This is a genomic window from Desulfonatronum zhilinae (genome assembly GCF_900182865.1).
Classification (GTDB): Bacteria; Desulfobacterota; Desulfovibrionia; order Desulfovibrionales; family Desulfonatronaceae; genus Desulfonatronum; species Desulfonatronum lacustre.
This window is the reverse complement of record NZ_FXUJ01000003.1, coordinates 171575-228361: the sequence shown is the minus strand read 5'-3', so window position 1 is coordinate 228361 and position 56787 is coordinate 171575. Positions and strand designations below refer to the sequence as shown.

The 56787-nt window shown below is 60.4% G+C and carries 58 protein-coding genes (1 of these 58 running past the window's edge); 34 read left to right on the top strand and 24 right to left on the bottom strand.

The annotated features are described in order from the left end of the window. The 9 genes from AC559A_RS04720 to AC559A_RS04680 form a co-directional block, all read right to left on the bottom strand. Nucleotides 1–69: the beginning of an amidohydrolase gene (locus AC559A_RS04720; RefSeq protein ID WP_498816522.1), read on the bottom strand. 1548 nt of this gene lie to the left of the window's left edge; the window shows 69 of its 1617 coding nt (coding positions 1–69); it begins with the start codon at nt 67–69; its stop codon lies beyond the left edge, outside the window. Nucleotides 70–264: 195 nt separating this feature from the next. After that, entirely contained in the window at nt 265–1359 is a 1095-nt protein-coding gene (locus AC559A_RS04715; protein ID WP_498816521.1) for a proline racemase family protein, read from the bottom strand. Between the two features lie 8 nt (nt 1360–1367). After that, nucleotides 1368–2483 carry an ABC transporter ATP-binding protein gene (locus tag AC559A_RS04710; protein WP_035261815.1) on the bottom strand — a complete coding sequence of 372 codons (1116 nt, stop codon included), beginning with the start codon at nt 2481–2483 and terminating at the stop codon, nt 1368–1370. 74 nt (nt 2484–2557) lie between these two features. Beyond that, a complete protein-coding gene (locus tag AC559A_RS04705; protein ID WP_498816519.1) occupies nt 2558–3703 on the bottom strand; it encodes an extracellular solute-binding protein in 1146 nt (381 codons plus the stop codon). A gap of 30 nt (nt 3704–3733) precedes the next feature. Further along, complete coding sequence (locus AC559A_RS04700; RefSeq protein WP_028572799.1) at nt 3734–4525, bottom strand: ABC transporter permease; 792 nt, start codon at nt 4523–4525, stop codon at nt 3734–3736. A gap of 4 nt (nt 4526–4529) precedes the next feature. Further along, nucleotides 4530–5393, bottom strand: coding sequence for an ABC transporter permease (locus tag AC559A_RS04695; RefSeq protein WP_028572798.1), 864 nt, complete (start codon nt 5391–5393; stop codon nt 4530–4532). Beyond that, on the bottom strand, nt 5390–6337 hold the full coding sequence (ablB, locus tag AC559A_RS04690; protein WP_498816518.1) for a putative beta-lysine N-acetyltransferase: 948 nt from the start codon (nt 6335–6337) through the stop codon (nt 5390–5392). The genes AC559A_RS04695 and ablB overlap by 4 nt, the downstream gene beginning before the upstream one ends. After that, nucleotides 6327–7736 carry a lysine 2,3-aminomutase gene (kamA, locus tag AC559A_RS04685; RefSeq protein ID WP_028572797.1) on the bottom strand — a complete coding sequence of 470 codons (1410 nt, stop codon included), beginning with the start codon at nt 7734–7736 and terminating at the stop codon, nt 6327–6329. Before kamA ends, ablB begins: the two co-directional genes overlap by 11 nt. Nucleotides 7737–7919: 183 nt before the next feature. Next, on the bottom strand, nt 7920–9539 hold the full coding sequence (locus AC559A_RS04680) for a sigma 54-interacting transcriptional regulator (protein WP_498816516.1): 1620 nt from the start codon (nt 9537–9539) through the stop codon (nt 7920–7922). Between the two features lie 282 nt (nt 9540–9821). On the opposite strand from AC559A_RS04680, the gene AC559A_RS04675 reads away from it, so the two are divergent. The 20 genes from AC559A_RS04675 to AC559A_RS04580 all read left to right on the top strand — a co-directional run bounded on the left by AC559A_RS04675 (nt 9822) and on the right by AC559A_RS04580 (nt 31126). After that, nucleotides 9822–10682, top strand: coding sequence for an NAD(P)-dependent oxidoreductase (locus tag AC559A_RS04675; RefSeq protein ID WP_498816515.1), 861 nt, complete (start codon nt 9822–9824; stop codon nt 10680–10682). 105 nt (nt 10683–10787) lie between these two features. Then, nucleotides 10788–11786, top strand: coding sequence for a TRAP transporter substrate-binding protein (locus tag AC559A_RS04670; RefSeq protein ID WP_028572794.1), 999 nt, complete (start codon nt 10788–10790; stop codon nt 11784–11786). 34 nt (nt 11787–11820) lie between these two features. Further along, the gene (locus AC559A_RS04665; protein ID WP_028572793.1) at nt 11821–12327 is read left to right on the top strand and encodes a TRAP transporter small permease; all 507 of its coding nucleotides are present in this window, start codon (nt 11821–11823) and stop codon (nt 12325–12327) included. Between the two features lie 19 nt (nt 12328–12346). Then, complete coding sequence (locus AC559A_RS04660; RefSeq protein ID WP_211239055.1) at nt 12347–13657, top strand: TRAP transporter large permease; 1311 nt, start codon at nt 12347–12349, stop codon at nt 13655–13657. A gap of 48 nt (nt 13658–13705) precedes the next feature. Next, nucleotides 13706–15577, top strand: a complete 1872-nt coding sequence (locus AC559A_RS04655; protein WP_498816513.1) for an aldehyde ferredoxin oxidoreductase family protein — start codon at nt 13706–13708, stop codon at nt 15575–15577. A gap of 108 nt (nt 15578–15685) precedes the next feature. Further along, a complete protein-coding gene (locus tag AC559A_RS04650) occupies nt 15686–15961 on the top strand; it encodes a MoaD/ThiS family protein (RefSeq protein ID WP_051434668.1) in 276 nt (91 codons plus the stop codon). Nucleotides 15962–15965: 4 nt separating this feature from the next. Further along, nucleotides 15966–17240, top strand: a complete 1275-nt coding sequence (gene larAH5 / locus AC559A_RS04645; protein WP_498816512.1) for a nickel-dependent malate racemase, LarAH5 family — start codon at nt 15966–15968, stop codon at nt 17238–17240. A 4-nt stretch (nt 17241–17244) separates the two neighbouring features. Beyond that, the gene (locus tag AC559A_RS04640) at nt 17245–18042 is read left to right on the top strand and encodes a HesA/MoeB/ThiF family protein (protein ID WP_498816510.1); all 798 of its coding nucleotides are present in this window, start codon (nt 17245–17247) and stop codon (nt 18040–18042) included. A 343-nt stretch (nt 18043–18385) separates the two neighbouring features. Further along, on the top strand, nt 18386–18670 hold the full coding sequence (locus AC559A_RS04635) for a UxaA family hydrolase (protein WP_498816509.1): 285 nt from the start codon (nt 18386–18388) through the stop codon (nt 18668–18670). Nucleotides 18671–18673: 3 nt separating this feature from the next. Further along, on the top strand, nt 18674–19834 hold the full coding sequence (locus AC559A_RS04630; protein ID WP_028572786.1) for a UxaA family hydrolase: 1161 nt from the start codon (nt 18674–18676) through the stop codon (nt 19832–19834). Nucleotides 19835–20023: 189 nt separating this feature from the next. Next, on the top strand, nt 20024–20305 hold the full coding sequence (locus AC559A_RS04625) for a type II toxin-antitoxin system ParD family antitoxin (protein WP_028572785.1): 282 nt from the start codon (nt 20024–20026) through the stop codon (nt 20303–20305). Nucleotides 20306–20416: 111 nt separating this feature from the next. Continuing rightward, on the top strand, nt 20417–21229 hold the full coding sequence (locus AC559A_RS04620; protein ID WP_498816508.1) for a class II fructose-bisphosphate aldolase: 813 nt from the start codon (nt 20417–20419) through the stop codon (nt 21227–21229). 67 nt (nt 21230–21296) lie between these two features. Then, nucleotides 21297–21536, top strand: a complete 240-nt coding sequence (locus tag AC559A_RS04615) for a DUF4143 domain-containing protein (RefSeq protein ID WP_498816506.1) — start codon at nt 21297–21299, stop codon at nt 21534–21536. 101 nt (nt 21537–21637) lie between these two features. Beyond that, nucleotides 21638–22579: a permease gene (locus tag AC559A_RS04610; RefSeq protein ID WP_498816505.1), complete on the top strand. Its 942-nt coding sequence runs from the start codon at nt 21638–21640 to the stop codon at nt 22577–22579. Between the two features lie 13 nt (nt 22580–22592). Beyond that, on the top strand, nt 22593–23618 hold the full coding sequence (locus AC559A_RS04605) for a TIGR03943 family putative permease subunit (protein WP_498816504.1): 1026 nt from the start codon (nt 22593–22595) through the stop codon (nt 23616–23618). Nucleotides 23619–23623: 5 nt separating this feature from the next. After that, nucleotides 23624–25384 carry an acetylpolyamine amidohydrolase gene (locus AC559A_RS04600; RefSeq protein ID WP_498816502.1) on the top strand — a complete coding sequence of 587 codons (1761 nt, stop codon included), beginning with the start codon at nt 23624–23626 and terminating at the stop codon, nt 25382–25384. 114 nt (nt 25385–25498) lie between these two features. Beyond that, entirely contained in the window at nt 25499–25642 is a 144-nt protein-coding gene (locus AC559A_RS04595) for a hypothetical protein (RefSeq protein WP_156932960.1), read from the top strand. A 117-nt stretch (nt 25643–25759) separates the two neighbouring features. Further along, nucleotides 25760–28459, top strand: a complete 2700-nt coding sequence (locus tag AC559A_RS04590) for a glycosyltransferase (protein ID WP_498816501.1) — start codon at nt 25760–25762, stop codon at nt 28457–28459. A gap of 19 nt (nt 28460–28478) precedes the next feature. Beyond that, on the top strand, nt 28479–29009 hold the full coding sequence (locus tag AC559A_RS04585; protein ID WP_498816499.1) for a DUF2062 domain-containing protein: 531 nt from the start codon (nt 28479–28481) through the stop codon (nt 29007–29009). Nucleotides 29010–29209: 200 nt separating this feature from the next. Further along, complete coding sequence (locus AC559A_RS04580) at nt 29210–31126, top strand: sulfatase-like hydrolase/transferase (RefSeq protein WP_498816498.1); 1917 nt, start codon at nt 29210–29212, stop codon at nt 31124–31126. A gap of 2 nt (nt 31127–31128) precedes the next feature. Here AC559A_RS04580 and AC559A_RS04575 read toward each other — a convergent pair whose 3' ends face one another. From AC559A_RS04575 to mnmL, 4 genes are read right to left on the bottom strand one after another with little or no spacing between them, the layout of a single operon-like run. Continuing rightward, nucleotides 31129–31917, bottom strand: coding sequence for an acyl-[acyl-carrier-protein] thioesterase (locus tag AC559A_RS04575; protein WP_051434663.1), 789 nt, complete (start codon nt 31915–31917; stop codon nt 31129–31131). Beyond that, entirely contained in the window at nt 31914–32846 is a 933-nt protein-coding gene (locus AC559A_RS04570) for a TIGR01777 family oxidoreductase (RefSeq protein ID WP_498816497.1), read from the bottom strand. Before AC559A_RS04570 ends, AC559A_RS04575 begins: the two co-directional genes overlap by 4 nt. Before the next feature lie 28 nt (nt 32847–32874). Beyond that, complete coding sequence (locus tag AC559A_RS04565; protein WP_498816495.1) at nt 32875–33378, bottom strand: methylated-DNA--[protein]-cysteine S-methyltransferase; 504 nt, start codon at nt 33376–33378, stop codon at nt 32875–32877. Between the two features lie 33 nt (nt 33379–33411). Then, complete coding sequence (mnmL, locus tag AC559A_RS04560; RefSeq protein ID WP_498816494.1) at nt 33412–34329, bottom strand: tRNA modification radical SAM protein MnmL/YtqA; 918 nt, start codon at nt 34327–34329, stop codon at nt 33412–33414. 141 nt (nt 34330–34470) lie between these two features. Between mnmL and AC559A_RS04555 the strand changes: the two genes are divergently transcribed. From AC559A_RS04555 to AC559A_RS04495, 13 genes are all read left to right on the top strand, one after another. Then, the gene (locus AC559A_RS04555; protein ID WP_028572778.1) at nt 34471–35511 is read left to right on the top strand and encodes a rod shape-determining protein; all 1041 of its coding nucleotides are present in this window, start codon (nt 34471–34473) and stop codon (nt 35509–35511) included. A gap of 37 nt (nt 35512–35548) precedes the next feature. Beyond that, nucleotides 35549–36352 (top strand): rod shape-determining protein MreC, encoded by an 804-nt coding sequence (gene mreC / locus AC559A_RS04550; RefSeq protein ID WP_498816493.1) that lies wholly within the window; start codon nt 35549–35551, stop codon nt 36350–36352. A gap of 2 nt (nt 36353–36354) precedes the next feature. Beyond that, nucleotides 36355–36840, top strand: a complete 486-nt coding sequence (locus tag AC559A_RS04545; RefSeq protein ID WP_498816492.1) for a hypothetical protein — start codon at nt 36355–36357, stop codon at nt 36838–36840. Then, nucleotides 36824–38641: a penicillin-binding protein 2 gene (gene mrdA, locus AC559A_RS04540; RefSeq protein ID WP_498816491.1), complete on the top strand. Its 1818-nt coding sequence runs from the start codon at nt 36824–36826 to the stop codon at nt 38639–38641. The genes AC559A_RS04545 and mrdA overlap by 17 nt, the downstream gene beginning before the upstream one ends. Further along, nucleotides 38628–39740, top strand: coding sequence for a rod shape-determining protein RodA (gene rodA / locus AC559A_RS04535; RefSeq protein ID WP_498816490.1), 1113 nt, complete (start codon nt 38628–38630; stop codon nt 39738–39740). Before mrdA ends, rodA begins: the two co-directional genes overlap by 14 nt. Nucleotides 39741–39807: 67 nt before the next feature. After that, nucleotides 39808–40194, top strand: coding sequence for a bactofilin family protein (locus tag AC559A_RS04530; protein WP_498816489.1), 387 nt, complete (start codon nt 39808–39810; stop codon nt 40192–40194). A 110-nt stretch (nt 40195–40304) separates the two neighbouring features. Continuing rightward, a complete protein-coding gene (locus AC559A_RS04525) occupies nt 40305–40730 on the top strand; it encodes a F0F1 ATP synthase subunit B (RefSeq protein ID WP_498816487.1) in 426 nt (141 codons plus the stop codon). Between the two features lie 29 nt (nt 40731–40759). Continuing rightward, nucleotides 40760–41326, top strand: coding sequence for a F0F1 ATP synthase subunit B (gene atpF, locus AC559A_RS04520; protein WP_498816486.1), 567 nt, complete (start codon nt 40760–40762; stop codon nt 41324–41326). Continuing rightward, nucleotides 41323–41874, top strand: a complete 552-nt coding sequence (gene atpH, locus AC559A_RS04515) for an ATP synthase F1 subunit delta (protein WP_028572773.1) — start codon at nt 41323–41325, stop codon at nt 41872–41874. The genes atpF and atpH overlap by 4 nt, the downstream gene beginning before the upstream one ends. A gap of 5 nt (nt 41875–41879) precedes the next feature. Continuing rightward, complete coding sequence (gene atpA, locus AC559A_RS04510) at nt 41880–43391, top strand: F0F1 ATP synthase subunit alpha (RefSeq protein WP_028572772.1); 1512 nt, start codon at nt 41880–41882, stop codon at nt 43389–43391. A 17-nt stretch (nt 43392–43408) separates the two neighbouring features. Then, nucleotides 43409–44290, top strand: coding sequence for a F0F1 ATP synthase subunit gamma (locus AC559A_RS04505; RefSeq protein ID WP_498816485.1), 882 nt, complete (start codon nt 43409–43411; stop codon nt 44288–44290). Between the two features lie 16 nt (nt 44291–44306). Continuing rightward, nucleotides 44307–45713, top strand: a complete 1407-nt coding sequence (gene atpD / locus AC559A_RS04500) for a F0F1 ATP synthase subunit beta (protein ID WP_028572770.1) — start codon at nt 44307–44309, stop codon at nt 45711–45713. Between the two features lie 18 nt (nt 45714–45731). Beyond that, entirely contained in the window at nt 45732–46139 is a 408-nt protein-coding gene (locus AC559A_RS04495; protein ID WP_498816483.1) for a F0F1 ATP synthase subunit epsilon, read from the top strand. Nucleotides 46140–46272: 133 nt separating this feature from the next. Here AC559A_RS04495 and AC559A_RS04490 read toward each other — a convergent pair whose 3' ends face one another. From AC559A_RS04490 to AC559A_RS04440, 11 genes are all read right to left on the bottom strand, one after another. Next, nucleotides 46273–48546 carry a GspE/PulE family protein gene (locus AC559A_RS04490; protein ID WP_498816481.1) on the bottom strand — a complete coding sequence of 758 codons (2274 nt, stop codon included), beginning with the start codon at nt 48544–48546 and terminating at the stop codon, nt 46273–46275. Nucleotides 48547–48550: 4 nt separating this feature from the next. Beyond that, nucleotides 48551–49960 (bottom strand): sigma-54-dependent transcriptional regulator, encoded by a 1410-nt coding sequence (locus tag AC559A_RS04485; protein WP_498816480.1) that lies wholly within the window; start codon nt 49958–49960, stop codon nt 48551–48553. Nucleotides 49961–50107: 147 nt separating this feature from the next. After that, nucleotides 50108–51097, bottom strand: a complete 990-nt coding sequence (gene ilvC / locus AC559A_RS04480) for a ketol-acid reductoisomerase (protein WP_498816479.1) — start codon at nt 51095–51097, stop codon at nt 50108–50110. Between the two features lie 133 nt (nt 51098–51230). After that, nucleotides 51231–51716, bottom strand: coding sequence for an acetolactate synthase small subunit (gene ilvN / locus AC559A_RS04475; RefSeq protein WP_498816478.1), 486 nt, complete (start codon nt 51714–51716; stop codon nt 51231–51233). A gap of 13 nt (nt 51717–51729) precedes the next feature. After that, a complete protein-coding gene (gene ilvB, locus AC559A_RS04470) occupies nt 51730–53424 on the bottom strand; it encodes a biosynthetic-type acetolactate synthase large subunit (RefSeq protein WP_498816476.1) in 1695 nt (564 codons plus the stop codon). A 2-nt stretch (nt 53425–53426) separates the two neighbouring features. Beyond that, nucleotides 53427–53657, bottom strand: a complete 231-nt coding sequence (locus AC559A_RS04465) for a DUF465 domain-containing protein (RefSeq protein WP_028572763.1) — start codon at nt 53655–53657, stop codon at nt 53427–53429. Nucleotides 53658–53662: 5 nt separating this feature from the next. Next, on the bottom strand, nt 53663–53998 hold the full coding sequence (locus AC559A_RS04460) for a DUF167 domain-containing protein (RefSeq protein WP_498816475.1): 336 nt from the start codon (nt 53996–53998) through the stop codon (nt 53663–53665). Nucleotides 53999–54003: 5 nt separating this feature from the next. Further along, entirely contained in the window at nt 54004–54303 is a 300-nt protein-coding gene (locus AC559A_RS04455) for a YggT family protein (RefSeq protein ID WP_028572761.1), read from the bottom strand. A gap of 37 nt (nt 54304–54340) precedes the next feature. Continuing rightward, a complete protein-coding gene (locus tag AC559A_RS04450; RefSeq protein ID WP_028572760.1) occupies nt 54341–54991 on the bottom strand; it encodes an HAD family hydrolase in 651 nt (216 codons plus the stop codon). Continuing rightward, on the bottom strand, nt 54988–55968 hold the full coding sequence (locus tag AC559A_RS04445) for a hypothetical protein (protein ID WP_498816473.1): 981 nt from the start codon (nt 55966–55968) through the stop codon (nt 54988–54990). The genes AC559A_RS04450 and AC559A_RS04445 overlap by 4 nt, the downstream gene beginning before the upstream one ends. A gap of 2 nt (nt 55969–55970) precedes the next feature. Continuing rightward, a complete protein-coding gene (locus AC559A_RS04440) occupies nt 55971–56378 on the bottom strand; it encodes a hypothetical protein (protein ID WP_156932956.1) in 408 nt (135 codons plus the stop codon). Between the two features lie 190 nt (nt 56379–56568). Between AC559A_RS04440 and AC559A_RS04435 the strand changes: the two genes are divergently transcribed. Beyond that, nucleotides 56569–56775 (top strand): twin-arginine translocase TatA/TatE family subunit, encoded by a 207-nt coding sequence (locus AC559A_RS04435; protein WP_498816471.1) that lies wholly within the window; start codon nt 56569–56571, stop codon nt 56773–56775. The last annotated feature ends 12 nt before the right edge of the window (nt 56776–56787 follow it).

The following is a 56787-nucleotide window of genomic DNA, read 5'->3' as shown; positions in this document are numbered from 1 at the left end:
GGCCCAGGGCATGGCCGGGTCCATGGTCCGTATCCGGGCGTTTTCCAGGATCAGATCAGGTTGGGTCATTGGTCCTCGCGAGGGGGTCATACCAATTCTGCTTCGGCAATGCGTTTTTCGCTCGAGAAAATGCTGTCGTCGGAGTCGGCGTCGGCATCGGTATCGGGATCGAATTAGAATCCTTGACGCACAAACAGTATCGATTCCGATTCCGATACCGATTCCGACACCGAAAAAGAAGATTTGGACTAGAAATGACATTATTCAAAGAAGATACCCCTCGGGAAAGGGGTCGCCAGGATCCAGGACGAATTCGTGCAGCCCGGTAAGGTGCGCGCTGCCGGTGAAGCGCACGGTGACCGCGGGATACTCCCCCACCGTTGTCTGTTCATGGATACACGCCGTGAACGCGGTCCGCAGCGGGCCGTGGTTCACGTACTCCGCGTCGTCCGTGAGCAGCCCCTTGTGGAACAGCAAAGTCAGTTTGGCCGTGGTCCCGGTGCCGCAGGGCGAGCGGTCCAGGTGGCTTTCGCCGTAAACCACGAAACCGTGCCCTTCGCGGCACCCAGTGTGCCGGTAAAACTCGGTCACGTCCACGGTGGCGACGTCCGGGCGCAGGGGGTGATGGACGCGGATTTGATCGTTGGCCAGCCGGATGACTTCCATGCCCAATTCGATGATCCGGCGCGGGGAGGCCGTGTCGATCTCCAGCCCCGGCTGATCCAGGTCCACCATGGCGAAGAAGCCGCCGACGCAGACCAGATCGACGCGCAGTCGTTCCAGACCGAAGAGCCGGGACGGGACGCCCAGGAACACGTTTTCGGCGAACACGAAGGCCGGGACCGAGGTCAGGGTCACGCTGGACACGCGGGACGTGTCCGTTGGGTCCAGTCGGGCCTCGACGTGCAGGGGACCTGAGGGCGTGTCCACGACGAGGGTCAGGGCAAGCGGATCTTCGGGGGCCGGCTGAATCCGAGTGTTGTCCGGGCCACTGCCAGGACCAAGCAGCCCCAGTTCCAGCATGGAGGTCACCGCGCCGATGGTGGCGTGGCCGCAGAGGTGGGGGTAGCGGCAGGCGTCCATGTAGATCAGGCCGAAGGCCGCGCCCGGCGAGACCGGCTCGGTCAGGGCCGCGGCCACCATGTCCCGGTGGCCGCGCGGCTCCCGGGTCAGGCGCAGCCGGAGGGGGTCCAGGTTATCCTGAAACCAGCGCCGCTTTTCAGCCATGGACCGTCCCGGGATTGGACCTGTTCCGGAGACGAGCAGGCGGGTGGCCTCGCCGCAGGTATGGGAGTCCACGGTCTGGACGCGGCGAGGGTGCCTGGCGAAGAAGACTCGGGCGACGTCTTCGGCTCGCAAGGGCAGGTTCATGAACCGATAGAGGGGGAAGACGCGGGAAGCAGGCCGCAGTGGTCCGGGGGAATGTGCACGTCCACTTTGCGGCCGATTTTCATGGGCTGCTGGTCGCCCAGGGTGACCACGTGCAACTCCAGACCGTTCTTCAGCTCCACGAAGTAGCTGACCTCGCCGCCCATGTAGCTGCGGTCCTTGATCTTCCCGGAAAAGTGGTTCGGCTGGTCCATGGCCTCGTCGTCCCCGGCCGGAACGATGTTCGGCTTTTGGGCTCGGATCACCAGTTCCACCCGGCTCTGGTCGGCCCAATCGCGACCGTTCTTGACCAGAAAGAGCGTCCCGTCGTCCAGGCGGACTTTATACAAGCCGTCTTCCCGGCCCAGGACCGTTGCCGGGAAAAAGGTGGACGTGCCCAGAAAGTCGGCCACGGTCCGGTTCACGGGATGGTTGTAGACCTCTTCCGGCGGGCCTTCCTGCTGCAAGACCCCGTCGTGCATGACCACGATCTTGTCCGACATGCTCAGAGCCTCGCGCTGGTCATGGGTCACGAAAATGGTGGTCACGCCGATCATCTGCTGGAGATTGTCGATCTCCCGGCGCATTTCCTCGCGCAAATTCTCGTCCAGGGCGGAAAGGGGCTCGTCCATGAGCAGGACGTCCGGCTCGATGACAATGGCCCTGGCCAGGGCGATGCGCTGCTGCTGGCCTCCGGAGAGCTGGGCCGGATGGCGCTTTTCCACGTCCGGCAGGCGGACCAGTTCCAGGGCCTGACGGACCTTTTCCCGAATTTCGTCCTTGGGCACGCTTCGATACTTCAGGCCAAAGGCCACGTTGTCGAAAATGGTCTTGTGCGGAAACAGGGCGTAGTTCTGGAAGATCATGCCCAGGTTGCGCCTGTGGATGGGCACCTCGTTGACCCGTCGGCCCTTGATGAAGATGTCTCCGCTGGTGGGATGCTCCAAACCGGCGATCATCCGCAAAATAGTGGTCTTGCCGCACCCCGAGGGCCCGAGCAGCGTCACCAGGGAGCCTTGCTCGATGTTCAGATCAATGGGTTTTACGGCCTGAACCTTGCCGAAATGTTTGGAAAGACCTTTGAGTTGAACAGCGTATTCTGGGGTGGTCGTCACGGTGGTCGCCTGTTTGGGTTGTGGTTAGGTGAAAGTGTAGGGTCGAACCCGCGGGTTCGACCCTACCGAATCCGTTAGCTCGTCGCTCGAATGCGATCCCAGCGTTCGGCCCATTCCATCTGGTTGCCGTTCCAGTACAGCGGATCGGCGAAGAGGTAACCGTCCAGTTTGCCGGTGGGGTCGAAGGCCGGCAGCTTTTGGATGCTCTCCGGCAGGTCCACCTTGGTGGGATCCAGGCTGGGCGGATACATCTGGCCTTCGGCTACGGCAATGGAGGCTTCCGGGGCGAGCATGAAGTCCAGCAGCTGCTGGGCCACGTCCAGGTCCGTGCCCTTCATCACGAAAATGCATTCCTGCCAGGAATAGCAGTTCTTCGGCGCCAGGAAGCCGATGGGATAGCCGTCGTTCTGCAGGTGGGCGATGCGCCCGGACCAGGCCACGGTGGCGTAGATTTCCTCACCGGCCAACAGGCTCATCAGTTCCGCGCCCGAGCCCCAGTACTTCTTGACCATGGGCACCTGGGCGCGCAGGGCGTCCCAGACCGCGTTCATGTCCTGGATGTCGTTGGGGTTCTGTCCGGTATGCAGGGCCGCGTACCAGATGTTCGTCCGCCAGTCGCCCCAGCTGCCCAGATTGCCGCGCACGCTTTCGTCCCAGAGCAGGGAAGCGCCCAGTTCCTCGGCCTTTTCCTTGGAAATGTACTTGGTATTGTAGGCGATGCCGGTCTGGCCCAGGTTGTAGGGCACGGCGGACAGAGCCTCCGGGGTGAGCTTGCGGTAGGGTGTGATCATGGATTCCATGACCAGGGCCAGATTCGGGATCTTGGACTCGTCCAGGGCGGAGTTGAACTCCAGCCCCACGTAGCGGGCATAGTCGAACACGCCGCTTAAGTGGGCCAGGTTGAACTCGCCGCCAGGGGGAAAGGAGGCGATGACCCGGGTCAGGTAGGTGTCCATGTCCCCGAACTCGCCGTCGATCACGCGCACGCCCGTGGCCTGGGTAAAGGGCTCGAAGGCATACTGGCGGAAGGCCTGGGAGGTGGTTCCGCCCCAGCCGTCGAAGCGGATGCTGCCCTGGGCCAGGGCCTGGCGCGCCAGACCGAACGGCCCGCCCACCAATCCCGCGGCCACGCCGGCCACGGCGCAGTACTTGACGAAGTCCCGCCGGGACAGATCCCCGGACACGTACCGTTCACGAACGTCATTGAGTTGTTTCTGCATGGTTCCCTCCAGGGGTTATGGGTTCGTGGTTCAATTCTTCGAAAATCTTCGGATGCAATACCCGGCCAAAAGCGGGGTCATGATCGTGAACACGATCATCACCGTGCCCAGGGCGTTGATTTCCGGACTGATGGAATGGCGGAGCATGCCGAAGATACGCACGGGCACGGTCTGGTGCTCCGCCGTGGCCCAGAACAGGGTGGCCGTGATGTCGTCGAAGGAAATGGTGAAGGAGAAGAGCATTCCGGCCAGGACCGCGGGCATGAGCAACGGAAGCGTGACCTCCCTGAAGGTCTGGAACGGGCTTGCGCCCAAGGACAGGGCGGCTTCCTCGTAAACCCGCTTGATGCTCACCATCCGGGCCTGCACGATGAGCAGCACGTAGGGCAGGGTCAGGATCACGTGTCCGGCCAGGAGCAGGGCGAAGCTCTTGGGTTGTTGCAGCCAGCGGATAAACAGCAGCAAGGCCACGCCCAGGACCACTTCCGGGATCATGATCGGCGCGAGCAGCAGGGTGTTCAGGGTGTTCTTGCCCCTGAAGCTGTAGCGGACAAAGGCCATGGCCGCGGGCACGGCGATGGCCGAGGCGATCAACGCGGTGAGGGTGCCCAGGACGAGGGAATTCTTGAAAGCCCGCAAAATGGCCTCGTTCTGGGCCAGCTGGACATACCACTTCAGGCTGAAGCCCTGCATCGGGAAACTGGCGAACTGCTGCGGGTTGAAGGAGAGGACGATCACCACCACGATGGGCAAAAACATGAACAGGTACACCAGGATGGTGTACAGTCGGATCAGGGACCAGCCGGAAAAGGGAAGTTTCATGGCCTTAGCTCTTGAACGCCTTGAACAGCGTATTGATGCCCAGATAGCGGTTGTAGGTCCAGACGATGCATCCCAGAAGCAGCAGCAGGATCACGCTGATGGCCGATCCGAAGGGCCAATCAAGGGTGCCGATGACCCGGTTGAAGATCAGGTTGGCGATCATTTCGTTGCCAGGTCCGCCCAGGATCATCGGCGGCAGGTAGGTGCCCGCGGTAAGCACGAAGACCAGCAGACATCCGGCACTGACTCCGGGCAGACTCAGCGGCAAAGTGACCTCCCTGAAGGCCTGCCACTCGTTGCAGCCCATGCTCCGGGCCGCTTCCAGCAGATTTTTGTCGATGGCCTCCAGGCTGACGTAGATGTTCAGGATCATGAACGGCAACAAATACTGGATCAGCCCCATGAGCACGGCCGCTTCGTTGTACAGCAGGGAGAGCGGTTCAGTGATGATCCCGAAGCGCATCAGGGTATAGTTCAAAAATCCGTTGGCCCCGAGGATGTTGATCCAGCTCATGGTCCGGATGATGAAGCTGATCCAGAACGGGACCATGATCAGCAGGATCAGGGCTTGGCGGTAGCGGGATTTGCTGCGGTAGAAAAAATAGGCCGGGATGTAGCCCATGACCAGGCACAAAAGGACGCAGATCACCGAGACCCGCAGGGTGCGGAAGAGGATGGTCGGATAGAACAGGTCTTCGAAAAAGCGGGCATAGTTGCCGAACTGAAACGCCGGGATGGCCGCCCCGGTGGGCGCGCGCAGCCAGAAGCTGTAGACCACGACGAAGAGCACCGGGACGACCAGCAGGAAGAAGATGGCGGTCAGGGACGGCGAAAGCAACAGCCATGGCCGCCAGCGGCTTTCTTTCATGTTTTCGGGTTCCGGGTGAAGGGTTGGGAAAGGTCCTCACGCAAAGCAAGGTGCCAGACGTTCATGGACTCCAATCCTCCGCCGATGTGCGTGTTGTTGGGCAGGGTTCCGCCGAAGACGTATCCGGCTCGGGCAAAGGTGACGTTCATGGCGTAGGATTCGGCACGGGCGATGGTGTACAAGGTGCTCAGCCCCAGGTCCCGCATCCGTTCGGTCATGTGCGCCAGGAGGATTCCGGCCAGTTTGCGGCCCCGGAATTCAGGCAGGGTGGCGAAGTCGGTCATTTCCGCTGACCCGGTTTCCGGGTCCACCTCCGCGGAGGCCAGGGCCGCCAGCCGGTCCTGGATCAGGACGCCGTAGAAGCGCGTGGTCCCGGTCATGGAGTTGTGCAGATAGGCTGGATCAAAGATCGGAAAGGGATAGGAGTCGAACACGGCGCGGTAGACCTTGGCCATGTCCTCGGCCTGGTCCGGCCCCAAGGGCACGATGCGTGCGTCCCGAGGCAGGGAAGGAGACGAGGCCGGACGGGACGCGGAAGCCGCGGAGGTTCCGGCCTGGGCCGCCTTATTCCGGGCAACCGACAGGACGTCGCGCAATGCATGGGGGTTGGCCGGTTCTCTGCGCCAGTCCGCGAAATACCGGCCCATGAACACGCCGGCCTCGCGGCCGTTATACAGCCCGGGAACCACGGCCTCGGCCGCGTATCCGGCCTTGGTGAACCGGGCCGCCGCGCCTTCGGGCACCTTGGCGAAGATCTTGGTGTATCCGTGCGCGCGGGCCAGTTTTTCCAGGGTGGGCACGATGGTCGGTTCCTCGGGCGGGGCCAGATGCATCAGGTAGGCCCTGGCATTCAACGGCCCGTGCTGGACCAGGGAAGCGCCGATGCGCTCCAGCTTGTCCGCGGAAGGCCTGAAATCTCCGCTGGAAGCGGTGCTAGGCAACATTGTTGCGACGCTCCATTCTGGCATTGTCGCTGGGGGTCAGGCTGCACGTGTCGTCCCAATCCGACAGGAGCTTCTCGATGCCCACGCACTGCTCCACGGCGTCGTCTTCCTTGAGCTGGAGGTTGCAGGCATCGCATTTGCGGTCGCAAAACCGGGCCTCGTAGCTTTCCGGCTCGGCGTAGGTGGTGATTACGCCCTCGAAGTTGCGGAGCACGACCTTGTTCGCACCCCAGGAAACCACGTAGTTGGGCATGATCGGGATCTTTCCGCCGCCTCCCGGAGCGTCCACCACGTAGGTGGGCACGGAGAAGCCGCTGGTATGGCCGCGCAGGCTCTCGATGATCTCGATGCCCTTGCCCACCGGGGTCCGAAAATGCTCCAATCCCTCGGACAGGTCGCACTGGTAAAGGTAGTAGGGCCGTACCCGGTTCTTGACCAGCTTCTGGTTCAGGGTGCGGATCAGGCGGTGGCAGTCGTTGACCCCGGCCAGCAGCACGGACTGGTTGCCCAGGGGGATTCCGGCGTCGGCCAGGCGGGCCAGAGCGGCCTTGGACGTGGACGTGATTTCCCGGGGATGATTGAAATGGGTGTTCAGCCACAACGGGTGATGCGTTTTGAGCATCCGCACCAGGTCGTCGGTGATCCGGTAGGGCAGGACCACGGGCATCCGGGTGCCGATGCGCACCACCTCCACATGGTCGATGGTCCGCAATTCGCCCAGAATCCAGTCCAGGCGCTCGTCGGAGAGCATCAGCGGGTCCCCGCCGGAAAGCAGCACGTCCCGGACCTGGGGGGTCTTGCGGATGTAGTCCAGCCCTTGGAGCAGTTCCCGCTTTCCGGCCATGGCCTCGGTGTCCTGGTCCCCCACCTTGCGCTTGCGGGTGCAGTGGCGGCAGTACATGGAGCAGACGTTGCTGATGTGGAAAAGCACCCGGTCAGGGTAACGGTGGGTGATCCCCGGGGCAGGACTGTCCTCGTCTTCGTGCAGGGGGTCGCTCATGTCGTTGCGTCCGACCATCAGTTCCTTGGGCGATGGAAAGGCCTGCAAGAAGACCGGGTCTTCGGCGTAGTCCTCGGGATCGATCAAGGAGAGATAGTAGGGCGTGACGGACATGGGGAACTTGTCCGTGGTCCGGGCGAAGGCCTTGCGTTGCAAGTCCGGAAAGCGGACCCCGAGCAGGCGTTCAAAGGTATCCAGGTCTCGAATGGAATTACGGACATGCCATTTCCAATCGGTCCATTGGGATTTCCAATCCGTCGTTTTTTCAAGATTCTGGCTGTCCGGATCGGCTTTGAGTACCCGCGGTTTGAGCTGGATCGCTGCCTTGGCCTTCCGGGCCGCCAGGTCGGTGGTCATCTTCTTGGCGACGCTGCGTTGCCGCCCGCTTAACTGAAACATTCTCCTCCCTGGTTATACATTCAGAGGACGGGGCTGTCCGTCCCTCTTTACCAGCATGGGACTAAAACAGGCTTGGGGGTCGGAGGCAAGGGGGGAGAATGGGCATTTTTCGGGTATGCGTGTCTACCCGATGTGAAAGGACAGCTACCGCCGGCAAAGCGAGTGACTTGCAATGCCTCTGCGTCACCACGCTTCTTTCTTCCAATCAATCCCCAGCTTGCGCATCCTGTGCTGGAGCGTGGAGCGGGGGAGGCCGAGCAGGGCGGCGGCACCTTTGGGGCCGGAGACCACGCCGCGGGTTCGGCGCAGAGTTTCCAGGATATGTTGGCGCTCCAGGTCCTCCAGCCGTGCCGGACCATCCGACGTGGAGCGAGCAGGCTTCGATGTCGTCCGGGCCGAATCGTGTTCGAAAGCGGCTTCTCCGGGGGCGGGCTGGAGGCTTTCCAGCTTCTGAATGTCGTCACCCTCTTTGTTCAGGACCTCGCGGATGTCATCGGTGGTCAATTCTCCGGAAATACAGTTCTTGAGCAGGATCTTGCTCAGGACGTTGCGCAGTTCGCGGATATTGCCCGGCCAGTGATGGTCGAGCAGGCGGTTCGTCATCTCCGGCGTCAAGCGCGGCTTGGGCAGTCCGTGCTGGGGGCAAAGCTGATTGATGAAAAAGTTGGCCAGCACCGGGATGTCCTCCGGGCGTTCACGCAACGGAGGAAGTTCCAGCGTGCACGCCGAGAGCCGATAATAGAAATCCCGGCGCAGTTTGCCCTGGGCCATGGCCTGCTGGACGTCCACGTTGGTCGCGGTCACCAGGCGCGCGTCCACGGACAGCGACACGCTTTCCCCCACCCGTTCGAAGCACTGCTCATCCAGAACATGCAGGAGCTTGCTCTGCATCTCCTGGCTCAATTCCGCGATTTCATCCAGAAACAGGGTCCCGTCGTGGGCCAGCTCGATCCGACCGATTCGTTTGGTGGACGCTCCGGTGAACGCTCCCTTGGCATGCCCGAAAATCTCGCTTTCAAACAGGCTCGTGGACAGGGCCGGGCAGTTGACCCGGACGAAATTCTGCGTGGCGCGCTTGCCGACAGCATGGATGTACCGGGCCAGATGGGTTTTTCCGGTCCCGGTTTCACCCAGCAACAACACCGGGATGTCCAGTCGGGCGACCTTGTTCACCATGGCCATGAATCGCCGCATCTTTGGACTCTCGAAAATGAAGGTCTCATTGGCTTCGGGAAGCGCACAGGACAATTGCAAGGAACTTGGCGCTCCTCCCTGTTCCAGGTGCTCCAAGGCCAGCAGAGCCCCCAGGCAGACGGCCACATATGGGCTGAGTTCCAGAAACAACTCCATGATTCCGTAAAGATTGTCCGGCTTGCGCACAAACGAGCAGTGCAGGGTGCCGACGATCTCATCGTTAAGGATCAAGGGAAAAGCCATGGTTGTGGTCAGTCCGGCCTCGGCCATGGGGTGCAGCACGGATTCGGCGAAATGCTGGGCAATGTCCGTGATCACCACCGGCTTGCGCGTGGCGATGACGTGTCCGGCCACGGTGTTCTGCTCGGCTTTGCGCACCGGAGACAGGGAGCTGACCACCGTGCCCTCGGCCGCGGAAAAATAACTGAGCATCTCGCTGTTGGGGTCGTAAAGGTTGATGCACAGGCGGTCGAAGGCGAACTGCTGTTGGAGCAGGCGGGAGAGGGATTGAAAAAAGGTCGACCGGGACGTGGCCCGGGAGAGTTCCATGACCAGTTCCTTGCTCAAGATGTGGGAAACGACCAGACGCTGGGTTTTGCTTTTCTGCATGCTGCCTCTTTACTGCACTGTGGTGGATCATCCTGAAGTGGTGCCCATGTGTACCGGAAAGTGGGCGACAATGTCCATATGTGGGCATAAAAAGAAAAAAATTGTTGTGTTGGCAACTATTTTAATTTCATTATATCAATTTGTTAAGTTGAAATATACAAAATGGTTCAACTTGGAATGGTCTTTGCTCTACTGCTTTCGTGAATGCATGCGACGTGGACGCCCGGAGTCCAGTGCGCTTATCACGGAAATAAACCATTTCATCAGACAAAGGAGAGTATCATGCAGATTGGATTCATCGGTGCCGGCCTTATGGGGGGCCCCCTGGCCAGGAACCTGATTCGCGCCGGGAAGGACGTCCTGGTGTATGACCTGAGCGCGGAAGCCGTTCAGCGGACCCTGGATGCCGGGACCACGGGAAAGGCCGCCAAGGCTCTTCCCGATTTGGCGGGCTGCGATGCGGTCTTCTCCAGTCTGCCCCTGCCCCAACACGTCACGGGCGTAATGCTCGGAGACGGCGGTCTGTACGCCAAGATGAAAAAAGGGGCCACGCACATTGAGCTTTCCACCATCGACCCCGGCACATCCAACGAGTTGAAGGCCGCGGCTGAGAAGCTCGGCCTGGGATACATCCAGTGCACCCTGGGCAAGACTCCGGCCCATGCCGAAAAGGCCGAGGAGCCCATGTTCATCGGCGGAGACAAGACCCTGGTGGACAAACTGGGCGACATTTTCAAGGTCATCGGCATTCCCAACTACGTGGGCTCCGTTGACGCGGCCTGCGCCGTGAAGCTGATTTCCAACATGATCGGGATGACCAACCTGGCCGTTTTGGCCGAAGGCATCCGGGTCGGGGACAAGGCCGGACTGGACCGCAAGCTGTTGCTGAAACTGCTTACGGACACCGGGGCGCGCAGCTTTCAGATGGACGTTCGCGGCCCGTGGATCGCCAATGACGACTACGCGCCGCGCTTCGGCCTGGATCTGGCCCTGAAGGACGTTCGTCTCGGCCTGGAAATGGCCCGGGCCTGGGGCCTGGATCCGAAGGCCATGGAAGCGGCCCTGGAATACTACAAGGAGGCCAGCGCCGCGGGATTCGGCAAAGAGGACTGCAACGCGGTGATCAAGGCCGTCGGCAAGTAGGGCCCTGCTCCGCTCCTGTCTCGTGTTGACAATGGCGAAATCCTTGATCGGCACGTGCTGATCCGGTGAAAAGGCATACCAACCCCCAACCGAAGGAGAGACGGAATGAAACGAGTGCTTCTGACCATCGTGTCCCTGGCCCTGTTGTTTGGCGCATTCCCCGCGTCCGCGGCCGACTATCCGAGCATGACCATCCGGGCGGCCACGGCCAACCCTGACGGCAGCCTGCATGTGACGGCCATCAACAAATTCAAGGAAATCGTGGAGGCCGAGTCCGACGGCAAGATCCGCGTCCAAACTTTTTACGGCGGCTCCATGGGCGACGAGCAGGCCAACGTCCGCCAGCTGCGCACCCAGGAAATCCACCTGGCCGTGCTGGCCGTGGGCAACCTGACGCCCTTCGCGCCCCAGGCCAACATCTACTACCTGCCCTACATGTTTCCGGGCATCGACACGGCCTACACCCTGCTCAGCGACGAGGCCTTCAACGCCAAGATGGCCGACAAGATCGCCCAGCAGAGCGGCACCCGGCCCTTGTCCTGGCTGATCGGCGGCTACCGGCACCTGACCAATTCCGTCCGGCCCGTAACCACCATCGGTGACCTTCAGGGCTTGAAGATTCGCACCCCCCCGGTGGAAATCCAGATGGAGAGCTTCCGCTCCTGGGGCGTGGAACCGCACCCCCTGGCCTGGACCGAGACGTTCAACGCCTTGCAGCAGGGAGTCATCGACGGTCAGGAAAATCCCCATGCCGTGAACCGGGACCAGAAGTTCTGGGAAGTCCAGAAGTACATCACTCAGTTGCACTATCTGCTTTGGGTGGGCCCGATGCTGGTCAGCGAGCCCTGGTTTCAGCGTCTGGATCAACCCGTGAAAGACCTGATCACCAAGGCCGCCACTGAGGCGGCTCGCTATGAGTGGGAATGGGCCGCGGAACAGGACCAGATCGCGTTGCAGGCGTGCCTGGATAACGGCATGGAATTCCATGAGTTGGAAGACGAGGACGTCTGGATGGAGCGCGCCCGTGGTTTGTGGCCCAAATTCCATGAGCAAGTGGGCGGCGAGGAAGTGATCAACGAGGCCCTGGCGGTCATGGCCGACTAATCAAAAAAAACGTTGAACAAGGAGGCAGGCGGCCATGTTTTTGAAAAGCCTACGTTATGTCTATGACAATTTCGAGGAAGTATTCTGCGCACTAAGCGTGGGGACCATGGTCGCCTGTCTGATGATTCAGGTCGGGGTGCGCTGGGCCACCGGCTCCGGCATGGCCTGGACAGAGGAACTCAGCCGGTATTCTTTTTTGTGGACCGTATTTGTCGGCGCGGCTTTGGTGGCCAAGCACGGAACCCATGTGCGGATTACGGCCCAGTACCTGCTCATGCCCCTGAAAGTCCGTCTGGGGTTTCGGATGTTCACGGACCTGCTCTGGGTCTGTTTCAACCTTTATATTGCCTGGCTGAGCTGGAACGTGATCCAGAGCAATCTGCTGTTTCCGGAACTTTCGCCAGTCCTGGGCATCGTCAGGGCCTACGTGGAAATGATCATTCCCTTCGGCTTCGTACTGATGAGCTGGAGAATCGTCGAGGGGTACATCCGGCGATGGCTGCAAGGTACGCTTCTGCAACTCGTGGAACAGGTTCAATAAGGACCAAGGAGGAGACGACATGGAAATCAGTGTCTTGGCAATGGTCCTCCTGTCCCTGGGAGCCATGTTCCTGCTGGGCATGCCCGTGTTCATGAGCCTGGCCGTGGCCTCGGCCGTGGCCCTGGTTTACGGCGGCTATCTGCCCATGTCCGTAATTCACAACTCTATTTTTGACGGCCTGAATATTTTCCCCCTGCTGGCCATTCCCTGCTTCGTGATCGCCGGAACCTTGATGGAGTACGGCAACATCACCAACCAGATTGTCAACGTGGTCAAGCAACTGGTGGGCCGGATGCACGGCGGCCTGGGCGTGACCACGATCCTGGCCTGCACCTTTTTCGCGGCCATATCCGGGTCCGGCCCGGGCACCGTGGCCGCGGTGGGCACCATCCTGGTCCCGGCCATGATCCGTACCGGGTACAGCAAGGACTACGCCGCATCCGTGGCATCCTCGGGAGGAACCATCGGCCTGTTGATCCCGCCCAGCAATCCGATGATCATCTACGCCATTCTGGGCAACGTCTCGGTCACGGCCATGTTCACCGCGGGCTTTCTGCCCGGGTTCATCGTCGGTTTCTCCATGTGCATGACCGCCTGGCTGGTGGCCCGACAGAAAGGATTCGGCTTAAGTGAAGAGATCGAGCCTTTTTGTATGGGCAATTTTCTGCGCTGCTGCCTGAAAAGCTTTTTCTCCCTGATTACGCCGGTGATCATCCTGGGTTCCATCTACACCGGCCTAGCCACGCCGGTGGAAGCTTCCGTACTGGCCATTGCCTGGGCCCTGTTCGTCGGATTCGTGATCAACCGCGCTTTGACGCTCTCCGGGGTCTACAAATCCCTGCTGGAAGGCTCGTTGATCTGCGGCGCGGTACTGCTCATCGTGGGCACTTCCACCCTGTTCGGACGCATCCTGACCTTCGAAGAGGCGCCGCAGCGTCTTGCCGCATTGGTCCTGGGGGTTTCCGAGGATCCGTTCATGGTGCTGATGATGATCGTCGGCGTGCTGGTCATTCTGGGCATGTTCATGGAAACCCTGTCCACGATCATCATCCTCGTGCCGGTACTCATGCCCATGATCCACATGCTGGGCATCGATCCGATTCACTTCGGCGTGGTCCTCGTGCTGACCAACCAGGTGGCCCTGTCCACGCCGCCGCTCGGGGTGAACCTCTTTGTGGCCTCGCGAATAGCCAATGTTTCGGTGGAGCGGATAGCGGTGGGAGTGCTGCCGTATCTGGTGGCTCTGTTCGCCTGTATTTTGTTGATCTCCTTTTTTCCGAAAATCTCCACCATTTTGCCCGAAATCTTCCTGGGGTACGTCGCCCGCTAACATTGCGCGGCGCATAGGAAACGAAAAAAACACTCAAGGAGTCCGCACATGCCGTTTGGTTACAATGGGAAAATTCTTATCGTGGATCTGACCAATCAAACCTGGTCCGTGGATGAACACGACGAGGCTTGGTACCGCACCTACTGGGGCGGCGGAGCCCTGGCCTCCTGGTACATGCTCAAGCATATTCCGCCCAAAGCCGATCCCCTGGGTCCGGACAACGTCCTGGTCTTTGCCGCTTCCGTGCTTTGCGGCTCCGGCCTGTCGGGTTTCAACCGCTACACCGTCGCGGCCATGAATCCCTTGACCAACGGTTTCGGTGAATCCGAGGCAGCGGGGTATTTCGGACCGGAACTGAAGCATGCCGGATTTGACGCCGTGGTCTTCACCGGCAAGGCCCCCAAGCCGGTTTATTTGTGGATCAACAAGGGCCAGGTGGAGCTGCGGGACGCCGCTGGGATCTGGGGGCTGGAAAACGCCCCGGCCCTGGACGCCATCCGTGAGGAGCTCCAAGAAGCATCGGAAGGCAAGAAGGTCCGCATCGCTTCCATCGGGCCGGCCGGGGAAAATATGGTCCGTCTGGCCTGCGTGATCAACGAGCTGGCCCATGCCAACGGCCGCTGCGGCATGGGCGCGGTGATGGGCTCAAAAAATCTGAAGGCCGTGGTTGTTCGCGGGGATGCGGAAAGCATGACCCTGGCCGATCCGGAGGCCCTCAAGGAGCTGAACAAATGGCACCGGGCGCGCATCGGCGAGCACATGCCCTCGGTGAACATGCGCAAGTTCGGCACGGTTCAGCACCTGATGGCCCAGCAGAATTCCGGCATTCTGCCCACCCGTAACTGGAAGGACTGTCAGTTCGAGGATGCGGCCAAGCTGGGCTGGGACGGCTACGAGAAGATCCAGGACGGGACGCACACCTGCTACAAATGCTCCGTGGCCTGCAAGCGCAAGGTGAATAACACATCGGAGAAGCGCTACGGAGGTCCGGAGTACGAAACCCTGGCCGCCTTGGGCTCCATGTGCGGCGTGGGCGACCTGGACGCGGTCTGCAAGGGTCATGAGCGCTGCAACGCCCTGGGGCTGGACACCGTGGGCACCGGCGCGGTGGTGGCCATGGCCATGGAACTGGCGGAGAAGGGCATTCTTACCGCCGAAGATCTGGGCGGCAGAGCGATTACCTTTGGCGACGGCCCCGGCATGCTGGAGTTGGTGGAGAAGATCGCGGCCCGTGACGGCATTGGCGACACTTTGGCCGAAGGCGTCAAGCGTGCGGCCCAGCGCATCGGCAAGGGCGCGGAGGAATACGCCTTCCACGTCAAGGGCCAGGAACCGGCTTTTCACGACCCCCGGGGCAAGACCGGCGTGGGCCTGGGCTTTGCCCTGTCCCCCACGGGCGCGGACCATATCGAGGCTCCCCATGAAGTGCCCTTTCAGGGCGAGGGAGTGAAGCTGGTCAACCCGCTGGGCATCTTCGTCGCGCCTCAGGCCCTGGATAACGGGCCGGACAAGGTCCGCTACTTCATTGCCGGGGAAAAGACCTGGGCCATGAACAACACCCTGGGCCTGTGCAATTTCGTGGTCGCCCCCCTGTTTTCCATGACCTACGACAAGCTGGGCGAGGCCGTGGAGGCCATCACCGGCTGGCGCACCAGCCTGCATGAACTGATGCTGGTGGCTGAGCGCTCCATTGTCCTGGCCCGGATGTTCAATGTCCGCGAGGGCATGACCAGCAAGGACGACAAGCTCTTCCGGCGGATGTTCGAGCCGCTGCCCGACGGCGTGCTCAAGGGCCGGACCATTGACCCGGATTCCTTCCAGCAGGCCGTGGATCTCTACTATGCCATGATGGGCTGGGACGAGAACGGCGTTCCGAACAAGGGGACGCTGTACAGGCTGAGTTTGGATTGGCTGGTGTGAGGGGAGAGAGTTCATGCGTTAGTATTCAGGAGCCAGTATTCAGGAGCCAGTATTCAGGAGCCAGAAGGCGCGGGGGCGTACGAAGTGCGCCCTCGCGAAGGGAAAAAAATGATGGGCGATACGGGTCAAGGAACAGGACGAGCCGGGGAGGCGGAGGTGACGGTCAGGGTGCGGCTGGAGTCCATTCTGGCGGAACATGCACCGGCGAATCCGGAAGCGTATCCAGTTCCGGAGAACTGCACCCTGGCGGAGCTGATTCAGTTGTTGGGACTGCGTGAGGATCAGGTGATGTTCGCCTTTGTCAACGGTCACATGGCCACATTGCAAACCAGACTTCCGGACAAGGCTTCGGTTTCGCTTTGCCCGTTCATTTGCGGCGGATGAGATCATGGAAATTCTGCTCAAGTATGGAAAAGGAACCAGAATGCTTCGCCTGCCGGACCGGGTCGAGGTGGTGGTGATGACGCCCAGGGATCTGCCGGTCATCGGGGATTTGTCCGGAGCCCTGCATGAAGCCTTGGACGCCCCAATGGACGCCCTGCCCCTGGAGCAACGGTCCATGCCCTCAAGTGTGGCCATAGCCGTTCCGGATGAGACCCGGCCCGCGCCGTTGAAACGACTGCTTCCGGTGCTGCTCAAGCGCATTTTCCGGGCGTGGCCGGAGCTGCGTCCGGAGAAGGTTGCCGTGGTGGTGGGCGGCGGGCTGCATCCGGCCCCGGACGCGGCCCAGATGGCCCGCATCCTGCCGGATGACCTGCACGGCTGCGCCGTCGTGGCCCACGATGCCCTGACCTCGCCCATGACCTCCTTCGGGACGACCTCACGGGGGACGCCGGTGGAGGTCAACGCGGCCATCGGCGAGGCGGATCTGAAGATCGTGGTGGGCATGGTGGATCCGCACCAGTTCCAGGGCATGACCGGCGGCTCCAAGGGCATCACCATCGGCTGCGCATCCAAGGCCATGATCGAGCGCAACCATTCCCTGATGGCCGATCCCGCGGCCCGGGTCGGGAACATCGCGGACAATCCGACCCGGTTGGATTTGAACGAGGCCGGGCGGATGATCGACATTGATTTGGCCGTGAACGTCTGCCTGAATCCGGGCAAACAGGCCGTGGGCTTGTTCGTGGGCGAGCCGGAGGCCGCGCTGCGGGCCGGAGCCGCGGTTACGGAGCAGGTTTACGGCCTGCCTTTGGACCGGCCCTTTGAGATGGTCATCGCCTCCTGTGGCGGAGATCCCAAGGATATCTGTCTGTATCAGGCCCAGAAAGGATTGAACATGGCTTCCCAGTGCGCGGAAGAGGGCGGAAAAATCCTGCTTCTGGCGGCCTGCGGCCAAGGGGTGGGTGATCCGCACTACGAGAACTATGTCCGGCGGTTTTCGTGTCCGGTGGAACAGATGCAGGAGTTCGCGGAGCAGGGGTTTCGGATGGGCGCGCACAAAGCGTTTCTGTTCAGCCGGACCCTGACCAGGTTCACCGTGGTGGTGGATTCGGAAATGGATGCCCGATCCCTGGCCCAGTGCCATCTGACCAAGGGAGATGCACAAGCCACCCTGGACGCATGGCTGGCGACGTACCCAGAGAACGGACGTCCGCGTATCGCCGTGGTGCCCAACGCCAATACCACCTATTTCTATCGGCCCACGGAAGGGCGGAGGTGATCTTATGACCCAGCCCTCGGCGCAAACCCATCTTACTGACAGCGAGATTCTGGAGCGTGCTCGTGAGTCCGGTCGAACGATTCGCCAGGAGGTGTTGCTGGCCCTGGAGCACGGCGAAATGCCCCTGCGCTACCAGCGCAACGGCCAGTGCCTGAGTCCTTCGGATCAGGCCATCCTGGCCCGGGCGCACGTGGTTTTGGTCGGATGCGGCGGACTTGGCGGGCACGTCCTGGAGTCCTTGGTCCGGACCGGAGTGGGCCGGATCACGGCCTGCGATCCGGACGTCTTTGAACCGAGCAACGCCAACCGCCAGCTCTTGGCCACCACGCGAGCCATGGGCCGTTCCAAGGCCCAGGCGGCCCAGGCCCGGGCCGGTGAGATCAATCCCCTGGTCGAAGTGACGGCCGTGGCCGAGGAAGTGATCCTGGATCGGCTGCACGGGGCTCAGGTCGTGGCCGATTGTCTGGGAGGAGCGTTGCATCGCCGCGGCCTGCAAACCATGGCCGCCCAGGCCGGAATCCCCCTGGTTTCCGCGGCTGTCTCCGGCTGGAACGTGCTGGTGGGCAGCGCGTGGCCCGGAGAGCCGGGGCTGGGCGAGTTCATGAGCAACGGTGCCGGGCCTTCGGCGGAACAGCTTCAGGGCAATCCCTGCTCCACGGTGGCCCTGGCCGCATCTCTGCAAGCCACGGAGTTGATTCACATCCTGCTCGGGATTCCCTCCGCCTTGCGCGGGAACCTGCTGATGGTCGACCTGGTTGAGATGCGATTCTCTACGGTCAGTCTGCACACGCGGGACGGTTGATATTTCGTAACTGCTCAAAAACTTGTGGCGAGCTTGGCCTGGATGCCCGCCTGCGCGGGCATGATGAGCTTGGCAAAACGTGTCTCTCCAAGTCATTCCCGCGCAGGCGGGAATCCAGGGAGCAAGGGAACTTTCATATTATGCCCCGCTTTTTTGAGCAGTTACGATATTTCCTTGGTCAAGCCCGGGATCTGACCAAGGGCGTCGCTCGACGACGCGGCCTCACCGGAGAGAGTGGGGCGTTGGAACATTATGGTAAGGTTTGGGCCGGATGGCCGGCAAGGGGGCAGGATGGAGGTCCTGCTCAGGGTAATTACGTATCAACCACTTGAAGGAGGCCAGTATGGCTATCGATTATCTTGTGCACGAGGCCGCAGACGGCGTGGGCGTCGTTGTGGTGGAGGGAGTGAAGGCCGGTCAGGAGATTACCGGCTGGGTGATGAAGGAAGACCAAACCGTCAAGACAAAGGTCCTCAACGACATTCCCATCGGCCACAAGCTGGCCCTGAAGGATTTCGCCGCGGGCGACACGGTCATCAAGTACAACACGGATATCGGGAAAGTGGTCGCGCCCATCAAGAAAGGCGAACATGCCCACGTTCACAACATCAAAACCAAAAGGTGGTAAGTCATGGAGACCAAGTTTCTCGGATATCGTCGTGAAAACGGCCGCGTGGGAGTGCGCAACCATGTGATCATCCTGCCCCTGGACGACCTGTCCAACTCGGCCTGCGAGGCCGTGGGCAACAATGTCAAGGGCACACTGGCCCTACCCCACGCCTATGGACGGTTGCAGTTCGGCGAGGATCTGGAGCTGCATTTCCGCACCCTGATCGGCACCGGCTCCAACCCCAACGTGGCCGCCGTGGTGGTCATCGGCATCGAGCCCCAGTGGACCAACCGGGTTGTGGAAGGCATTGCCAAGACCGGCAAACCCGTGACCGGGTTCGCCATTGAGCAGAACGGGGATTTCAACACCATCTGCGCCGCGTCCCGCAAGGCCATGGAATACGTGCAGTGGGCCAGCGAAATCCAGCGCACCGAGTGCGACGTGAAGGAACTGTGGATCTCCACCAAGTGCGGTGAGTCCGATACCACATCCGGCATCGCCACCAATCCCACCGTGGGCAATGCCTACGATAAACTCTACGAGCAAGGATCGACCCTGCTCTTCGGTGAGACCACGGAGCTGACCGGCGGTGAGCACCTGGTGCTGGAGCGCTGCGTCAATGACGAGGTGCGCAAACAGTTCCAGTTCTACTTCGACCGCTACGCCAAAGTCGTGGACGACAACAAGACCAGCGATCTGTCCGACTCCCAGCCCACCAAGGGCAACATCGAGGGCGGCCTGACCACCATCGAGGAAAAGGCCCTGGGCAACATCCAGAAGATCGGGACCAAGGCCCCGGTGGTCGGCTGCCTGGACAAGGCCGAAACGCCCACCGGCCCCGGCCTCTGGTTCATGGACTCCTCCTCCGCGGCAGCGGAAATGGTCACCCTGTGCGCCGCCGCCGGCTTCGTGGTCCATCACTTCCCCACGGGCCAGGGCAACATCATCGGCAACCCGATCCTCCCGGTGATCAAGCTCTGCGCCAACCCCCGGACCCTGCGGACCATGAGCGAACACTTCGACGTGGACGTGTCCGGCCTGGTGCGCCGGGAGATCAACCTGGATCAGGCCGGCGACAAACTCATTGACATGACCCTGCGCACGGCCAACGGCCGCCTGACCGCCGCCGAAGCCCTGGGACACCGGGAATTCATCTTCACCCGGCTGTACGAGAGCGCATAGTTCGTTGTCGCTGCCTTCGCCCAGAATCGCTTCTGTTCCTGGGCAGTAACCGCACTAGGCGGAACATGCCACAAGGGAGGGTCTCCCTCCCTTGTGGCACATCAAGTAAGAGATATTTAAAAAGATCGACCCCATTGCAACTTTGTCGGCATGTTGGCAGAATACGCCAACATTTTTCGGGAGGTTGCCATGCCAACACGGAATGTCGTCCTGACAGACCATCAAACTCAATTCGTGGAACAGCTCGTCACGTCGGGCCGCTATCAAAACGCCAGCGAGGTGCTGCGGGAAGGACTGCGCTTGGTTGAACGGCGTGAACAGGAACAAGGTTTGCGTCTGCAAGCTTTGCGTGAAGCCGTTGCTGTCGGTATTGCCGATATTGAATCCGGGCTGTTTACCTCCTTTTCATCCGCGGACGATTTACAGGCTCACTTTGCCGAGCTGTTTGCGCATGCTGAAAAGTCCTGCTGATGCCGTCCTGGACAATACGACTTGCCCGGAAGGCAGAGCAGGACGTTGCCGAAATTTTCGCCTGGACTGCCGAGCGCTTTGGCCTGGGCCAAGCCCAGATTTAGACCCCTCATGCCGCTTTGCAATCTCACCCAATGCCTGAACGCCCTCCCCCCGAAAGCGGCAGTGGGCTGTTTCAGCGTCTCCAACCTGGAAAGCCTGCTGGCCGTGGTGGCTGCGGCGGAGGCGGAGGGCAAGCCCGCCGTCGTTTCCTTGGATGAGAGTGATCTGGGGGACGGGAAACTCGGTCCTCTGGCCCAAGCCGCCTTGTTCGTGGCCCGGAGAGCGGACGTGCCCATGACCGTGCATCTGAACCACGGGCGGTCTTTGGCCGGAATCCGCGAAGCCCTGGAACTGGGGCTGCCGTCGGTGATGTTCGACGGTTCCGGGCTGGCCCTGGAAGAAAATATCCGCCTGACCCGTGAAGCTTGTGAACTGGCCCATGAAGCCGGGGCCGAGATCGAAGGCGAATACGGCCCGCTCCTCGTCCAATTCAAGGATATGGATCCAGTGCTGGATTTTCTGGAGCGGACCGGAGTCGACTTCCTGGCCTTTTCGGTCCCCAAGGGGCTGCCTCATTCCGAATATGCCGAGCGCATCGCCCTGCTGGCCGAACTGACCGTCAGGACATCCGTCCCCCTGGTGCTGCACGGGGCCAGCCGCTTGCCGGTTCCCGTGTTGCAACAAGCCCTGCGGCACGGGGTGCGCAAGATCAACGTGCATACGGAAATCCTGCGCGCCCTGGCTCGGGGGATTCAGCAGGGACAGCGCCGGGAGAGCGCGGAGAATCCCCTGGTTTGGCTGGAAGCGGCCGCTGAGGAAGTCCAAAGCGTGGTGCGCGAGCGTATCCGGTTCTATTCCGGAATTGCGTCGTCCACCCTTTGATTTCTCTTGTACTCGTTCCACTAACCCAAGCCATCCGAGCAAGAGTTGACGAAGCTTCCACGCTTATGTGGTGATTGCCGTCGACAGCCACGCAATCGGCTTGGTATTTGAAGCGGGCGAGGTGCTGTATGCGGTGGAAGTCAAGGCCGCCAGCCGTCCCGACGCCAGGGACGTCAGAAACCTGAATGAGTTTTCCTCGCCCAAGGGATTGAAAGTCCGACGTGTCCTGTTCTACACGGGTGAAGACTATGCCACTGTGGACAACGTCGACTTGATTCCCGTCGCGGCTTTGTTCAGGGGGCGATAGCCGTAGGGGCGACCGGCCGGTCGCCCCTACACCAAGCGGATGACGGAAAGAAGGCGTTGCGATTTGTCAACCAATACTGAGCCATCCCCGTACTTCCCAGGATGATTCCGCTTTTCTCCTTTACCAACAACCCTCCCAGCCCCATGCTCGACGCCCTGTTACACGCCAAGATGATCTTTCTGAGCATCGTCTTTGAATCCTTTCCCTTCATTCTCCTGGGAGCGTTATTTTCCTCCCTGGTACTGGTGCTCATTCCGGAGCATTTTTTCCGGCGCTGGCTGCCGGAGAATCCCTGGTTGTCCCTGCTCCCGGCGGTGCTGCTCAGTGCTCTGTTTCCGATCTGCGAGTGCGCCATTATTCCGGTGATCCGCAGCCTGGTGCGCAAGGGCATGCCGTTGGCCGCCGGGGCGGTCTTCCTGGTGGCCGCGCCGGTGCTCAACCCGGTGGTGGCGGCGTCCACCCTGTTCGCCTTTGGCCTGAATCCGGACGTGCTTATCCTGCGTCTGGCTCTGTCGGCCGTGGCGGCCTTGTTTGTCGGTTCGGTGGTCTGCCTGCTGCGCGGCAGATTGGAGAAAGACTTTCCCCGCGAGCTGCCCATGGACCACGGCCATGGGCCCAAGAGCCTGCGGCGGGCCGCGACGTGGCACGAGATCGCCCGGCACACCTCGTCCGAATTCTTCACCGTGGGCTGTTACTTCATCTTCGGTGCGCTGATCGCCTCCCTGTTCCAGACCTTTCTGCACCAGGCCGTGCTCCTGGACATCGGTTCCGCGCCGTGGTCCTCCACCGTGGTGATGATGATCCTGGCCTACCTCTTGTCCCTGTGCTCAGCGGCGGACGCCTTCGTGGCGGCATCCTTCGGCGCGGCCTTCACCCTGCCCTCACTGCTGGCATTTCTGGTCTTCGGCCCCATGCTGGATCTCAAAAACACGGCGATGCTCGTGGGCTATTTCCCGTCCCGGTTCGTGGCCGTGTTCATTCTCAGTGGAACCCTGACCGTCTTTCTTTTGGTCATGGGCTTGCATTTCCTGGGCGTCCAGTGAGATATTACCAAGCATGACCACCGTGAAGCGCTGCTCCCGTGATGCCGGCCCAGACCGCGACCATGAACGGCATGGGCTTTCTTTTGAGGTGTTCCAAGTCTTGTTGCTTCTGGGCTTGGCCGCCCTGCAAGCCGTTTTGTTGTTCAGCGGGGCCATCCATCTCTACCAGGCCCCGAAAATGCAACCATTCGTGATTTTTTCCACCGCGGCGTTCCTGGTGATGGCTTTGCACGGTCTATGGGTTTTGTTGGTTCCAAAGGCCGGGGCTGACGCCCGGTGCGGTTGCAGCCACGACCATGAACCGTCCCCGGTCGGCAAGATCGCCATGGCGGTCTTGTTCGGACTGGTCCTGATTACTGGCTTTTTTTTGCCGCATCAGATTCTGGACAGCAGGGTGGCTGAAAAGAAAGGCATTGCGCTGAGCCGTTCACCGGCTCCGAGCGTCTTTGGTCCGGAGCGGATTCCCGGCCTGCCTCCGGAAAACCATCTGTTCTTCCAGGAGGAAACGCCCTGGGACAGCGGACAGGCCATGGATTTCGAGCCGACGGGAACGGACATGGAAGAAGAACAGGCTCTGCTCCGAGAAGAACTGGGCATCTGGTACGACCGCGAAATCTACCAGGAACTGACCGAGGATCTCCTGGCCCGGGAAACCTTGCGTGTCACCGATGCAGACTTCCTGGACGCCATGCTGATCATCTCCGCGTACCTGGATCGCTTCCAGGGCCGAGCGGTGGTATTTACCGGGTTTGTGTACCACGACGGGACCATGGCGGAAAACGAACTGGCCGTGGCCCGGATCTCCATTACCTGCTGTCTGGCCGACGCCACGGTCTACGGCCTGCTGGTCCAAGCGGAGCAGCCGCTTCCGCCCAATGATTCCTGGGTCCGGGTTCATGGGCGGATCGGCGCGACGCGATTCATGGAAGAGGACATCCCGATGATTCTGGCCGACCGCCTGGAAATCATCCCGGCCCCGGACCAGCCCTATGTCTATCCCCGCCTCTATTCCAGCTACGTTTTCGAGGACGGAAGCTGACGATTATGTTCCGCATTCGCCGCGTTCAGGACGCCACGTGGCCGGGCGACGCCCGGGTCATCGCCCAGGTCCAGGAAATTCTGCGCGAGCAGTTTCCGTTGCTTGGGCCCGAGGACGTGGCCAAATTGCCGGAGCAATTACTCAATCCGCTGAAATTTCGTTTTCGGACCATCCTTTTCGCCGCGGAGGGATCGGACAATCGACTGAAGGGCTTTGCCCTGTTCATGCACGCCCCGGATCTGCGCTTCGGGTACCTGGATTTCATGTCCGCGGCCACCATGCAGACCGGAGCGGGCGTGGGCGGGGCGCTGTACGCCAGGGTCCGGGAAGAGGCCAAAGCCTTGGAGTTGACGGGAGTGTTCTTCGAGTGCCTGCCCGATGATCCGGCCTTGTGCGCCGATCCGGCCATCGTGCGCCAGAACAAAGCCCGATTGCGTTTTTACGAACGCTTCGGGGCCAGGCCCATCGTGGGCACGGCTTATGAGACGCCCCTCAAACCCGAGGACACCTGTCCGCCGTATCTGGTGGTCGACCTCCTGGGCCGGAATAAGCCATTGCGCCGCCGGGACGCGCGAAAGATTGTCCAGGCCATCCTGGAGCGCAAATACGCCGCAAGCTGTCCGCCGGGATACGTGGACATGGTCGTGGCATCTTTCGAGGACGATCCGGTGCGCATCCGCGATCCGCGATACGTCGCGGCGGATGTGGATCGGCCAGCATCACCGACGTGGCCGGAAGGGGCCGTGCTGCAACAGGACAAAAGCATCGCCCTGGTGGTCAACGATCGGCACGACATCCATCACGTCCATGAACGGGGATACGTGGAAGCGCCGGTGCGTATCGAGTCGATTCTCAAAAAAATCGAACCTTCGGGACTGTTTCAGCGCATCAACGTGCGGCACTTCGGCGAGGAGCACATCCTGGCCGTCCACGACCGGAAACTGGTGGAGTATTTGAAACGGGCCTCGGCGCGGCTCAAGCCGGGCGAGTCGGTCTACCCCTACGTGTTTCCGATCCGCAACCAGGCCAAACCGCCCAAGGAGCTGCCGGTTCGGGCCGGATATTTCTGCATCGACACCTTCACGCCCATCAATCGTAACGCCTTTCTGGCGGCTAAACGGGCCGTGGATTGCGCCCTGACAACGGCCCAGGCCCTGCGCGAGGGCTACCGCGCCGCCTACGCCCTGGTGCGGCCTCCGGGACACCATGCGGAACGTCGAGTTTTCGGAGGGTTCTGCTATTTCAATTCCGCCGCCGTAGCCGCTCAGAGCCTGAGCCGACACGGTCGGGTGGCTGTGCTGGACATCGACTACCATCACGGCAACGGCACCCAGGACATCTTCTTCCATCGCCCGGACGTGCTCACCGTTTCCCTGCACGGACACCCCCGCTTCGCCTACCCGTATTTCAGCGGATATGAAGAGGAAAAAGGAGCAGGACCGGGCGTCGGCTTCAATCTGAACTTTGCCCTGCCGGAAACGCTCGGCGGCGAGGAGTACCGCGAGGCCCTTTCCGCGGCTCTGCGTCGGATCAGCAAGTTCGCCCCCCGGACCTTGGTGATCGCCTTTGGACTGGATCCGGCCAAGGGCGATCCCACCGGGACCTGGGGGCTGACGGCCAGGGATTTCGAGCGCAACGGCCGGATGATCGGCGAACTGCGCCTGCCGACCCTGGTGGTCCAGGAGGGCGGCTACCGCATCCGCTCCCTTGGAACCAACGCCAGGCACTTTTTCGTCGGCTTGGCCGCCGGGCTCTTCAGTCGCTAGACGGACTCCCTTCCTCTTTGCCGCGAATCGTGACCAGCTCTTGACATCCGCTGAAAAAAGTCTCAATGGCTCAGCCGCAATTCCACTTACCCAACCACTAAGGTAGCTTCGGCCATGCCTGTCAACCCCGCTCAGCTCCGCATCACTGCCCAACCCACCGGGCATCACCATCACTCCGTGATGATTCTGATATTCTCGCAGTCAGGCGACCACCACGTCCGCTCGAACAAGATCATCAACGACCTTTCCTCCCCCTAGACATCCCGTCGCACCCGGACATCGACGGAGCCTCCGTCTCTTTTCGCTGCTTTTTCCCAGGCGCACGCCCATTCCTCTATGTCGCGCGTCCTCTCTGGATGCGAGCGAGCATTTCACATGCCCAAATCCTATTTGCCAGCAGGCCAGGCCACGACGAATCTGGCAGTCATCTTGACCATTCTGGCCATTCATTCTGGAATCTGGTGGTTTTTCAACCGCCCGATCACTCAGCAGCAGGACTGGCTGGGGCCAATTCATGGCGTATCCTTCAGCCCCTACCAGTCAGGGCAGGACCCGTTTCTCGACATCCACCCCAGTGCCCAGGATCTGCGCGCCGACCTTCGGCTGCTCCAGGGAAAGGTCCGGGAGATTCGCTCCTACGGTTCCACCAATGGCCTGGAACAGATCCCGGCCCTGGCCGCGGAATTTGGGCTGGCTGTCACCGCCGGGGCCTGGCTGGATGCAAACCGATCAAACAATGTTCTGGAACTTCGCAATCTGCTGCGCAACGCCGAGGCCCACGCCAATGTGAAACAGTTGATCCTGGGCAACGAAAGCCTGTTGCGCGGGGATCTGACCGTGGCGGAACTGGGACGCTACCTCCGGGAGGCCAGGGAGCGGACCACCAAGCCCCTGAGCACCGCCGAGCCCTGGCATGTCTGGATGGACCACCCTGAGCTTGCCGCGCAGGTGGACTTCATTGCCGTCCATATCCTGCCCTACTGGGAGGATATTCCGGCGGACATGGCCGTGCAGTGGGCTCTGGACCGTTACGCCGACGTGGCGGGCGCCTTTCCCGACAAACGGATTCTGGTTGCCGAAGTGGGCTGGCCCAGTCACGGCGAACGCAACGGCCCGGCCAAACCCGGCCAGGACAGGCAGGCCGGGTTTCTTCGCGAGTTCCTGCCCGCGGCTCAAAAGCTCGGCATCGAGTACTATGTGATGGAGGCCTTTGACCAACCCTGGAAACAGCCCATGGAAGGTTTGGTGGGAGGACACTGGGGCATCTTCGACCAGAACCGCCAGCCCAAGTTCGCCTGGACCGGACCCATCGTCCGCTCCGCGACATGGGGCCTGGAATGTGGCGCGGCCTCACTTTTAGGCGTGCTGATGCTGACCGTTTATCTGCGTCGCCGTTCCAATGCTTCGGCAATGATGATTCTCCCTTTCGGCCTACTGCTCCAGGCCGCGGCAGCCACGTTGGTCTGGTACGCGGGCGCGCCGCTGGGGGAGGCATTCTCCCGCCTGGAACTGGTCGTCTGGCTGGGCCTGTTCCCGCTGAATCTGGCCTTGCTCACGGTCGTCCTGACCAACGGCTTGGAAATGGAACGGCTGCTGACCCCGGGAAGACCCCTTCGTGGTCCGTCAGCGTTCGTGGACCCTCTCGCCGTTCCGCCCAAAGTCTCTTTGCATGTGGCCATCTGCAACGAGCCGGTGGGCATGGTTCTGGAAACGTTGAGCAGCCTGGATGCCTTGGATTATCCGGACTTCGAGGTGCTGGTGGTGGACAACAACACCACCTCATCCGCTGTGTGGCGTCCGGTCCAGGAATTCTGCAGGGCCCGGGGCCACAGGTTCCGGTTCTTCCATTTGCGGAAATGCAAGGGGTTCAAGGCCGGCGCCCTGAATTTCGCTTTGTCCCGCACCCATCCGGACACCGGTATAGTCGGCATCGTGGACAGCGACTACATTGTCCGCCCGGACTGGCTGCGCACCCTTGTGCCCTCTTTTGCCCAGGATCCGGAGCTGGCCCTGGTCCAGGCTCCCCAGGACCATCGCGGATGGGAGAAAAACACGTTCAAAACCATGTGCAACTGGGAATACGCCGGTTTTTTCCAGATCGGCATGGTTCATCGCAACGAGGACAACGCCATCATTCAGCACGGCACCATGTCCCTGATCCGCCATGAAGCCCTGCGCACTGCCGGTGGCTGGTCGACCTGGTGCATCTGCGAGGACGCCGAGCTGGGTCTGCGGTTGATGGCGGCAGGTCACCGGACCCTCTATGTGCCCCAGAGCTTCGGGTGGGGACTGACCCCGGACACCTTTTCCAGCTACTGTAGTCAGCGGTTCCGGTGGGCCTACGGCGCCGTCCAGATATTGAAACGGCATTGGCGGCGGTTGCTGCCCTGGGACCGGAACAGCGGCCTGACCCCCGCCCAGAAGTACCATTTCCTGACCGGCTGGCTGCCCTGGTTCGCGGATGCGGCGCACCTGATCTGCGTCACGGCCAGTCTTTTCTGGGCTTCGGGAATGCTGCTTGTCCCGAACTGGATCGGCACCCCGATGTCCGTTTTCCTGCTGCCGGTTGTGGCCGCTTTCGGCTTCCGCCTGCTACAGTTCATCTGGCTCTACCAAGTCCGGGTGCGCTGCGGTCTGCCGCGCATTCTGGGCGCGGCCCTGGCCGGAACCGCCCTGATGCACACCATCGGCAAGGCCGTGCTTTCGGGACTGACAACCTCGGACAAGCCGTTTCTGCGCACTCCCAAGAGCGAGACGGCGTCCGGTCTGCTCCGGGGACTGTCCATGGTCCGCCAGGAGGCGCTCCTGGCACTCCTGCTCTGGATGGCGGCCGGCGGGCTGGCCCTCAGCCGTGGATTCGCGGACGGGGATGTCAATTTATGGATGGCCGTACTGGTCATGCAGTCCTCGCCCTATCTGGCAGCCGTGGCCGTGGCCCTGGCCAACGCTCTATCGACACAATCGGACGACGACCTGCAGCGGAGCGCCACTCCAGTCCCGTCAAGCTCCCTGTTGCGGCTGCGTCATCGGTCAGCGGCCCGACTGGCGACAAGTCTGTTGCTGAAGGCAAAATAAGGAGAGAAAAGGAATATTGATGACTGCTTTCACGATCAGCTTTTCCCAACGCCTCTCTGAGCGGATTCGACAACCGAACGTTTCCGTCCGGTTTCAGGGCTGGCTGGCTCGGCATCCCCGGGCCACCAGGCTCCTGAACCAAAGCGGTGCGCTGCGGCCTGATCCCGAAGCCCTGGCCCGGGGTGTGGCCGTGGGCCTGTTCATCGGCCTGACCCCGACCTTCGGCGTGCAGACCGCGCTCATCGTTGCCGGCTGCATCCTGTTGCGCGGGAATGTCTGCACTGCCCTGGCCGCGTCCTGGGTCTGCAACCCCCTGACCATCGTCCCGCTCTACTGGAGCTTCCACGCCCTGGGTGAAGCCTGTTTTCAGAGCCTTCCGGTGTTCGCAGCCTCTTCTCTCGCCCCGCAAGCCTGGGACGTGGGCGATGATTTGCTGTTCACGGCTCTTGGCAGCCTGATCATGGCCTTTCCCTTGGCTGTTTTTGGCTACCTGGCAGCCCTGCGGGGCGCAGGGCGGTTTCTTTGCCAGGGTGCCGTAACTGAGTGTTGAAAAAGTCCTTATCCGGCAGTCCGTTCAAAACCCCAAGTGCAAGGAGCAAAAAAAGTTCAAGGTCGAAGCGTATTTATTCATACGTGAGAGTTTGAACTTTTTGCAGCGACGCAGCAATTGGGAGTTTTTCAACGGACTGGTAAACCGATCCCAGAAAAACGAAGTGTGACCCTTCCCTGGATATCCTCACCAACCCACTCATGACCCCGGCGCAACAGATTCTTCTCTCCCTGGTTTGCTACGCCATCAGTGCACGGCTGCTCTCCGGATGCCTCCGGGTGCGTCCGGTCCGCTACGGATTCGGGCTCAGCGGCTTCTGTCTGATTCTGGCTACAGGCGTTTTTCTGATTGCCGACTCCTTCACCACGGTGGGGATCGATGAGTCCGTGACCTATCACCTCCGGTTCGGTCTGGCCGGAGCCGGCTTCGGGGAATACTCCGGCAGCGTATACGCCGGGATGGCCATGCTTTCTCTCGCAACCGCGGTAGGCTTTCTCTCGGCCTGGAGGCTCCGGCCGATTCCGGGCAAAACAGCACATCCCAGAAGCTGGACCGCTCCCCTGATGCTGGGCGCAGCGTTCCTGGTCAATCCAGGCATCCAGGACATTTCCAGGCTGGCGACCCAGCCTCTGAAGCAGACTTCGGACAAAAACCGTTTTTCCGACCTCTACCATGTACCACATATTGCCCCGGGGACAGGGCAGCCAAAAAACCTTGTCTACATTTACGCCGAAAGCCTGGAACGGACCTACTTCGACGAGTCCCTGTTTCCCGGGTTGATTCAGGGGCTCCGGGAGATGGAGCAAGAAGCCCTGTCTTTCACTGGGGTGGAACAGATCAGCGGCACTCATTGGACGATTGCCGGCATGGTCGCCAGCCAGTGCGGCATCCCGTTGGTTACAGCTTCCGGGGGAAATTCCATGTCCGGCATTGATCGATTTTTGCCCGGCGCAACCTGTCTGGGCGACGTGCTGCAAGCCCAGGGATACGCTCTGACCTTTCTTGGAGGAGCAGATCTGGAATTTGCCGGAAAAGGCAAGTTTTATGCCACCCACGGATTCTCGGAAATTATGGGCAAATCCGAACTGCAAAGCATGTTGGAAGATCCGGCTTACGTGAACGAGTGGGGACTGTATGACGACGTGTTGCTGGAATATGCCTTTAAACGCTTTGAACAACTGTCCCAGGCGTCCAGTCCGTTCGCCCTGGTCCTTCTGACCATGGACACCCATCATCCCAGGGGCCATCTTTCCAGGAAATGCGACGGCATGCGCTACCAGACCGGCGACAACCCCGTACTCAATGCCGTAAAATGCTCGGACTATCTGCTTTCCAAATTCGTCCGCGACGTGATGCGCTCTCCCCATTGGGAAAACACGCTGATCGTCATCGCCTCGGATCATCTGGCCATGGGCAATACAGCCACCCATCTTTTGGATCAGGGGAACCGGAAAAACATGTTCATGGTTATTGATGCAGATCACGGAAACGGAACGACGATCGACAAACCGGGGACGACCCTGGACATTGCCCCAACCGTCCTTTCATTGCTCGGCTTCGAAGTGCCCTTATTTGGTCTGGGCCGCGGCCTTCTCAGCGTCGAGCCCACCTTAGTCGAGCAAGAGGGTGATTTAAAGCAGACGTTGAGCAGCTTGCGATCTGAGCTCGCCCTGCTTTGGGGGTACCCCGTAGTTCAGGAGGGTATGCATATAAAAGTTTCGCAGCGTCGGTTGCATGTCGATGAACGGGTTTTTCAGCTGCCGACACTTTTGCATTTGGGTGAAGGCGGTGAAATTCTTGACGTGTTCTTCGAATACCAACTTTTTGACTACTCCGAGAAACTGGCATCCTACTTCGCGCGAATGCAACACGACGACGTCGTTGTCTGGGTCGATTTCTGTCAGAATTTCACAGGCCCGGACTTGGAGTTCGAAGAGGATTCATTTTGTGTTTACTTGGGTAAGGTCGACGATGAAAAGCCGTTTGTAACGCCCATAACCGATGAGTTGCATATCTCGATGGAGTTGCTGGGCCAGTTTTTGAAATGGCCAGCAACGCCTTGGGTTACGGATCGGCGTATAGATCGACTGAATGAAGTTGGTTGTCTCGATTCCTGAGATCATTGCCTGAAGCAGGGAGCTCGCTCACCCCAGACAACTTTGGCTTGAAAAACAGGAGGTAGCGTTGATGAAGCCAGGGGTGCACCCTCCGTCTCGCGCAGACCGACGACAGCTTGGGCATTGTTTTCAAAATCACTGTGGCTTTGTATCGAAATGGTTTCGCCAAGCAAGGTTTCGGCGAGATAGTCGATGCGGATGGAGCGGAGTTGGTGGCGTTCATGGTGCTCTTGATCGAAACTGTCCAGAATCCAGCGCACGTAGGCCGCGTTGTTGACATGCCGGTTGACGTCCAGGTCGCTGTACGGCACGACCACCCGGCACAGTTCCGACACATCGGAAACGGCGGATTGTTTTCCCAAGACGTCACCCTCCACGTCCGGCTCGTCGGGCAGGACGAGGTGCTCCAGAAACGGACCTGGACGGACCGGTCGATGCTTTGCCGCATCCAGAATCACCCAGGCAGAAATGCCCGAGCCGAATTCTTCGCCACCCGGATCCAGAAGGCGAAAGTGGCGCAGCGCGAAAAGCCGGTGCACCCCCTGAGGCCAAGTGCGGACCACAAGTTCTTGTCCCCAGGCCGGATACCGCCGGATGCGCATCCAGCAGCGCGAAAGCACCCAGAAGCATCCTTGCGCGTCCAGGTGTTCCCGACCCACGCCGAGATCCCGGGCGTGATGCCCGGCAGCCTCCTGAAAACAACCGAACAGGGCGTCCAGGCGAGCCAGGCCGAACATGTCCGCCTCGCTGGTCCGCACCCGGAAGGATTCCGTCCAGACCGATCGGCTCACTTGGACTCCGCCTGAGTTTGCTTCTGGGCGAGGATGTCCTTCAAAGCTCCCTCCAACATGCCGAATCGAAAATCAAATCCGGCGTCGGTCAGGACCTTGGGAACGATTTTTGCCCCTTGCAACACGACCTGGGCGACCTCTCCCATGGCTAGTTTCACGGCGAAAGCCGGAACCGGGAAAATCGTCGGCCGACGCAATAGCCCTCCCAGCGCCCTTGTAAAATAGGTATTCGTGGCGGCCTGGGGCGCGCAGCAGTTCACCGGACCGTCCAACTCGTCGTGCCGGGCCATGAACTCCAAGGCCCGGCACAGATCAAGCACGTGAATCCACGGGAACCACTGCTCTCCGCTACCCAGGCGCCCGCCCAGGCCCTTGCGGAAAATCGGAAGCAGCTGGGCCATGGCGCCGCCGTCCGGTCCCAGCACGGTCCCGAACCGGGCAATGACCACCCGGACCCCGAACCCGCGGGCCTTTTCCGCTTCTTCTTGCCATGCCTGAGCCACATCGGCCAGAAATCCCGTGCCTCGCGGCCCGTCCTCGGCATACTCGGCTTTGGAGTCCAACGGGTAGTACCCTACGGCGTTGGCGTTGATCAGAACCGTGCCCTTGCCGTGATCTCCGGCCAGTGCCTGCACGGCCATGCGCGTGGACTGAACCCTGGATTCCAGAATCTCCTTTTTGGTCATGTCGTTCCAGCGGGTCATGATCGACCGGCCAACCAGGTTGATCACCACGTCCGCCTGGCCGGCCCGGCCCTGCCAGTCTCCGGGCCGCATCGGGTCGCCAATGACGGTCCGGCATTCGGAAGGGATTCGTTCCAAGCTTTTCGCACTTCGTCCCAGGACTTCCACGTCATGACCTTGTTGCAATAACGAGTTGATCAAATGCTTGCCGACGAAACCGGTTCCGCCCAGAATGAAAAAACGCATGAATCCTCCAGTATCTGTTGGTTTCTGATTACAAGGCAGCCCGGCTCACCGGAGCATGGGGAATACCTTCGTGGGCCAGCAGGTAGTGTTTCATATCCAAACCGGGGCCAAAGCCCGTCAATTGGCCGGAGCGTCCCAGCACCCTGTGGCAGGGAAACAGCAAGGGCCACGGGTTACGGGCCATGACTCGCCCTACGGCCCTGGCGGCCTTGGGATGCCCGCATTCCGCCGCCAATCGGCCGTAGCTGAGCCAAGCTCCGGTCGGCAAGGCGCGCAAGCGCCGTAAAACCTTCCAGGCGAAGTCGCTCAAACCGTCTCCGGCCAGCGGAACTTCCGGCCAAGCCGGCTCCTCCTTGGCCAGGTAGCGGGCCAGACTGTTCCGGAACGGCTCGGCCCAAGGGGTGGTCAAGGCGGATCGCGGCCCGGCACCCGACCTCTCCGACCATTCCAGGGATATGGATTCCAGACGGTCCCCCCGCCACGTCAGATTAAGAAAAAACGGATCGACCCGGATGCTGTCCCGTGTTGGCATGATGAATTCTCCTTGTCGCAAAAGTCTCGCCCGTCAGGAACTCGGAAAGTTCCGACCTTGCCGCGCGTCCTCGGATTCCATGCGTCGGCGCAGCGTATCCAGGACGTCCCGCTTGTCCCCGGCCCATTGCGGAGCCAGGAGTTCGTCGGACAAAGGGTCCGCGTTCAGACGATGCACGATGATGTCCGGTCTGAGCAGTTCCAGCCCCGCGATCACGGACTGAACGTAGGCATCTTTTGTCGGCGGGATGTAGCCGCCGTTTCGCCAGATCGTCTCCAGTGAGCTGCCCGCGGCCACGAAAAGATTGTGAAACTTGATGCCCGCGACTGGCAATCGATTCACCTGGCGGATGGTTTCCAAAAAATCGACATCGTTTTCCCCGGGCAGCCCATGTATGACGTGGGCGCAGACCGACAGCCCCCGGGCATGGGCCCGGCCCACGCACCGGGCGAAGCAGGCAAAGTCGTGGCCGCGATTGATGCGCCGTAAGGTTCGATCATTGGCGGATTGCAGCCCGATGTCCAGCCAGACTTCGGCAAAGCCACAGTCCGCGATGCATCGCAGTTTTTCATCATCCAAACAATCCGGACGGGTTCCCAGGCCGACCAGACGAACTCCGGGCAGGTCGGCCAACTCGTCCATCAACCGCCGGACCCGGCTCAACGGACCATACGTGTTGGAAAAGGATTGCAGATAGGCCCAAAAAGCGTCCGTCTTGTATTTTTGCCCCAAGCGCCGGGTCAAGGAAACCCATTGCTCGGCCAGGGACAAGCCGCGATCAAACAGGCCGGTGCCCGAGCCGGATGGATTGCAGAACAGGCAACCGCTTCGGGAAAGAAGACCGTCTCGGTTCGGGCAGGTGGAACCGGCGTCCAGGGGAATTTTCCGCACTCGGACGCCGTATTTTGTCCGTAAATAGGCGGAAAGGGAGTTGTAGCGGAAGGAGAGCACAGCGGGATCGATTTGGGAAGATTTCGCGGGGAGGGCGCGAAGCCGACTCGCCGCCTTGCTTGCACCCACCATATTTGCTAGATTCTCTGACTTTGCGCGCTCGTCGCGACGTCATCCTATATTATCCCCAAGCGAGGGTCTATGTCGAGAATTCTGGATATCCTGCTGGGTCCGTTTTCCAGCGATCTGGCGATTGATTTGGGCACCGCCAACACCTGCGTCTACGTCAAGGGCAAGGGCATCGTGCTCCGCGAACCCTCCGTGGTCGCCGTGAAGAAGGACAACCGCGGCCAGAACAAGGTTTTGGCCGTGGGTGCCGAGGCCAAACGGATGCTTGGCAGGACTCCCGGGAACATCGAGGCCATTCGTCCCATGAAGGATGGGGTCATCGCGGACTTCGAAATCACCGAGGCCATGCTCCGCCACTTCATTTCCAAGGTTCATAACCGTCGTCATCTGGTGCGGCCGCGGATCATCGTCTGCGTGCCCACGGGCATCACCCAGGTGGAAAAACGAGCCGTGCGTGAATCCGCGCAAAGCGCCGGAGCACGGGAAGTCTACCTGATCGAGGAGCCGATGGCCGCGGCAATCGGCGCCAACCTGCCCGTCACCGAGCCGACTTCCAACATGGTCGTGGACATCGGCGGCGGTACCACCGAAGTGGCCGTCATTTCTCTCTCCGGCGTGGTGTACAGCAAGTCCGTGCGCATGGGCGGGGACAAGATGGACGAGTCCATCATGCAGCACCTGAAGCGTAAATATAACATGCTCATCGGAGAAAGTTCGGCGGAGCAGATCAAGATGCGCCTCGGCTCGGCCTATCCGCTGGACAAGGAAGAAGAAATGGAGGTCAAGGGACGGGATCTGGTCACGGGCATTCCCCAGAATATTTTGATCACGTCCGAGGAGGTCCGCAAAGCCTTGGCCGACCAGGTGGACGTCATCGTCCAGGCGGTGCGCATCGCCCTTGAGCAGACCCCTCCCGAGCTTGCCGCGGACATCGTCGACCGCGGCATTGTTTTGACCGGAGGCGGCGCCCTGCTCCGCGGGCTGGACAACCTGCTGCGCGAAGAGACCTCGTTGCCCATCACCGTTGTCGACGACCCGCTTTCCGCGGTGGTGCTGGGCTCGGGCAAAGCACTGGACAGCCTGGATATTTTGCGAGAGGTAACCATCGATTAGCCTATTTCCCGTCCGCTCCAAGCGATTCATAGCTTTTTTGCTCCTGATCATCTTTCTGCTTCTGAGCATTTATACCTGGAACTGGCGTACCGGCGTCCTGGATGGGATCACGGGAAAGACCGGCCTGGAAATCGTGGCCTGGGTTTCGTTTCCCCTGCGATGGACCGGGGAACAGGTCCGTTCCTCTTGGGATTCCTACGTCAACTTGGGAGAGGTGCGCCAGGAGAATGAACGGCTGTGGGCCAAGGTCACCGATCTCTATCTGCAATTGTCCCGGTTGCATGAGGAGGCCGCCGAGGTCAACCGCCTGCGCGCCCTGCACGATTTTCAGCCGCCCGAGGACTGGACTCTGGAAGGCGGGCGAGTGGTGGCCGCGCGATTCGGACCGCACGCCGTGGTGGAATCCTTGCTGGTGGACAAGGGAACCCGGGTCGGCGTGGTCGAAAACACCCCCGTGATCACCCCCCTGGGAGTCGTGGGGCGGGTGCTGCGCGGATCCCCCACCTTTTCCAACGTACTCTTGATCACCGATCCCAACAGTAAAGTGGCGATCATGGGCCGCGACCACCGCACGCAGGGCATCCTGGTGGGCAATGGGCCGCAACGGGAACTGCAAATGCAGTACGTCCCGTTGAACGACCTGCTCCAGGAGGGTGAAATCCTCGTCACCTCCGGCATGGACGGCGTTTTTCCCAAGGGATTGCCCGTGGCCCGGGTCCAGCGCATCGAACGGCCCAGCACCTCTTTGTTCCAAGTAGTGGAGGCCGCGCCGCTCGTGGACTTGCGCAACCTGGAGGAAGTATTCCTGGTGCTGAACCTTACCCCGGTCATCGAAGAATAGACGTGCTTTCCGTCATCGGCGTGACCCCGATTCGCATTTTTTGGGTCGTCTTCTTCGTTTTGGCGGTTTGGCTTCAACTGTTTTTCCCCGGAACGGACTTTTTCGTGTCCGGCATCATTCTCTGCCTGCAGCGTGAACGATTCAGGCATGTCCTCGCGCTGATCCTCCCGGCGCTTTTGATCCAGGAAGGCGCGGGAGCTCTGGTGTTCGGGGCCGGGCTCCTGCGGTACGGGGGCCTGGTCGGCATGTTCCTGATCGGGCGCGGTCTGTTCGAAGCCCGCAGTCCGGTCTTCATCCTGCTGCTGGCCGCCGCCTTTGCCCTCGCGCAGATGATCATCCTGCATACCATGGCCGGCCTCCAGTCCATGAACATCCAAGGACAGCGCCTATTCTTGGAAAGTTTGACCATGTTCGCGACGACCGTACTAGGCTGGTGGCTTCTAGACGCCGTTTACCGTTTCATCTCCCGCCATGCATCTCAATCGTGACGCCGAGCCTCAGCAGTTTCCGAAGAACGGCCTGCTGTTTCTGCAGCTGCTGGTGCTGGGAATATTCGTCGTCTTCGCCCTCCGCTTCTGGTATCTGCAACTGCATCGGGGCCAGGAGTTCGCGGACCGGGCCGAAAACAACCGCATCCGCCAGCAGCAGGTTTACGCTCCACGCGGCCTGATCAGGGACCGGAGCGGAGCGTTGTTGGCCGTGAACGAACCGGCCTACGCCCTGGCCATCGTTCGCGAGGACTCCCAGGACATCCCCGCAGCCCTCCGACGAATCAGCGATTGGCTGGACCTGGACCTGGACCATCTCCAGGAGACTTTTGAAAAGGGACGCCCGAGAATCCGGCGGTTCGAGCCACAAATCCTGGTCCACTCTCTGACCTTCGAGCAACTGGCCACCATCGAAGCCAACACCATGACCTGGCCGGAACTGAAAATCGTCACCAAGCCGAGACGATCTTATCCTCAGGGTCCGTTGTTGGCCCACGTCATCGGGTACGTGGCCGAGGCCAACGAACAGGAAATGAACGTCGATCCGGACCTGACCCTGGGCGACAGCGTCGGCAAGAAAGGGATCGAGTTCACCATGGAAACGGTTCTGCGGGGTCAAAAGGGGCTGCGCCAGGTAGACGTGGACGCCGCCGGACGCCAGTTGGGGACCGCGTTGTTGGTCCCTCCTGAAGCCGGAGGCGACGTTCGGCTGAGCATCGACCTGGAGCTGCAGGAATTCATCGACCAGACCTTGGGCGAGCATGTCGGCTCGGTGATCGTCATGGAGGCCGACACCGGCCAGGTGTTGGCCCTGGTCAGCAAACCGGCCTTCGACAACAATATGTTCGTCTCTGGGTTAAGCCACGCGGATTGGGCCCTGCTCCGGGACAACCCAGCCCATCCGTTGCAGAACCGGGCCATCCAGAGCGCGTACCCTCCGGGCTCGGTCTTCAAGCTGGTCATAGCCGGGGCCGCTCTGACGCACCGCATCGCCGTGCCCACGGACCGGGTCTTCTGCTCCGGCGGACTCCGGCTGGGCAATCGCTTGTTCCGCTGCTGGGAACGACGCGGGCACGGCTGGATGGACATGAACCAGGGGCTGGTCCAATCCTGCGACGTTTACTTCTACACCCTCGGGGACAAACTGGGCGTGGACCGGATGCACCCCTATGCCGTGGAAAGCGGGTTCGGCGTGCGCACCGGGATCGACCTGCCCCACGAGTCCATGGGCTTGGTCCCCAGCCGCGATTGGAAGCGCCGCCGCTTCAATGAACCCTGGCATGGAGGAGAAAACCTGAATATGTCCATCGGACAGGGCTACATGCTGACCACGCCGCTCCAACTGGCCAGATACACCGCGGCCCTGATCAACGGCGGAAAACTGCTCAAGCCCCAACTCCTGGCCAGCGCGTCCCCGGATGTGCGGGGAGAGCTGCCCTTGCAGGCCGGACACCGGGAATTTCTTGTCCAGACCATGGTCAACACCGTCGAAGGTTCGAGAGGCACGGCGAGACGGATCGCCAAGCCCGGCGTGCGCCTCGGGGCCAAGACCGGCACGGCCCAGGTGGTTCGACTGATGAGCGAGTTCGAGCGGGCCAAGCTCAAGGATATCCCGTACCATCTCCGCGACCATGCCTGGATGAACTCTTTCGGCCAGCGGGACGGACGCAACTACGTCATCGTGGCCATGGTCGAACACGGCGGAGGCGGAGGTTCCACCGCCGGACCAATCATCAAATCCATTTACGACTACCTGTTCCCTGACCCCCAAAAGGTGGAAGAAGCCCGTGACCCTGATTGATCGCCGCCTGATCACCCACTTCGACTGGGCCTTGGCCGGCTTCGCCATGGCCCTGTTCGCCCTGGGAGTCGTCAACCTCTACTCCGCCAGCGGGTTTCGGATGGAGGAGGGCATCACCCTGACCTCCTTTTATCGCAAGCAACTTTACTGGGGCATGATCGGACTGGCCGGAATGATCGCCTTCCTGGTCTTCGATTATCGTCACTTGCGGATGCTGGCCTGGCCGTTGTTCGTGGCCACCGTGGTCGCCCTGGTCGCGACCCTGCTTTGGGGCAAGACCATCATGGGGGCCCGGCGTTGGCTGGATTTGGGTCTTTTCAACTTCCAATCCAGTGAATTCGCCAAAATTTCCCTGCTGATCCTCGCCGCCAAACTGCTTTCCCGGGACCAGGGCAAGCTTGACTGGGGTCGGCTTCTGATTCTCGGCGGCATCGGACTTGTGCCGGCGCTCCTGGTGATCAAGCAGCCGGATCTCGGCTCGGCCGTCACCCTGCTGCTGATCCTGGGCGGCATGGCCCTGTTCCGCGGAGTTCGCGGCTCGGTGCTCAAAGTGGCGGCCCTACTTGTTCCGGCGTCCCTCCCCCTGGGCTGGTATCTGCTGCACGACTATCAGCGTCAGCGCATTCTCGGCTTCCTCGACCCAGGTAACGATCCGTTGGGTGCCGGATACCATATTATCCAGTCGCAGATCGCGGTGGGCTCCGGGCAGCTATGGGGTCGGGGCTTTTTGGAGGGGACCCAAAGTCAATTGCGATTTTTGCCGGAAAAGCATACTGACTTCGCGTTGGCCGTGTTTGGAGAGGAATGGGGGTTTATCGGTTGTCTGGTCCTCTTGATTCTGATTTCCCTGTTCCTGTTGAGCATCATCCGAACCGCGGCCGAGGCCAAGGACGGGTTCGGCTGTTATCTGGCCGTGGGCATCTTTTTCTATTTTTTCTGGCAAATAGTCGTCAACATGGGCATGGTACTGGGGTTGATGCCCGTGGTGGGCATTCCCCTTCCGCTGATCAGCTACGGCGGCACGTCGACCTTGACCAGCTTCTGCTTGATCGGTCTCGTGCTCAATGTCTCCATGCGTCGCTTTTTTTTCAAAAAATGATCAACCCGGAGAGCATCAATCCATGTGTGCGCTCTTTTCAAAAGACACCAATAAAGGAACTCCAGCCATGGCCAAAGACGAGATCAACGCCTTCCTGGGCTCTGGAACGTCGTACGAAGGAAAACTTCACTTTCAAGGGGCGGTACGCATCGACGGGGCCTTTCTCGGAAGAATCGATTCGCAAGGCACCCTGATCGTCGGACAGGACGCCAAGATCGACGGCGAAGTCGCCGTGGGCAGTCTGATCCTCAGCGGCCTGCTGAACGGACGCGTCACGGCGGAGGACAAAATCGTCCTGCACAAGACGGCCCGGCTGCAAGGTTCGGTACGTGCTCCGACCTTGATCATCGAGGAAGGAGCGGTCCTGGACGGCGACGTGGTGATGTCCGCAACCGCCACCGAGACCGTCGCCGAACTCCCAATGCCTCGAGAAGATTCCGAATCATCTTCTTGAGTCAAACAGAGTACGTGAAAAAAATGAAAACCTTTTGACAGAGAACGTAAAATTCGGTAGAGGCCGTTTGGCTTGCACTAAAATTCACATACTCACCCGGAGGGCAGACTATGATTGATGTCAACATTTCCATGCTCATTCAGCTGATCAATTTCTTCATTGTTCTGGCTGTGCTCAACGCAATCCTCTATCGGCCGATCCGGGCGGTCATCAAGAAGCGCGCCCAACGCTTGTCGGCGCAGCTGCGTGACGTGGAGAACTTCACGGCTCAAGCTCAAGAAAAAATGGCGGCCTATACCGGCGCTCTGACCGTTGCCCAGCAACAGGGCGTGGAAATCCGCTCCCAGTTCAAGGCCGAAGGATACCAGGAAGAGGCCACGTTGCTGGACGGGGCCAACAAGTCAGCGGCTCAAGAATTGAAGGCGGCTCGCGAGGACGCCGCGGCGCAGGTGCGCGCCGGCAAGAAGACCCTGACATCCCGAGTCGACGGGTTCGCCCGGCAGGTCACGGAAAAAGTCGTTAGCTGGGCCGTGTAACCGCAATCAATCGTAAGGAGGGCTTGGAGTTGAAACGCATTACGATCTGTTGGATCACGTTTGCAATGGTGCTCGTGAGCGCCGCAGCGGCCTGGGCGGCCGGCGAAGCGGGCGACATGGCCAAGTGGAAGGATTTCATGTGGCGGGTGATCAACTTCATCATCTTCGTCGGAATCCTTTATTGGGCCGCCGGAAAGCGCATCGGCCAGTTGCTTACCTCCCGGCGGGAAAAAATTCGGGACGATCTCATCGACATGGATCAACGCCGCATTGATGCCGATAAAAAATTGCGGGAAGTCGAAGCCCAGATCAAGGACCTGGACGCCGAGCGCGAACGGGTGCTTGCCGACTTCCAGAGCCAGGGAGAGACGCTGAAGCGAACCATCATCGCCCAAGCACATGAAAAAGCGGCGCAGATCAAGGCCCAGGCCGAAACGGCCGCAACCCAGGAATACAAGCTGGCCACGGAACGACTCCGCGAGGAGCTGGCCGACATGGTTGTGGAAACAGCCGAGAAAATGATCCAAAGCCAGTTGACCAAGGAAGGCCATGAAAAATTGATCCAACAATCCTTAACAAGGGTGGTGCTGCATTGATTGGAAACATCGTGGCGCGCAGATACGCCCGGGCTCTCTTCTCCTTGGGCGTGCCCCAGGGGGACGCGGAACTTGTCGCCTACGGCAAGGACCTCTCCGGGTTGGCCAAGGCATTGAACGAGTCGCCGCAGTTGGACCGCATATTCCGCAATCCCGTCTTCAAGGTGGAAGAAAAGAAGGCTGTGGTCAACGCGATTCTTTCAAAGATCAAAGCCAAGCAGATGGTCGTCAACTTCTGTCATCTGCTGGCGGACAACAACAGACTGGGATTTCTGGCGGACATCCAGGCCTACTATGCTGAGTTGCTGGACGAGCACCAAGGCGTGGCCCGAGGCCGAATGATCACGGCCATCAACCTGGAGCCGGAAATTCAAAAAAAGCTCAAGAAATCGCTGGAGGAAAAGACCAGCCGCCAGTTGATTCTCGATTATGCCGTGGACCCGCAAATTTTGGGGGGACTCGTGTTGAAGATTGGGGACAGGGTACTGGATGCCAGCCTTCGGGCCCAACTGGTCGCGATGAAAGAAACCATCAAGAGGGGTGAGTAACGGCCATGCAGATCAAAGCAGATGAAATCAGCAAAATTATTGAGAGCCAGATTCAGAATTACGAACAGCGCGTGGAAATGAGCGAAACCGGCGTCGTCCTCTCCGTTGGCGACGGAATCGCTCGCGTCTACGGCGTTGAAAACGCCATGGCCATGGAGCTGCTGGAATTCCCCGGCGGCGTCTACGGCATGGTATTGAACCTCGAAGAGGACAACGTCGGCGTCGCGCTGTTGGGCGAAGTCACGAACATCAAGGAAGGCGACACGGTCAAGCGGACCGGACGGATTTTCTCCGTGCCCGTAGGCGACGCGGTGGTCGGCCGGGTCATCGACCCCTTGGGAAATCCCCTGGACGGTCTAGGACCCATCGAAGCCAAGGAAATCCGGAAAGTTGAAATCAAGGCTCCCGGCATCGTGGCCAGGAAGTCCGTTCACGAGCCCATGTACACCGGGCTGAAGGCCATCGACGCCATGACCCCCATCGGTCGCGGACAGCGCGAACTGGTCATCGGCGACCGTCAGATCGGGAAAACAGCTCTCTGCCTGGACGCCATCCTGGCCCAGAAGGAAAGCGACATCCACTGCTTTTACGTGGCCATCGGCCAGAAGAAGTCCACCGTCGCCCTGGTCGTGGACACCCTGCGCAAATACGGTGCCATGGAATACACCACGGTCATCTCCGCCACGGCTTCCGAACCGGCCTCCCTGCAGTACATCGCGGCCTACTCCGGCTGCACCATGGCCGAATACTACCGGGACAGCGGCAAGCACTCTCTGATTATTTACGATGACCTTTCCAAGCAGGCCGTGGCCTACCGCCAGATGTCCCTGCTGCTGCGTCGTCCTCCGGGACGTGAAGCCTTCCCCGGCGACATCTTCTACAACCACTCCCGCCTGCTGGAGCGCTCCGCCAAGGTCAACGACGCCATGGGCGCCGGTTCCCTTACCGCCCTGCCGATCATCGAAACCCAGGCCGGCGACGTCTCCGCTTACATTCCGACCAACGTCATCTCCATCACCGACGGTCAGGTATACCTGGAACCCAGTCTGTTCTACGCTGGCGTTCGTCCGGCCATCAACGTCGGGTTGTCCGTCTCCCGCGTGGGCGGCGCCGCCCAGATCAAGGCCATGAAGCAGGTCGCCGGAACCTTGCGCCTGGATTTGGCCCAGTACCGCGAATTGGCCGCCTTCGCCCAGTTCGGTTCCGACCTGGACAAGTCCACCCAGCAGCGCCTCAATCGCGGCATGAGACTGGTTGAACTTCTGAAGCAGCCTCAGTATCAGCCCATGACCGTGGCTGAACAGGTCATTTCCTTGTACGCCGGAACCCGCGGCCTGATGGACGACCTCCCGGTGTCCGCAGTGTTCAAGTTTGAGACCGAACTGCAAGAGTACATGCGCAACCAGCGTCCCGATATTCTGGACGACATCAAGACCAAGCAGGCCCTGGACGCGGATCTTGAAGCCAAGCTGCGTGAAGCCATCGAGACGATGAAGAAGACCTTTCAGGCTGAATAACCATTGAGGAGAGTACAATGGCTTCTTTGAAGGACATTCAGCGCAAGATCGGCGGGGTCAAGAAAACCAAGCAGATCACCAAGGCCATGAACATGGTGGCCTCGGCGAAATTGCGCAAGGCTCAGCAACGCATTGAGCAGTTCAGACCATATGCGGACAAGTTCTACGAGATGCTCACGGATTTGAGCGGCCGCACGGACACCTCGGCTCACCCGTTGCTTGAGGTGCGCGAGGCAATCAAAAAAGTCGTGATCGTCCTGGTCACAGCGGACCGCGGATTGTGCGGCAGCTTTAACGTCAACCTGATCACCAAGGCCCGTAAGCTGGCGGCGGAGAAAGAAGCCGTCGGCAAAGAAGTGGAGATCGTCTGCGTCGGAAAAAAGGGACGGGACGTGATGCGCAAGCAACCGTGGCCCATCCGTGCTGATCACGTCAACGTGATGAACACCTTCGACTTCACCCTGGGCACGGAACTGGGCACAAGCCTGATGAACGGATATTTGAACCACGAGTTCGATGAAGTGATCATCGTCTTCGGAAAATTCATCAGTTTTGCCAAGCAGGAGGTCGTCTCCCTGCGTGTTCTGCCCATCGCTTCGGAAGCAGCCGAGGTGGAGGAAGTTCAGGGACCCGCCAGCGAGTACATTTACGAACCGTCGGTGGAAGGCATTCTCGCCGAATTGCTGCCTCGTTTCGTAAACGTGCAGATCTACAGAGGGCTTCTGGATACGAACGCCAGCGAACATGCCGCTCGGATGCGGGCCATGGACAACGCGACGAAAAATTGTGACGAATTGTCGAAATCTTTGACGTTGGTCTATAACAAGGCCAGGCAAAGCGCCATTACCACAGAGCTGATGGATATCGTCGGCGGCGCTGAAGCTCTGAAATCAGCCTAAAGAGGGGGCGTAGTAGATGAGTGAACTTATGGAAGGAAAGGTGGCGCAAGTCATTGGGCCAGTCGTGGACGTGGCCTTTCCGGAAGGAAAGTTGCCCAACATTTTAAGTGCGTTGGAAATCAACAACACCAACAATGAAGACGCTCCCGACCTGGTGGTCGAAGTGGCGCAGCATCTTGGAAACAACCTGGTCCGCTGCATTGCCATGGACGCCACGGACGGTCTGGTTCGGGGCAACGTGGCCAAGGCCACCGGCAAGCCGATCATGATTCCCGTCGGCAAGCCCGCTCTTGGTCGCATCATGAACGTCGTCGGTCGTCCCGTGGATGAACTCGGTCCCATCGACTCCACGAAAATGATGCCCATCCACCGGGCGGCACCCAGCTTCACCGAGCAGAGCACCAAGGTTGAACTGCTGGAAACCGGTGTAAAGGTCATCGACTTGCTGATCCCCTTTCCCAAGGGCGGCAAGATCGGCATGTTCGGCGGCGCCGGCGTGGGAAAGACCGTTATCTTGATGGAGATGATCAATAACATCGCCAAGCAGCACGGCGGTATTTCCGTGTTTGCCGGTGTTGGCGAACGGACTCGTGAAGGGAACGACCTGTACCACGAAATGAAAGACGCCGGAGTTATCGAAAAAGCCGTGTTGATCTACGGCCAGATGAACGAGCCTCCAGGAGCCCGGGCCCGCGTCGCGCTGACCGCTCTGGCCTCCGCGGAATACTTCCGCGACGAGGAAGGCCAGGACGTGCTGCTCTTCGTGGACAACATCTTCCGGTTCACCCAGGCAGGTTCCGAGGTCTCCGCGCTTCTGGGCCGGATGCCCTCCGCGGTGGGGTATCAGCCGACTTTGGGCACGGACCTTGGTGAACTCCAGGAACGGATCACCTCCACCACCAAGGGGTCCATCACATCGGTGCAGGCCGTATACGTTCCCGCCGACGACTTGACCGACCCCGCGCCGGCCACCACCTTTGCCCACTTGAACGGAACCATCGTTCTTTCGCGACAGATCGCGGAGTTGGGCATTTATCCGGCGGTGGACCCGCTGGACTCCACGTCCAGCATTCTGGACCCGCTTGTTCTGGGCAACGAGCACTACGATACCGCTCGGCAGTTGCAGATGATCCTTCAGAAGTACAAGGATCTGCAGGACATCATCGCCATTCTGGGCATGGACGAACTGTCCGACGATGATAAGCTCACCGTGTCCCGTGCCCGGAAAATCCAGCGCTTCCTGTCCCAGCCCTTCTTCGTCGCCGCGCAGTTCACCGGCAAGGAAGGCCGCTATGTGAAGCTGGAGGATACCATTCGCGGATTCAAGGAAATCATCGAAGGCAAGCACGACGATATCTCTGAACAGGCCTTCTACATGGTCGGCACCATTGAGGAAGCGTTGGAAAACGCGAAGAACTTCTAAGCTGGAAGGTGGCAGATTATGGCCAAGACCATACACTTGGAAATCGTCACTCCCGACCGGAAGCTGCTCAGTGAGGACGTCGAGTTTGTCGGTGCTCCGGGGTACAACGGCGAGTTCGGCATCCTGCCGGACCACGCGCCCTTTCTGTCGGCCCTGGGCGTCGGCAGTCTGCACTACAACAAGGACGGACGAAAGCACTGGATTTTTCTCTCCGGCGGCTTTGCCGAAGTTTCCTCGAACAAGATAAGCGTCCTGGCGGAAGTGGCCGAGCGGGCCGAGGAGATCGACCTGGAACGGGCCAGAAAGGCCAGGGAGCGAGCCGAAAATCGGCTCGTCGAACAAAAGGCCCAGATCGACTTCGCCAGAACCCAGGCGGCCCTCCAACGCGCTCTGGCGCGAATGAAGACACGCAACCTGGCTGTCTAGTCTCTTCAGCCAAACGAACCAAAACCGGCACCAATAGTGACATTGGAAGCCGGATATGACGAAAGCGGATCAATTGATCCGCTTTCGTTTTTTTGGCGTTCCCATCGCTCATCCTAAACCAGAGCGATGTCGGTCACACGGCGATTCTCCGGACCTGCTCAAAATCGCTCCAGCCCCTCAGGACTTTTTGAATCCCGTCCTGCATCAGCGTCCGCATGCCTTGCGCCATGGCTTGGCGACGCAGTTCCGCGGCCCCGGCCTTGCCTGCTATGAGGGCACGGATTTCAGGGGTGCCCACCAGGAGCTCATGGACTCCCATGCGCCCTTTGTATCCGGAATTTCCGCACGCAGAGCAACCCACCGCTCGATACAGGGGCGGCGGACCGTCGGCCAAGCCCAACTCGCCGACATACTCTTCGCCGTATTGATGCACGATCGCTTCCAGTTCATCGGAAGACGGCGTGTAGGGCGTCTTGCACTTTTCGCAGAGTGTGCGCAGCAAACGTTGGGCCAGAACGCCCAGTACGGCGTCGGAAAAAATGATGGGTTCAATGCCCATGTCCAGAAGTCGAACCAGGGTTTCGGGGGCGGAATTCGTGTGCAGGGTTGAGAAGACCAGGTGCCCGGTGAGCGACGCTTCCACCCCTGCTTGGGCCGTTTCCGCGTCCCGCATTTCGCCGATCATGATCACGTCCGGGTCGGCTCGCAGGAAAGAGCGCAGCGCCGAGGCAAAGGTCATCCCGATCTTGGGCTGGACTTGAAGCTGCTGCAACCCCGGCTGGGTGATCTCCACCGGGTCTTCGGCGGTCCAGATTTTCCGGTCCGGTTTGTTGATATGCCCAAGAACCGCGTGCAGGGTCGTGGTCTTGCCCGAACCGGTGGGGCCGACCACCAGGAAGATGCCGTGGGGTCGTGAAATCAGTTCCAAGGTTCGGTCCATGTTCCCTGGAGACAAGGCCAGTTTCTCCAGGGGCAGGGCCCGGCTTGCGGCCAAGAGCCGCAATACGGCGCTCTCCCCGTTCACCGTGGGCATGGTCACCACGCGCAGCTCCAAAGGAGTGTCGGCCAGACGGACCAGACATTTTCCGTCCTGTGGCTTGCGGCGCTCGGAAATATCCAACCCGGACATGACCTTAATCCGGGCGATGACCGCCCGGACGTGGCTGGCCGGTATCCGCAAGGTCGGACGACACAAGCCGTCCACGCGGTACCGGACCAGGGCCGGAGCAGCCCCTTTTTCCGGTTCAATGTGGATGTCCGAGGCATTCTGGCGGTGGGCTTCCAGGATCAGTTTGTTGACCAACTGAATCACCGTGGCAGTGTTCTCGCTAAGGGTGTCGTCCACGTCTTCCGTCAGCTCACAGGCCCCACCCTCTTCCTCCAGGCGGACAACCAGGTCCGAGATGTCCGCCTCATCCTTGGCCCGCAGATCCTGCCCTAGGTAACGCTGAATGTCTTCGGGCAGCCCAATACGGAAGACGTACCGTTCGGCTTTGACGATCTTCTGGATTTCCGTGATCCGCTGCATGTCCGACGGATTGTCGATCAGAATCACGACCTCGTCCGCGTTCCCGGACAGGGGAATCCAGTTCTGGTTGCGCAGATAGTCCACGGAAACGTGGCGAACCAAGTCCAGGGCCGGGCTCAGGTTCGGATCATGGGCATGAAAGGGCACTTGGTAGAACCGTTCCAGGGAGTGCCCCACTTCGTCGGGCCGCAGACCGGCCTCGTTGATCAGCAGCGTGCAGACATCTCCGCCCTCCTCCTCGACGCGACGACGTACCTGCTCGACTTGCTCCCTGGATATCCGGTTCTTGAGTAGAAGATATTCGAAAGGCCCGTTCGTGCCCTGAAACTCCGCGGAGAATTTTTGTCCAAGGATCGTCGCCAGCTTGACCGCGTTGCGTAGATCGACCTCACAAAATGACGGCCCGGCCGTGCAGTTCAGAAGCTGCACCACGCCGAGCCCGACGCCTTTGTGAGTGATGGGAACTACAACCATGGACCGACTCCGGAAACCGGTCCGCTGATCAAAGCCCATGTTGAAGCGCAAGGCGGGATGGATCCGTTGCAGTTCATCGGCGTCGTATACATCCCGGATCAACAAGTGGGCCTGATTCAATGCCACGTATCCGGCAATGGAGGTGGGGGAGAGCGGGACGCGAATCTCCTTGATCTCATCCCCGCTTTTGAACTTGGAGACGATCACCTGGTCGGCGCGCAAGCGCTGATAGACCGTCAAACGTTCGGCCCGCAATAAGTGCAGCAAAGAGGCTTCGATATCTGGAAGCAGGTCGTGGAAGCGGTCCGCCAGATAAATCCGCTCCACCACGGAATTGAACAGGACCTGGGCATCGCACCCGGATTGCGGGCTTTGGGCGGTCTTGGAGAGAGAATTCTCGCTCATGTTTTCACCGTGACGTCAGTCCGTGTTTGTTCAGCTTGTATTGTAATGTTCTGCGGCTTATCCCCAACGCCTCGGCCGTTTTGCCCCGATGGCCGCCCTGCGCTTCCAAGGCGGAAACCAGTACCTGGCGTTCAGCGGCGTCGAATGAAGGTTCATCGGCAACACCCTCGAAGCGGGTATGCTGGATGGATTTCTGGGTAGATACGGCGGAAAGCGGAGATGGTTTTTCGGTCTCCCGGACATGATCCGGCAACAAGTCCGGCGTCAGCATGTCCGAGCGGGCCAGAATCAAGGCCCGTTCCAGCACGTTTTCCAGTTCGCGGACGTTGCCGGGCCAGCGGTAGGCCGTGAGGATTTCCAGAAATCCCGGCCCCATGTCTCGAAAAGGTTTGCGATTTTTCAAGGACAATTTGTGCAAAAGATGGCGGGTCAACAGGGGGAGATCCTCAAGCCGTTCTCGAAGCGGGGGAAGTTTGATCTCCAGGACGTTCAACCGGAAGTATAAATCTTCGCGGAACGCCCCGGAGGACACCAGCTTGGGCAGATCCTGGTGGGTCGCGGCAATGATGCGTACGTCCACCTGTACGGTCTGGGTCCCCCCCAACGGCTCCACGGTGCGCTCCTGGAGCGCCCGCAACAATTTGGCTTGCAGGGATGGGGGCATGTCACCAACTTCATCCAGGAACAAGGTCCCCTTTTCGGCCAGTTGAAACCGACCGGGCTTGTTACTCACCGCTCCGGTAAAAGCGCCCTTGACGTAGCCGAACAGCTCGCTCTCCAGGAGTTCGCCGGGCAAGGCCGCGCAGTTGATTTCCACCAACGGGCCGGCATGCCGCAGGCTGGATGCGTGGATCGCCTTGACCACCAATTCCTTGCCGGTGCCGGATTCGCCCAGAACCAGGACCGTGGCCTCGGTGGGCCCGACCTGATGGATCAAATCAAGGACCCGTTGCATGGCCGGGCTCTGGCCCACCAGTCTGGGGCTCCCATCCTCCTCCCCCAGGGCCCGGCGCAAGTCCTGGTTTTCCCGGACCAGGCCCAGGTAATCGCGGGCCTTAAGCAGAACAGCCTTCAGTTCTTCATTGTCCGCCGGCTTGGTCAGGTAGTCGAACGCTCCCAACTTCATGGCTTCCACGGCCGAACCGACGCTGCCGAAGGCCGTGAGCATGATCACGGGCAATCGCGGATGCAGGGCCTTGATCTCCTGAAGAATCGCGATGCCGTCCCGGTCCGGCAGGCGGATGTCCAAAAGGACGGCATCCAGGTTCGCCTTCCCGCTGCACGCTTCCAGGCCTGCGCCACCGTCCGCGGCCTCCAGCACCGCCCAGCCAACGTCCTCCAAAACGGCGCGGATCATCAGCCGATGGCCGGGTTCATCGTCGATCACCAGGACAACGGGCTTGGCGGGGGGCATTGGGGAAGTATGGGAGGTAGGGGACGTGTGGGGCATGGGGGGATACCGGCAAAGGGCGTGATAAAAAAAATCCCGCCTTCGAACCAGGGCGAAGGCGGGACGGATGGATGGGGCACGGCGGAAGCCGTTTACGCTGTGCGCAACAGGCTACTTTTGCAGCCAGGCCATCATGCCCCGCAACCGATCGCCGACTTCCTCGATGGGATGCTCCTCCACCTGTCTGCGCAGCGCGTAGAAGGCGGGACGACCAGCCTGGTTTTCCAGTATCCACTCCTTGGCGAACCGGCCTTGCTGGATCTCCTCCAGAACCCGCTTCATTTCCTGCTTGACCCGTCCGTCCACCAAACGCGGTCCGCGGGTCAGGTCGCCGTATTCAGCGGTGTCGCTGATGGAGTAGTGCATCTTTTTGAACCCGCCCTCGTACAGCAGGTCCACGATCAGCTTCAGCTCGTGCATGCATTCAAAATAAGCCACTTCGGGCTGATACCCGGCCTCGATCAATGTTTCATAGCCGGCCCGGATCAGGGCGCTCACCCCACCGCACAGCACGGCCTGTTCGCCGAAAAGATCGGTCTCGGTTTCTTCCTGGAAGGTGGTCTGCAAGACCCCGGAACGGGTTGAACCGATACCCCGTGCATAGGCCAGGGCCATTGCCAGGGCTTGACCCGTGGCGTCCTGATGCACGGCCACCAGGGCCGGTACGCCGCCTCCGCGCTCATACTCCCGGCGCACCAGGTGTCCCGGCCCCTTGGGGGCGACCATGACCACGTCCACGTCTTTGGGAGGCAGGATCTGATTGAAATGGATATTGAACCCGTGAGCGAAAACCAGGGTCTTGCCAGCCGTAAGGTTCGGCAGAACTTCCTCCTGGTAAACCTTGGGCTGATACTGGTCCTGGACCAGGATCTGGATCACGTCGGCGGTCTTGGCCGCGTCCGCGGCGCTCATGGGCTCGAAACCGTGCTCCTTGGCCAAACGCCAGTTCTCTCCGCCGGGCCGCTGCCCGATGACCACGTTGCAGCCGGAATCCCGCAGATTCTGGGCATGGGCATGTCCCTGACTGCCATATCCGATGATGGCCACGGTTTTGCCGATCAACGGCTCCAATGGGGCGTCCTGTTCGTAATATACGCGCATTCCTTCTCCTTTTCTGTTCATAATGCGTACCTGTGTCCCGCGACAACAAGACGATCCCCAAAGCGACGGTCTTGAATTCGCGAATGATCTGAGCCGATTCTCAATGGTATCTTGCCGAAAAATATTTACAAAATCAGTCCATCTGCATGCTGCGGCGCATGGCCACGGTGCCGGTGCGGGCGAACTCCTTGATGCCGAATCGCTGCAACAGACTGACGATGGCCCTGATTTTGCCCTGGTCTCCAGTGATTTCAAGGGTCAGGTCGTTGCCGCTGACATCCACGACCTTGCAACGGAAAATGTCCGCGATGCGAAGCACTTCGGCCCGGCGCTCGTCCTCGGCGTTGACTTTGATCAGCACCATTTCCCGTTCCACGGACTGCAAATGGGTCAAATCCACGACCTTGACCACGGTCACCAGCTTGCGCAGCTGCTTGATGATCTGCTCGATGATCTGTTCTTCGCCGGAGGTGGTGATAGTCATCAGGGACAGACCATCCTCCAGCGTCGGAGCGACGTTCAGGGTTTCGATATTAAAGCCGCGTCCGCTGAACAGACCGACCACCCGGGACAGCACTCCGGGTTCATTTTCCACAAGTACGGACAGCACATGACGCATGGGAGGACCTCCTTTACACCAGCAGCATGTCGGTCAGCGCGGCGCCGGCCGGAACCATGGGATAAACGTTTTCCTCGGGTTCCACGACCACGTCCACGATGGCCGGTCCGGGGACCGCGAAGGCTTCCTTGAGCACTCGTTCCACGTCCGCGGCCCTTGTCACCCGGAACCCGGCCGCGCCGTAGGCCTCGGCCAGTTTCACGAAGTCCGGATTAAGATGCATGCAGGTGGCGCAGTAGTTCTTGGCGTAGAACAGTTCCTGCCATTGCCGGACCATCCCCAAGTAGCCGTTGTTTAAAATCACGATCTTCACCGGGATGTTGTAGCTCACCGCGGTGGCCATTTCCTGGATGTTCATCTGGATGGAACCGTCGCCGGCGATGTCGATCACCAGCTTGTCCGGAAAGGCCACCTGGGCTCCGATGGCCGCGGGAAAGCCGTAGCCCATGGTCCCCAATCCGCCGGAGGTGAGGAAGGTGCGAGGACGGTGAAATTTGGAAAATTGGGCAGCCCACATCTGGTTTTGCCCAACTTCCGTGGTGATGATCGCCTCGCCCTTGGTCAATTCGTAGATCTTTTCCACCACGAATTGCGGCTTGATCGGTTCTTCGCTGAACGTGTACCGCAGGGGGTGGTCGCGTTGCCATTCTCCGACCTGCTCCAGCCAGGGCTGGTGCGCCTCGCTCCAGTCCGGCAGATCAGGGCAGATTTCCAATTCCTCGCGAATCCCGCGCAGGGCTTGGCGGCAATCGGCCACGATGGGCACGTCCACATTGACGTTTTTCCGAATCGAGGTGGGGTCCACGTCGATATGCACCACCTGGGCCGATGGGGCGAAGGAGCTGATTTTCCCGGTCACCCGGTCGTCGAAGCGCGCCCCCACGGCCAGAAGCAGGTCCGTGTGCCCCACGGCCATGTTCGCGGCGTAGGTCCCATGCATGCCCAGCATGCCAAGCCAGAGCGGATCGTCGCCGGGGAACGCGCCCAAGCCCATCAACGTGGAGGTCACCGGGATACGCAGGGTCCGGCACAACCACGTCAGTTCCTCGCCGGCGTCCGAGGAAATCACCCCGCCGCCGGAATAGACCAGAGGCCGTCGGCTTCGCCGCAGCAGTTCCGTGGCCTTGCGCACCTGGCGACGGTTGGGGGCGAGGTTGGGATTATAGCTGCGCATGGAGATGGATTCCGGATATTCGAAAACGGTCTTGGCCTGGAGCACGTCCTTGGGCAGATCCACCAGCACCGGTCCGGGCCTTCCGGTGCGGGCCAGGTAAAAAGCCTGCTTGATGATCCAGGCCAGGTCCTTCACATCCTTGACCAGATAGTTGTGCTTCACGCACGGTCTTGAGATGCCGACAATGTCCACCTCCTGGAAGGCGTCGTTACCGATCAAGGGCGTGGGGACCTGGCCGGTGATGATCACGACGGGGATGGAGTCCATGTAGGCGGTGGCAATGCCGGTGACCGTGTTGGTCGCGCCCGGACCACTGGTGACCAGGCAGACCCCGACCCGGCCCGTGGCTCGGGCGTACCCGTCCGCGGCATGAATGGCCCCCTGTTCGTGGCGGACCAGAAAATGCCGCAACGCGGGGTATTCCGGCAGATGGTGGTAGATATCGATGACCGCGCCGCCTGGAAACCCGAAGATTGACCCCACACCCTCCTGGAGCAGACACTCCAGAAGGACTTGCGCCCCCGTCCGTTCCATGATTACGCCTCCGATTTTCGATGCTTGTCCAGGATGACCTGGATTTTCGTCTTACCGGCCAATTTCGTCTTCTTCAAAAGCTTCAGTTCGGCATCCTCCGACGGTGAAAGATAGGGCTTGCCCTCGAACCTGGCCAGCTGTTTTTCATATTCCTGGTGATCGTTCCACAGTTCGGCGAGCTCCGGGTTTTCCGGCACCAGTCGGGTAATGAGTTCCATTTCATGCTGTTCCATGGGCATTACTCCTTGGTTGTTCGTACATGTTGCTCCGTGCCCGCGGGAGCCAAGCGCTCCCAGTCGGGTTCCTGTTCCGCGACAATGCGCAACGTTTTTTTTCTGCCGGTGGTCCCGGCGACCAACGCCACCTGATTCCGACGCAGCCCCAACTGTCCGGCGATATACGCGGCCAAGGCCGTATTCGCCTTGTTGTCCACCGCCGGGGCGGCGATCCGCAACTTCAGCCGTCCGTCGACGATCCCGGACACCTGATCCCGTTTGGCTCCGGGCTGCACCCAGACGGGCAGCAACCACCCCTGCCCGTCGTCGCGAAGAATCCGGTCCACGGCCTTGGTCACGGCGGCTAGAATCCGGCAGCGAATTGATACAGGGACTGTACCAGGAAAATTTGCAGGAATTTGATCCCCAACAGCACCGCGATGGGTGAGAGATCCAGCCCGCCGACCATGACGAACGGTATCACGCTCCTGATCTTGTGAAAGACCGGCTCGGTGAGCGAGCGCAAGGCGCGGACGATTGGATTGTACGGATCGGGGTTGATCCAGGACATCAGGGCGGAAATGATCACGATCCAGAAATAGACGGTCAGGATCGAGTTCAAGACGAACGCCACCGCAAAGATAAAGTTGGCCGTGAGACCCATTCAACCTCCTTGAGGTGCTGGCTTGTTTTTTGTTGGCTCAGCCGCGCTTGAGCAGCCACCGGCTAAGCATGTCAAAGTTCGGAATCAGGACGTCGCCGCGCAACCGTTCGTTCTTGTAGGCCCAAAACCGGACACTGGCCGAGGCCGCGGTCTGTTCGTCCACAGCGGAGTCGCCGATAAAGGCGATTTCCGAGCGACGCAGCCCCCACTTGCCGAGAATCTTGTTCAGTCCCTCCGGATGCGGCTTGGGAAAGGTCACCGTTGCCGCCGTCTCCACGGGGTGGAAGAAGCCGGACAGGTGATAATGGTCCAAAATCGCCCCCATGGTGTCGGTCCGGTTGGTGCAGATGGCCAAACGCAACCCCTTGGACCGGGCCGTCTTCAGGAACCGCTCCAGACCCGGCTCCAGTTGGAGATAAGGCATCAGATCCAGGTAGCGAATTGTCTTTTTGACGGCTTCCAGTTCGTTCCAGCGGTCGGCGGGAATGATCCGGAGCAGGGATTCATGCACCGAATGGCTGTGCACGAACGCCGCCTCCTCGGAGTTCATGGCCGGAAGCCCCACCCCGCGACGCAGCGCGTTGTAGAACACCGTATTGGCCTGAAAGGAGTCCAGGATCACGCCGTCACAGTCCAGGACGATGCCCTTGAGCCGAGGGTCGGCGACTTGGCTTGGACCGGTCCTCATTTCAGGTTTGCTCCTGGGTTCATTCTTGGGCTTGCCCCTGAACGACCTTGGGTTCCGGAAACATCGGGGCCAAGACAGATCAAAAAGTGTTCCCGCTCCAGCCACGGTTTATCCGTCGGACAGCGCGTCGCACCGACCAGCTTCCAGCCGGGCGCGTGAACGGTCCTGGCCACCTCGGTCTGAACGCTGGCGAGCAATCTTTCGAGATCGCCCGACTCGTTCCCGGAACAATCGGCGAGGGAGCAATCCGGCTCGTCGGCCAGGGTTTCGATAATCTCCCGATGCGACGTCATCAGCAGTGTCCCTTGCGGAACAAAAAAGAGCATGGCCTCCAGCACCAGCCGCCAAGACGGGATCGGCTCCCGATCTCCGGGAACCAACGCGAAGCGCTCTCCGGAAAGATCCTCAATCTCGTCCGTGTCGTCCACGCCCAGCGCCTCGTCCAGTTCCCGCCATCCAGCTTGAACATGTTGGTCCAAGCTTCGAAGTTCCAATGCTTGTTCCTCCACCTGCCAAGCCAGCAGCAAAAGCTGCTGACACCGCACCGCCGGATCGTCTCGACGCCGCGCTCCTCCGGTCAGTTCGGACTGGATGGAAAGGGCCGAGCCGGCATAAAAATCATTGCCGGTCAGAGCATTGACGTTCAGCGCGGCTCGGCTTCCACCACGCTCCAGGGCGAACGCGGCGGACTCGCGCAGAAACGCCGCGGCCATGGCTTCGGAAAGCGGTGCGTCGGCCGGGAGCCATCTGCCCGGAGTGCCCACCGGGACACTCGTTGGGCTGGTGCCGGGGTCGAAAAAACGCGCTTCGGCCGGGAGCGTAACCGGCTCCATCTCCGGATGGAGCCACGGAACGACGAGCATCAACGGCTGGGTGTTCTCGTGGGGCTGGTCGGGTTGAGTCGACGGCGCGGCGACGCCGAGGGCGTGATCAAGAGACTCAAGAGGCTCGGGCGAACCCTCTTGGATGTGGGGCATGTTCAAACGGACTCCGGTTGTTCGGACGATCTGGCGGGGCGCGTCGCGTAACTCGGACACGAACCGGTGCACAGCGGCATTTGCCGCATACATAAATGTCCATGCAAAAAGATGCAATCCAAATCCGTCCTCGTCCCCGCCGGACGGTGCGCGTGACAAAGCAGGCCCGGTTGGAGTCGATGAGCGACAACCTCCGCGAGCAGCCCGTCTGCGTCGGCCATGGACAAGGCCAACTGGTCGGCCTGCTCCACGACCCGATCATGGGCGTCTTCCCAGATGGAAACCACCCGGCATTGCATCCGGTCGGACCCCAGAGGGTGCCATGCCCAGGCCTTGAGGCAGCGATCCCGGACGGAGAAGCGGCACGACCGAGCTGGAAAGTGAAGAATCTTGGGAGATGCGGGCAACATGACGGATCAGATGCAAGCCAAGCTCAAGCCAAACACATGCCGGGCGCGAGCTGGCATTCTTGCAAGAAATGAAAGAATACAAATTACCACAACGCGCTCGGATGGCCAAGCATGTTTTCCCGGTCGGAATCATTGACCTCTCGGCCAAGGCGGAGTAGGGATCATCCATGTTTCTCAAGGAGGAAATCGCATGTTTGGAATAGGCATGACAGAACTCATTGTGGTGCTGGTGATCATCCTGATCATCTTCGGAGCCAACAAGCTCCCGGAAATCGGCTCCGGCATGGGCCGGGCCATCAAGAATTTCAAGAAGGCGACCACCGAACCCGAGGAAATCGAGGTTTCGGTGAAGCAAAAGGAGACGACGGAATCCAAGGAAACCGCGAAAGAATCCTAAGAGTTTCTCCCA

Excerpts from the sequence above, each read along its gene's own strand:
- atpD (WP_028572770.1), top strand. The coding sequence starts at position 44,307 with ATGAGTGAACTTATGGAAGGAAAGGTGGCGCAAGTCATTGGGCCAGTC.
- ilvB (WP_498816476.1), bottom strand. The coding sequence starts at position 53,424 with ATGGAACGGACGGGGGCGCAAGTCCTTCTGGAGTGTCTGCTCCAGGAG.
- AC559A_RS04585 (WP_498816499.1), top strand. The coding sequence starts at position 28,479 with ATGACTGCTTTCACGATCAGCTTTTCCCAACGCCTCTCTGAGCGGATT.
- ablB (WP_498816518.1), bottom strand. The coding sequence starts at position 6,337 with ATGTTGCCTAGCACCGCTTCCAGCGGAGATTTCAGGCCTTCCGCGGAC.
- AC559A_RS04530 (WP_498816489.1), top strand. The coding sequence starts at position 39,808 with ATGGCCAAAGACGAGATCAACGCCTTCCTGGGCTCTGGAACGTCGTAC.
- atpA (WP_028572772.1), top strand. The coding sequence starts at position 41,880 with ATGCAGATCAAAGCAGATGAAATCAGCAAAATTATTGAGAGCCAGATT.
- AC559A_RS04485 (WP_498816480.1), bottom strand. The coding sequence starts at position 49,960 with ATGCCCCCCGCCAAGCCCGTTGTCCTGGTGATCGACGATGAACCCGGC.
- AC559A_RS04455 (WP_028572761.1), bottom strand. The coding sequence starts at position 54,303 with ATGGGTCTCACGGCCAACTTTATCTTTGCGGTGGCGTTCGTCTTGAAC.
- AC559A_RS04700 (WP_028572799.1), bottom strand. The coding sequence starts at position 4,525 with ATGAAACTTCCCTTTTCCGGCTGGTCCCTGATCCGACTGTACACCATC.
- AC559A_RS04610 (WP_498816505.1), top strand. The coding sequence starts at position 21,638 with ATGATTCCGCTTTTCTCCTTTACCAACAACCCTCCCAGCCCCATGCTC.
- mrdA (WP_498816491.1), top strand. The coding sequence starts at position 36,824 with ATGCATCTCAATCGTGACGCCGAGCCTCAGCAGTTTCCGAAGAACGGC.
- AC559A_RS04625 (WP_028572785.1), top strand. The coding sequence starts at position 20,024 with ATGCCAACACGGAATGTCGTCCTGACAGACCATCAAACTCAATTCGTG.
- ilvN (WP_498816478.1), bottom strand. The coding sequence starts at position 51,716 with ATGCGTCATGTGCTGTCCGTACTTGTGGAAAATGAACCCGGAGTGCTG.
- AC559A_RS04695 (WP_028572798.1), bottom strand. The coding sequence starts at position 5,393 with ATGAAAGAAAGCCGCTGGCGGCCATGGCTGTTGCTTTCGCCGTCCCTG.
- AC559A_RS04435 (WP_498816471.1), top strand. The coding sequence starts at position 56,569 with ATGTTTGGAATAGGCATGACAGAACTCATTGTGGTGCTGGTGATCATC.
- AC559A_RS04620 (WP_498816508.1), top strand. The coding sequence starts at position 20,417 with ATGCCGCTTTGCAATCTCACCCAATGCCTGAACGCCCTCCCCCCGAAA.
- AC559A_RS04665 (WP_028572793.1), top strand. The coding sequence starts at position 11,821 with ATGTTTTTGAAAAGCCTACGTTATGTCTATGACAATTTCGAGGAAGTA.
- AC559A_RS04565 (WP_498816495.1), bottom strand. The coding sequence starts at position 33,378 with ATGCCAACACGGGACAGCATCCGGGTCGATCCGTTTTTTCTTAATCTG.
- AC559A_RS04600 (WP_498816502.1), top strand. The coding sequence starts at position 23,624 with ATGTTCCGCATTCGCCGCGTTCAGGACGCCACGTGGCCGGGCGACGCC.
- AC559A_RS04680 (WP_498816516.1), bottom strand. The coding sequence starts at position 9,539 with ATGCAGAAAAGCAAAACCCAGCGTCTGGTCGTTTCCCACATCTTGAGC.
- AC559A_RS04635 (WP_498816509.1), top strand. The coding sequence starts at position 18,386 with ATGGCTATCGATTATCTTGTGCACGAGGCCGCAGACGGCGTGGGCGTC.
- AC559A_RS04450 (WP_028572760.1), bottom strand. The coding sequence starts at position 54,991 with ATGAGGACCGGTCCAAGCCAAGTCGCCGACCCTCGGCTCAAGGGCATC.
- AC559A_RS04655 (WP_498816513.1), top strand. The coding sequence starts at position 13,706 with ATGCCGTTTGGTTACAATGGGAAAATTCTTATCGTGGATCTGACCAAT.
- kamA (WP_028572797.1), bottom strand. The coding sequence starts at position 7,736 with ATGTTTCAGTTAAGCGGGCGGCAACGCAGCGTCGCCAAGAAGATGACC.
- AC559A_RS04650 (WP_051434668.1), top strand. The coding sequence starts at position 15,686 with ATGATGGGCGATACGGGTCAAGGAACAGGACGAGCCGGGGAGGCGGAG.
- AC559A_RS04525 (WP_498816487.1), top strand. The coding sequence starts at position 40,305 with ATGATTGATGTCAACATTTCCATGCTCATTCAGCTGATCAATTTCTTC.
- larAH5 (WP_498816512.1), top strand. The coding sequence starts at position 15,966 with ATGGAAATTCTGCTCAAGTATGGAAAAGGAACCAGAATGCTTCGCCTG.
- AC559A_RS04440 (WP_156932956.1), bottom strand. The coding sequence starts at position 56,378 with ATGTTGCCCGCATCTCCCAAGATTCTTCACTTTCCAGCTCGGTCGTGC.
- AC559A_RS04640 (WP_498816510.1), top strand. The coding sequence starts at position 17,245 with ATGACCCAGCCCTCGGCGCAAACCCATCTTACTGACAGCGAGATTCTG.
- AC559A_RS04590 (WP_498816501.1), top strand. The coding sequence starts at position 25,760 with ATGCCCAAATCCTATTTGCCAGCAGGCCAGGCCACGACGAATCTGGCA.
- AC559A_RS04490 (WP_498816481.1), bottom strand. The coding sequence starts at position 48,546 with ATGAGCGAGAATTCTCTCTCCAAGACCGCCCAAAGCCCGCAATCCGGG.
- AC559A_RS04555 (WP_028572778.1), top strand. The coding sequence starts at position 34,471 with ATGTCGAGAATTCTGGATATCCTGCTGGGTCCGTTTTCCAGCGATCTG.
- AC559A_RS04670 (WP_028572794.1), top strand. The coding sequence starts at position 10,788 with ATGAAACGAGTGCTTCTGACCATCGTGTCCCTGGCCCTGTTGTTTGGC.
- AC559A_RS04570 (WP_498816497.1), bottom strand. The coding sequence starts at position 32,846 with ATGCGTTTTTTCATTCTGGGCGGAACCGGTTTCGTCGGCAAGCATTTG.
- AC559A_RS04505 (WP_498816485.1), top strand. The coding sequence starts at position 43,409 with ATGGCTTCTTTGAAGGACATTCAGCGCAAGATCGGCGGGGTCAAGAAA.
- AC559A_RS04580 (WP_498816498.1), top strand. The coding sequence starts at position 29,210 with ATGACCCCGGCGCAACAGATTCTTCTCTCCCTGGTTTGCTACGCCATC.
- AC559A_RS04595 (WP_156932960.1), top strand. The coding sequence starts at position 25,499 with ATGCCTGTCAACCCCGCTCAGCTCCGCATCACTGCCCAACCCACCGGG.
- ilvC (WP_498816479.1), bottom strand. The coding sequence starts at position 51,097 with ATGCGCGTATATTACGAACAGGACGCCCCATTGGAGCCGTTGATCGGC.
- AC559A_RS04660 (WP_211239055.1), top strand. The coding sequence starts at position 12,347 with ATGGAAATCAGTGTCTTGGCAATGGTCCTCCTGTCCCTGGGAGCCATG.
- AC559A_RS04705 (WP_498816519.1), bottom strand. The coding sequence starts at position 3,703 with ATGCAGAAACAACTCAATGACGTTCGTGAACGGTACGTGTCCGGGGAT.
- AC559A_RS04465 (WP_028572763.1), bottom strand. The coding sequence starts at position 53,657 with ATGGAACAGCATGAAATGGAACTCATTACCCGACTGGTGCCGGAAAAC.
- AC559A_RS04445 (WP_498816473.1), bottom strand. The coding sequence starts at position 55,968 with ATGCCCCACATCCAAGAGGGTTCGCCCGAGCCTCTTGAGTCTCTTGAT.
- AC559A_RS04495 (WP_498816483.1), top strand. The coding sequence starts at position 45,732 with ATGGCCAAGACCATACACTTGGAAATCGTCACTCCCGACCGGAAGCTG.
- AC559A_RS04605 (WP_498816504.1), top strand. The coding sequence starts at position 22,593 with ATGACCACCGTGAAGCGCTGCTCCCGTGATGCCGGCCCAGACCGCGAC.
- AC559A_RS04675 (WP_498816515.1), top strand. The coding sequence starts at position 9,822 with ATGCAGATTGGATTCATCGGTGCCGGCCTTATGGGGGGCCCCCTGGCC.
- AC559A_RS04630 (WP_028572786.1), top strand. The coding sequence starts at position 18,674 with ATGGAGACCAAGTTTCTCGGATATCGTCGTGAAAACGGCCGCGTGGGA.